A 56,648-nucleotide genomic window follows, 5' to 3' on the forward strand; every position below is an offset into this window, starting at 1 on the left:
CCGGTGATGCTCAAGGCGACCGGGGGCGGCGGCGGGATCGGGATGCGCGCGTGCGCATCGGCCGAGGAACTGTCCGCCGCGTGGGTCGGTGCGTTGAGCGCACCGAACGCCACATTGGGGTGTTCAGGGCCGGGTCAGTTGCGTGCGTCGAGGTACTGCGGGTCCGGCGGCGGGATCGGGGTGTCGGGGACGCCCGCCAGCAGCGTGCTCATCGCGTGGAAGTACGGCGGGGCCGCCACCGTGCCACCGAACGCGCCGTGGCCGCAGCGGCCGAGGTGCACGGGTGTGCCCGGGCAGATCTCCTCCGGGTGCGGTCCGTCGGCGAACACCATGGACGACACGGCGAAGTTGTCCACCCCGCCGACGAACGCGACGGACTCCGACAGCTGCGTGGTCCCCGTCTTGCCGATGTCCGGGCGCGTCCAGCCGGCCGAGTGCGCGGCGGCGGCCGAGGTGCCCACGGTGGTGTCCTGAGAGAGCCCGGCCTCCAGCGTGTTGGCGACGCCCGTCGGGATCACCTGCTCGCACCCCTGCTGCTTCACGGGCACCGCCTGGCCGTTGCGGTCGGTCACCGACAGGATCGGGTCGGGCGGGCACCACATGCCGCCGCTCATCAGCGTCGCCGAGACGTTCGCCATCTCCAGCGGGCTCACCGGGCTGTTGCCGAGGGTGAACGAGAGCAGGTTCTGGAAGTACTGCGACTGTGGCTCGTCGTACTGCGGATTCTTCGATCGAGAGTCCGACGGGTCGGTGATGGGCGGGTTGCCCGCGTCGTTGGTCGCCAGGGTGTTGCGCAGCCCCAGCTTGCGGGCCATGTCCAGCACGGCGGGCATGCCGACCTGCGACTCCAGCCCGACGAACGCGACGTTCGGCGACGTCGCCAGGCCGCTGGCGAGCGAGATCGGGTCGGGGTAGCTGGTGCCGTCGTTGCTCACCGAGTAGCACGGCGTGTACTTGTTCGCGTTCGGTGGCGTGAAGCAGTTGCTGAACGGGTTGGGCAGCGGCGTGTTCAGCCCCGCCTTGCCCGCCACCATCGCGGCGGCCGAGGTGAAGATCTTGAACGACGAACCGGCGCCGAACTTGTTGCTCGCGTCGGCCACGATGTTCGTGGACGTCTCACCCTGGGCGGGATCGGTGCCGTAGTTGCGGTTGGCGACCATCGCGAGCACCTGGTGCCCGCTCGCGCCCGGCTGCACCACGGCGAACGTGTTGGCCACGCCGTCCTGCGTCGTCGGCACGTTGGCGTCCACCGCGTCCTTCACGACCTGGCTCACGTGCGGGTCCATCGTGGTCTTCACGACGTAGCCGCCGGTGTCGAGCTGGTCGACCGTGAACCCGGCCTGCTTGAGGTAGTTCACCGCGTACGCGCAGAAGAACCCGGCGTCGGGCGCTGCGCCCAGGCACGTGCTCGACGGCGCGGCCGGGCGGGTGCCCACCACGCCGAGCGGCGTCGCTTTCGCGGTGGCGGCGAAGGAAGCGGGGATGGACTTGGCCGTGACCATGGAGTCGATGACGGTGTTGCGCCGCTTGAGCGCGTTGTCCGGATGTGTGTACGGGTTGTAGACGCTGGGGTTGTTCACCATGCCCGCCAGCAACGCCGCCTGCGGCACGGTCAGTTTGTCCGCTGTCGTCCCGAAATACGCTTCCGCCGCCGCGCCGATGCCGTAGACGGTGCCGGTGTACTCGACCACGTTCAGGTAGTCGGCCAGCACGTCGTCCTTCGGCACGGTCTGGCTGATCTGCACGGCCATCTTGGCCTCGCGCAGCTTGCGGGCCAGCGAGTCTTCGCGGTCCTTCTCCTGCGCCGTCTTGTCGTTGCGGTCGACGACGTTGATGAGGTAGTTCTTCACGTACTGCTGCGTGATCGTCGACGCGCCCTGCAGGTCTCCGCCCGAGCTGTCGTTCACGGCCGCGCGCAGCATGCCCTGCGGGTCCACGCCGCCTTCGGTGTAGAAGCGGCGGTCCTCGATGTCGACGATCGCGGCCTTCATCGCGGGCGAGATCTGCGCCGCGGTGACCGGAATGCGGTACTGCGCGTACAAAGTCGCGATCGTGCTGCCATTCCGGTCCGTCACTGTCGTCACCAGTGGCGGGTCCGCGTGCTCCAGGTCCGCGGAGATCGCGTCGACGGAATCACTGACCTGATTGGACAAAACGCCCGCGCCGATCGCGACCGGAGCCATCGTGCCGGCGACGAGAACGCCTGCCAGCACGCACAATCCGAGGAACGGGGCTACCCCCTTGCCTTTTCCCACGGTCCCCAACCTACGACCGGGCTCGTGTGAATACGGTGGGTAAAGCGGAACTTGTCATCGAGCCAACCTTCCGAGCAGAGCCGATGCGACGCCGATCGCCAGTGCGGTCGCACCCACTAGGACGCCGAAGTCCAGCCCGAGGTTGGCCGGAGTGCCGATGAGAAGTCCGCGAAGGGCGTCGACCTGGTAGCTCAACGGGTTGATGTGGCTGAGCACCTTCAGCCAGCCGGGCATGAGGTCCACCGGGTAGAGGGCGTTGGACCCGAAGAACAACGGCATGGTGATGGCCTGCCCGATCCCCATCAGCCGGTCGCGGGACAACACGATGCCGGCGATCACGATGGAGAAGCAGCAGAAGAACGCCGAACCGAGGATCACGATCACGACCATGCCCAGCAGCCGCAGCGGGTTCGCCGTGAGACCGACGCCGAGGATCGCCGAGAGCACCAGCACCATCAGCGCCTGCACCAGCGCGCGCAGCCCGGCCGCGAACGCCTTGCCCGCCACGAGCGCGGCCCGCGGCGTCGGCGTGACGAGCAGCTTCGCGAGCACGCCCGCGTCGCGTTCCCAGATGATCTGGATGCCGTAGAAGATGGAGATGAACAACGCCGACTGCGCGAGGATGCCGGGCGCGAGGTAGTCGAGGTAGGGGATCGAGCCGGTCGGGATCGCGTGGATCCGCGTGAACGTCTCGCCGAAGATCAGCAGCCACAGGGCGGGCTGGATCGCGCGGGTGATCAGCTCCGACTGGTCGCGGCGCAGTTTCTGCAGCTCCACCAGGCACATCGCGCCGATGCGCGAGAGCAGGATGCGGAGCTGTACGAGTGGTCCCGGGTCAGCCGAGACGGCGGGCGGTGCGGCGAGTGGCGCGGACATTGCGCATCCCTCCTGTTTCGCTCTGCAGCGCGTCGCCGGTCATCGACCGGAACACGTCGTCCAAAGTGGAATCGGGGCCGAGGTCGGCCTCCAGCTCGGCGGGTGTGCCGAGCGCGCGGATCCGGCCGCTGTGCATGAGGGCGACGCGGTCGCAGTATTGCTCTGCTTCATCCATGTAGTGCGTGGTGACGAGCACGGTCATGCCGGTGCGCTCGCGGATCTCGGTGATGCGGTCCCACACCGCCGAGCGCGCCACCGGGTCCAGGCCCACGGTCGGCTCGTCGAGCACCAGCAGCCGCGGGGAGCTCACCAGCGCCTGCGCGAGCTCGAGGCGCCGGATCATGCCGCCGGAGTAGCCGCCGACGGGCCGTTCGGCCTCGTTCAGCAGGCCCACCAGGTCGAGCGCGCGGTGGACCTCGTCGGCGCGGCGGGCGCGCGGGACGTCGAACAGCCGCGCGAACAGCGACACGTTCTCGCGCCCGGTGAGCGCGCCGTCGGCCGAGAGCTGCTGGGGCACGTAGCCGATCAGCCGGCGCACGGCCATGCGGCGGCGCGTGACGTCGACGCCGAACACGGAGATGGCGCCCGCTTCGAGGGGCAGCAGGGTGGTGATCATGCGGATGGTGGTGGTCTTGCCGGCGCCGTTCGGCCCGAGCAGGCCGAAGATCTCGCCCGGCACGATCTCCAGGTCGACGCCGTCCACGGCCTTCGTGGTGCCGAACGAGTGGTGCAGGTCCGTGCACCGGACGGCGGGCCCGGCCTCGCGGTCGGTTTCGGCGGCGGTCATGCCTCCTCCTTCAGGACGTCCATCAGCTTCTCCAGCGCGGGCAGGGCCGCGGTGATCGACGCGGTGTCCTCTTCGGACAGCTGCGTGAGCGCGGCCGAGACCAGCCCGGTGCGTGCCTTGCGCCAGATCGCCATGCGCTCGCGCGCGGCCTCGGTCACCTCCAACTGTGCGGCGCGCCGGTCGGCCGGGTCTACCTCACGGCGCAGCAACCCGGCTTCGACGAGGAGGTTCACGAGCGTGCTCACCGAGTTGCCGGCGAGGCTCAGCTCGCGCGCCGCCGCGGCGACACCGATACCGGGCAGGCGGTCGACCACCCGCAGCAGCTCGACCTGCGCGCCGGGCAGGGGAGGGCCGGGCACTTCCGCGCGCACCCGCCGCCGCACGACGCGCCGGATGCCCTGCACGGCGGACATCAGCCGCTCGGCGAGGTCGGGAGGTGGGATCATGCCTCCGAGATTAGCTCTGAGTCAGAGTTATTAGCAACGCTGATTGTCGGGTTGGTCGGCTTTGCGTTTCACGCCAGCTGCGCGACGACCATCGAAACGCCGAGCGCAGTCATCGTCACGGCGATCAGCCCGTCGAGCACTCGCCATGCCGCGGGCCGCGCGAACACCCCCGCGAGCCGGCGCGCGCCCAGGCCCAGCGCGCTGAACCAGACGGCGCTGGCCAGCGCGGCGCCGACGCCGAAGGCCCAGCGGCCGCCGCCCTGGCCCGCCGCGACCGAGCCGAGCAGAAGCACCGTGTCGAGGTAGACGTGGGGGTTGAGCCAGGTCAGCGCGAGCCCAGTGAGCACCGTGCGCCGCGGGGACACGGGCTCGAGCGCGCCGGTCGTCAGCGCGCCGGGCTTCAGGGCGCGCCTGGCCGCGAGGAACCCGTACGTCACCAGGAACGCCCCGCCGACGACCCCGATCGCCGTGATCGCCGCCGGCCAGCGCCGCAGCACCGCGCCGATCCCGCTCACGCCGGCGGCGATCAGCACGACGTCCGACAGCGCGCACACCACGATCAGCCGTTTGACCGCCCCACCGCGCAACCCTTGTTGCAGCACGAACGTGTTCTGCGCCCCGATGGCGACGATGAGCGAGAGGCCGGTGCCGAAGCCGGCGGCGAGTGCGGGAACCACGCCTTCGACCGTAAGGCGGGGTTTCGGCGTTAGGCCAGCTAAAGATTCTTACGTAACATTAGCTCTCGTGATGTCGGATCTCCCGCTCGACCAGGTCCGGACGCTCCTCGCCGTGGTCGACGAGCAGTCCTTCGACCGCGCGGCCGCCGTGCTGCACGTGACGCCGTCGGCGGTCAGCCAGCGCGTGAAGGCGCTCGAACAACGCCTGGGGCGCGTGCTGATCCTGCGGACGAAACCCGTGCGGCTCACCGGCTCGGGCCAGGTCGTCGTGCGCTTCGCCCGCCAGCTCACCCGCCTGGAGGAGGACACCCGCGCGGAGCTCGGCCTGGTCGGCGCGGCCGGGCCGGTGACCCTGCCCATCGCCGTGAACGCCGACTCGCTGGCCACCTGGTTCCTGCCCGCGCTGGCCGCCGTGCCTGGCGTCGGCTCCGCCCCGGCCGTGGCGTTCGACCTCCACAGCGAAGACCAGGACCACACCGCGACGCTGCTGCGCGAGGGCCTGGTGATGGCCGCCGTCACGTCGGCGCCGAACCCCGTGCAGGGCTGCACTTCGACGCGCCTGGGCCGGATGCGCTACCGCGCCGTCGCGTCCCCGGCGTTCGTCGCGCGGTGGCTCATGGACCGCCCGCTGCCCGAGGCCCTCCCGGCGGCGCCCGCCGTGCTGTTCGGCCGCAAGGACGAGCTGCAGGACCGCTTCCTGCGCGGCCTCACCCGCCGCGGCGCGACCGGGGTGCGCCACTTCGTGCCCTCCTCGGAGTCCTTCGTGGACGCCGTGGCCGCCGGACTGGGCTGGGGGATGGTCCCGGAGCTGCAGCACCGCGCCGACGAGCTGGTGGACCTCGCCCCGGACCACCCCGCCGACGTGCCGCTGTACTGGCAGCAGTGGAAACTCGATTCGCCCGCCCTGGCGACGGTGGCCGCCGCGGTCGTCGCGGCGGCGGCCACGGCGCTGCGGCAGTGAGCGTTCAGCGTGTGCTGAGTGTCCTGGGTGTCCCGTGTGGACCGTCGGACGTCAGTGCTCCTGGCTCGCGCTGAGTACCCCGAGCAACGCCAGCCGGTCCGCGGTGTCCGTGCCGGCCGCCGGCACGAACAGCGCCAGGATCTGGGACCGGTTCTCCTCCAGCAGCGCCTGGCAGTCGAGTTCTAGCAGCCCCATTTCCGCGTGCCGGAAGCGTTTGCGGCGGCCGCGCAGCACGGCGACGTCGTGGTCGGCCCACAGCTCGGCGAACTCCGGGCTCTCCGCGAGCAGCCGGTCGACCAGTGCGTGGGCCCGGGGGTCGTTGCGGCGGACCAGGGCCGCACGCAGGTCCGCAGCGATCATCCGGGATTCCTGGGCCTGGTCCTCGGGCGGGTAGGCCGCCCGGAGCTCCGGCGAGGTGAACCACCGGTAGATGACGCTGCGGTCGGGTCCGTCGAGCCGGGTGTGGTCGCCGAAGACGGCGGTGGCGAGGGTGTTTTGTGCGAGGACTTCGCCGAGGTCGGTCATGATTTGGGCGGGCATGTCGTGGAGGCGGTCGAGGAGGCTGAGGAGGACGGGGGAGACGTGGTCGTCGGCGAGGAGGCGGTCGGGTGGGGTGTGTCCGGCGAGGCGGAAGAGGTGGTCGCGTTCGTCGAGTGTCAGGCGTAGTGCGCGGGTCAGGCCGCGTAGGACGGAGGGGGTTGGTTGTGGGGCGCGGGCTTGTTCGAGGCGGGTGTAGTAGTCGGTGGAGATGCCGGCGCGGGTGGCGACCTCTTCGCGGCGCAGGCCGGGGGTGCGGCGCCGGGTGGTGGACTTGATCCCCAGCTCTTCGGGGGTGAGCGCTTCGCGGCGCACCCGCAGGAAGTGGGAGAGCTGTCCGAAGTCCATCGGTCCAGTGTCCTGCCGGTGGCCCGAGCCAGCCAGGGACCGGCAGTCCCAGGGTGAGGTTCGCTCTGCCTGCCCGGGTCCGTGCGTCGGAAAGTCGTGGGTGGGGCCGGAAGTGCCGGCCCCGGTGCCACGAAGGAGTACGTCATGACCGAACACAGCCCGAAGGCCTGGTTCCTGACCGGGGCGTCGCGCGGGCTGGGCGCTGCGTGGGCCCGGGCCGTTCTGGAGCGCGGCGACCGGCTCGCGGCGACGGCCCGGGACGCGGCGTCGTTGAAGCCGCTGGTTGACAAGTACGGCGACCAGGTTTTGCCGCTGGGCTTCGACGTGAAGGACGTGACAGCGGTGCGGGAAGCCGTGGCTGCGGCGGAGGCGCGGTTCGGTGGCATCGATGTGCTGGTGAACAACGCCGGCCACATGCTCATCGGCGCGGTGGAGGAAGCCACGGACGAGCAGGTCCGTGAGCAGATGGAGACGAACTATCTCGGGGCGATGTGGACCACCCGGGCCGTCCTGCCGGGGATGCGTGCCCGCGGCGGCGGCCGGATTTTCCAGGTTTCCTCGCTCGGCGGGGTTGTCGCGTACCCGGCGCTCGGGCTGTACCACGCGTCGAAGTGGGCGCTGGAGGGCGTGAGCCAATCGCTTGCGGCGGAGGTCGCGCCCTACAACATCAAGGTGACGCTCATCGAGCCGATCGTCTTCCAGACCGGCCTGGCCGCCAACTCCCCGCAGACCCGGCCCGACGCCGCGTACGCCCACATTCGCGAGGCGCACGACGACCGGGCCACGAACTTCGTCGCCGGCGACATCGAAGCCACCGGCCAGGCCGTCCTCGCACTCGCCGACGCCGAAGAACCGCCCCTGCGCGTGCTGTTCGGCGCCGGCGGCCTGGACCTGGTCCGCGCGGAGTACGCCCGCCGCCTCGACGGCTGGGAGAAGTGGGACCACCTCTCCCGCCTCGCCCACGGCTCCGCCCCGGACGCGTCGTGACCGGCGCGCAGGAAGCGATCGGCACCGTGGCCCCGGGGTTCTCCGTGGGATGAACGGCCCCGCTCGGCCGGATTTCCCGGCCGGGCGGGGCCGCGTCGGCGCAAGTGGCCACCCGGGACTTCCCGCTGTGGTTGGATCTCGGAGTGGATCAAAGTCCGGATCAGAGCGTGCCGCGGACGAAGTCGCCCGAGCGGCTCGTGTTCTTCAGCGACGCCGTGGTCGCCATCGCGTTGACGTTGCTGGTGCTGCCGCTCACCGATCTGGTGCCCGAGCTGGCGGCGGAGCACAAGGACGCCGTCGACGCCGTTCTGGAGCACTGGAACCAGCTCTTCAGCTTCGTGCTGAGTTTTGTGGTGATCGCGCGGATGTGGTGGGGCCACCACCGCATCTTCGAGGAGGTCCGCGCCTACAGCGGGGCGCTCGCGCTCACCAACTTCTGCTGGCTCTTCACCATCGCGGTGCTGCCGTTCCCGACGGAGCTCACCGGTGAGTACGGCACGGACCGCTTCACCACGCTCTTCTACATCGGCACGATCCTCGTCAGCAGTGCGTGCCAGACGGTGCTCGTGCTGATCGTCCGGCGGGACCCGGAGGTGGCCCTGCGCCAAGGGGGCGTGACGGATCGCTGGCTGGCCAACAACGTGCTGTCCGTCGTGGCGCTGGCGGTCGCGTTCGTCATCGGCGCGGTCCGCCCGGCCCTCGGTTACTACGCCTTGCTGCTGCTCGTCATCCCGCCGATCATCGCCCGCCGCCGGTTCAGCGGGCGCGACGACGACTGAGACTCAAGCCCACCGACGATTCACGCCTGCGGCAACGGCCACAGGTCGTCGTTGAGCATCCGCTTGAGGATCTTGCCCGTGGCGTTGCGCGGGAGCTCCGGCACGAAGTACACGTCACGCGGCACGGCGAAGCGCGCCAGCTTCTGGTGGATGTAGTGGCGCACGTCCTCGGCGTGCATGCGCGCGCCGCGGCGGAGCACGACGTAGGCGGCCAGGCGCTGGCCGAACTCCTCGTCCGGCACACCCACCACGGCCGCCTCGTAGACGCCCGGCAGTGCGACCAGCGCCTCTTCCACCGGGCGCGGGAACACGTTCTCGCCGCCGGACACGATCATCTCGTCGGCGCGGCCGGTCACGAAGAGCCGGCCCGCGGCGTCCTGGTAGCCGACGTCGCCGGTGGCCATCAGGTCCTTCGAGCGCGGCACGCTGGAGCCGTTGGTGTAGCCGTCGAAGAGCATGTCGTTGCCGACGAAGATCTGGCCCTCGTCGCCGGGCGGCACGGGGCGGCGCTCGTCGTCGAGGATGGCGATGCGGGTGCCCGGCGGGCAGCGGCCGGCGGTGGTCGGCGCGGCGCGCAGGTCGACCGGGTCGGCGATGCTGGCCCAGGAAACCTCGGTGGAGCCGTAGAAGTTGTAGAGGACGTCGCCGAAGGTGTCCATGAACGACGTCACGAACGAGCCCGACATCGCCGAACCGCTGCTGGCCACGATCCGCAGCGACGACAGGTCGTAGCGGCTGCGCACGCGCTCGGGCAGCTCGTGGATGCGCTGCAACATATCGGCACGGCGAACAGCGCGTCGCAGCGGTGCTCGGCGATCATCCGCAGCGTCTGCTCCGCGTCGAACCGGCGGATCAGCGACAGCTCCGCCCGCACCGACATCCCGACCTGCAACGCGGCCAGGCCCCAGCTGTGGAACAGCGGCGCCGCGACGGCGATCTTGTCCCGCGCCCGCAAGGGAATCCGCGCGAGGATGCTCGCCGCCGTACTCAGGCCCTTCGGCGTCGGCCGGCGCGCGCCCTTCGGCGTGCCGGTGGTGCCGGAGGTCAGCACCACGATCTGGCCCGGCCGTTTGACCGGCTTCGGCCGCGCGGCGGAGGCGTCGTGGATGAGCTCGTCGACGGTGCGGTAGCCCTGCTCGGCGTCGTCCCACGTGCTCACGCGGGGGAAGTCACCCTGCACGCCCGCGATGGTCTGCGCGAACTCGTCGTCGGCCAGCACCGCGGCCGGCTGGTGCTCGGTGAGCACGTCCTCGACCGCAGAGGGGGAGAGGCCGGTGTTGAGCAGCACCACGTCGACGCCGAGCTTGCTGCAGCCGACGAACGCCTCGACCATCGCCGCGTGGTTGCGGCACATCAGCGCCACGCGCTGGCCCGGCCGGACGTCGAGCTTCGCCAGGGAGTTGGCCAGCTGGTTGCTGCGCTCGTCGATGTCGCGGAACGAGCGGCTGTTGCGCTCGTCGTGCACCGCGATGTCGTCGGCGCCGCGCGCGGTCGCCGCGAGGTAGCCGCCGGCGATCGTGGCGCCCCACTGCGAAAGCGAGTTGAGCTGCTTCGCGACCTTGTCCGGCCGGCCCGCGACGAGCACGCCCGCGCGCACCAGCGTGTTGGCCGTGCGCAGGGCCGTGGCGCGGTCGTACTCGGGCGGCTCGGCGGCTTCGCCGGACAGCTGCAGCTCGATCCGCTGCGTCAGCTCCTTCAGCATGCCCTTGACGGCCGAGCGCGAGAGCAGGTCGTGGTGCTCGGGCGGCAGTGACGGGAGCATGAGGCGCAGCACGATCTCCGTCTGCACGCCAGTCCCGCCCGCGAGCGCGCGCAGCTCGAACGAGACCCAGTTGCGCTCGTCGGGCAGCCCGCACCACACCACGTGTTCGCCGGGCCGGTACACCACCGCGTGGATGGTGCCTTCGACCAACGTTTCCCGGTCGGGAGCCAGCCTGATCAGGCAGCGGGGGCCGCGGCCGCGCAACGGCGCCTCGGTCACCTCGCACCAGCTGATCGCCGGCAGGAATCTCGGGTAGAGCTCGGGGGAGCCGATGATCTGCCACACCGCGTCGGGCGGGTGCCCGACGGTCGAGGTCGCCTCGACCACATCGTCTCGCATTGCGATCCGCCTCACCGCCGCGCGCGTTGCGCTCCCCGGTACGTACCGGACGCGCGTTCAGGTGCCGGGCACGCTACCAGCAATCGGCTCGGCTCCGGTACTCCGAATCACCAGCAATTCGACGGGACGGGAATTTTCAGACGAGTGCGGCGGGAACGGCAGGAACCGACGAGAGCGCCGAGCCGAGTTCGTGGCCGACGGCGAGCCGGACCTCGTCGCGCAGGCTGGCCAGTTTCGCGACGTCGATGCCGGTGGCGATGCCTTCGCGGTGAAGCAGGTGCACGAGGTCGTCGGTGGCGATGTTGCCCGAGGCCCCGGGCGCGAACGGGCAGCCGCCGATCCCGCCGAGCGACGAGTCGAAGCGGCGGATGCCGAGCCGCAGGCCCTCCCACGCGTTGGCGGCGGCGAAGCCGTAGGTGTCGTGCAGGTGCAGGCCGAGCGGCAGGTCGGGCACCGCGTCGCGCACGGCTTCGATCCCGCGGCGCAGCAGGCTCGGGTTGGCCGCGCCGATGGTGTCGGCGAGGTGCAGCACGCCGGCACCGAGCTTGGCCAGGCGTTCCGCGGTGGCGGCGGTGCGTGCGGGGTCGGTGTCGCCGTCGAACGGGCAGACGAAGGCCGTCGCGATGGTCGCCTCGAGGGCGACGTCCGCGGCGGTGAGGATCTCGGCGCAGCTCTCGAGCCGGGCGAGCGCGCCTTCGGTCGGCACGCCGGCGTTGGCCGTGCTGTGCCCGTCGCTGGCGGAGACCACCAGCCGCACGGACCGGGCGCCGGCCTCCACGGCCTGCTGCGCGCCACGTTCGGTGAAGACGAGCGTGTGGAGGGTGGCGGGGCTGGTCGCCGGGTCGAGCGTGCGCAGGAGCTCGTCGGTGTCGGCCATCTGCGGCACGCGGCGCTTCGAGACGAAGGAGCCGACCTCGAGCGCGCGGAACCCGGCGGCGACGAGGCCGCGGGCGAGGCGGAGCTTGTCGGGGGTGGGCACGGTGCGGGCTTCGTCCTGCAGGCCGTCGCGCAGCACGACCTCGGTGATGAGGACCTCGTCCATGGTGGGTCTCCTTTGTTCTCTGTGCAGGGGTCAGATGACGCCGTCGGCGCGCAGGCGCGCGCGGGTCTCGTCGTCGAAGCCGAGTTCGGCCAGCACGTCTTCGGTGTGCTCGCCGAGCTCCGGCCCGAGCGTCCGCACGCTGCCCGGGTGCTCGCCGAGCGCGGGGACGACGCCGGGGAAGGTGACCTCGACGTCTTCGTCGTCGATGCGCACGGTCCGGCGCTGGTGCATGCCGCGGGCCTCGAAGTGCGGGTCCTTGGTGATGTCCTCGGCGGTGAGGATGGGGCCGCAGGGCACGTCGGCGGCGCGCAGCGTCGTCTCGGCGGCTTCCTGCGACCGGCCCTGCGCCCAGTCACCGATGACCTGGTCGAGGCGGGCGGCGTTGGCGACTCGGCCGGCGTTGTCGGCCAGCGCCGGGTCGTCGGCGAGGTCCGGGCGGCCGATGGCGTGGGCGAGGCGGCGGAAGATGGCGTCGCCGTTGCCACTCACGACGATGTACTTGCCGTCGCCGCAGCGGTAGGTGTTCGACGGCGCGATGCCGGGCAGCGCGGAGCCGGCGGGCTCGCGGACCACGCCGAACGCGTCGAAGTCCGGGACCAGCGATTCCATCAGCGAGTAGACGGCCTCGTACAGCGCGACGTCCACAGTCTCGCCCCCGCCGCCCTCGCGTTCCCGGCGCAGCAGGCCCATCAGCGCGCCGATCACGGCGTAGAGACCGGCGACGGAGTCGGCCAGGCTCACGCCGACGCGCGTCGGCGGGCGATCGGGGTACCCGGTGAGCGCACGCAAGCCGCCGACGGCCTCGGCGACGCCGCCGAAACCGGGCCGGTCGCGGTAGGGGCCGGTCTGGCCGTAGCCGGACACGCGCACGAGGACGAGGCCGGGGTTGAGCTGCTTGAGCTCTTCGGGGCCCAGGCCCCAGCGTTCGAGCGTGCCGGGGCGGAAGTTCTCGAGGACGACGTCGGCTTTGGCGATGAGCTTGCGCGCGACGTCCTGGCCCTCGGAGGAGCGCAGGTCGAGGGTGACGGACCGCTTGTTGCGGCCCAGCGCCCGGAAGAGCAGGGAGGTGTCGCCCGCGTGCAGGCGCCAGCGGCGCAGCTCGTCGCCGCTGCCCGGGCGCTCGACCTTCACGACGTCGGCGCCGAAGTCGGCCAGCAGGCGGCCGGCGGTGGGCGCCGCGATGAAGTTCCCCAGCTCGACCACCCGCACCCCGGTGAGGGGGCCTCGATCGCTCATGATCACGCTCCAACCACATAGTGAGTTGCAGACCCAGAATACGGGTGCGCGTGTCGCCGTCAAGACGATCGAGGCTGACTACACTCGGCGAAACAGTCGGGTGGGTCACAGAAGCGGGGCGGCGATGGTGGAAGAGCGGGGCGGCACCGCGCCGGTGCTGGTGCTGCGGAAGTTCAAGCAGATCCTCGAGTCGTTCACGATCGAGGAGCCCGAGCTGACCCTGCAGCAGATCACCCGCGCCACCGGCCTGCCGGCGAGCACGTGCCAGCGGCTGGTGCACAACCTGGTGCGCGAAGGCTTCCTCGACCGCTACGACGACACCTATCGCGTCGGGCTCGGCCTCGTGCGCTGGGCCGCGCCGGGCACCTTCGGACTGGACCTGGTGCGGCTCGTGCGTCCCGTGCTGCACAAACTGCGCGACGACTCGGGCGAGACGGCCTGCCTGTACGTGCGCGACGGCGCCTTCCGCACGGTGGTTTCGCTGGCCGAGTCGCGCCACCCCGTGATCCGGCTGTTCGTGGTCGGCATGGTCATGCCGCTGCACGCCGGCTCGGCCGGGAAGGTCTTCCTGGCCTGGGACCGCCTCGCGCTGCGCGACGCCGTCGGCCACGGCCTCGCGCGCTTCACCGAGCACACGATCGTCGACATCGACCAGCTCAACCAGCAGCTCGCCCAGGTCCGCGCCGACGGTTACGCCAGCAGCTTCGAGGAACGCGACCTCGGCGCGGCCTCGCTCAGCGCCCCCGTGTTCGGGCTGACGGGCGAGCTGAGCGCCGTGATCGGCATCGGCGCGCCGACCCAGCGCATGACGTCGGCGGACGTGCCGCGGTTGGCGCCGCTGGTGCTCGCGGCGGCGGCCGCGGCGTCGGAACGGCTGGGCTACCGCGCGGGCATGGCGCACGACGTCACCGGCTGACCCTTTCCGGCCGCGTCGCGTCCGTGCGGGGCACTGTCACGGACCTGGTTCCCTGATCCGTCCTTCAGTTCGCGCTGGCCGGTGCCTGGACGAGTGGTCCCGGCGTCCGCTGTGGCGGGTTCGCCGGGTTCGTCGCGCGGTGAAGATTTCTTGTCGACCGATCCGATCGCGCGACTGACCACCCTTCGTGCTGGTGAGCGGCTCGACGGGGGCGGATGCGTCCCGATCGGTGGACCCCTCAGGCTGATCCACGACGCTCCGCCACCCTTGACGCCCGCGCACATCCCGCCACATCATGGGGGCACGAATCACATAGTGGATCCTGCTTGGCGCTCGATCCGCGCGGCCATGACTGTCAAAGGAGACGACGGATGGCGAACCCCCTCGACACGGCGGAGCCGGGGACGGCCGCGGTCGCGGCGCGGCTCGACCGGCTGCCGGTCACCCGCACCCACCGGCGCGCGACCGTCGCCGTCGGGCTCGGTCTGTTCTTCGAGTTCTACGAGGTGTTCCTGACCGGGACGATCAGCGCGGTGCTGGTCAGCGAGTTCAAGCTCAGCAAGGCGGCGCTCCCGCCGCTGCTGGCCTCGACGTTCCTCGGCATGTTCTTCGGCGCGCTGCTGCTCGGCCGCCTGGCCGACCGCTTCGGCCGGCGCGGGGCGTTCCTGCTGAACCTGGCGCTGTACTCGTTCTTCTCGCTGCTCGGCGCGTTCAGCGGCAACGCGATCATGCTGCTGATCACCCGGTTCTTCGCCGGCGTGGGACTCGGCGCCGAACCGCCGCTGGCCGACACCTACCTCACCGACCTGCTGCCGGCCCGCAAGCGCGGCAAGCTGATCGCGTGGGCGTACACGCTCGCGTTCTGCGGGGTGCCGGTCGTCGGGTTCCTCGCGAAGGGGCTCACCGAGGGGTCGTTCCTGGGCGTCGCCGGCTGGCGCTGGCTGTTCGTGATCGGCGCGCTCGGCGCCGGCGTCGTGTTCCTGCTGCGCCGCGGGCTGCCGGAGTCGCCGCGCTGGCTGCACTCGGTGGGACGCACGCAGGAGGCGGAGACCGTGATCCGGGGCCTCGAGGCCGAGGCGGGCCAGCCGCCGTCCGACGAGCCCGTGCCCGCGCCGGTCGGGAAGCCCGTGCGCAAGGCCGCGCCGGTGCGGGACCTGTTCGGGCCGACGTACCGCCGCCGCACGATCATGATGACGCTCTTCCATGTGCTCCAGACCATCGGTTACTACGGCTTCGGCACGATGGTCCCGCTCGTGCTCGCCGCGAAGGGCTACCCGGTTTCGCAGTCGTTGCTGTTCACCGCGCTGACGTTCCTCGGCTACCCGGTGGGCTCGGCGTTGTCGCTGCCGCTCGTGGAACGCCTGGAGCGCAAGCACTTGGTCATCGGCTCGGTGCTCGCGATGGCGGTGTTCGGCCTCGCGTTCGGGCTCGCGAACTCCATCGCGCTCGCCATCGTCTTCGGGTTCATCTACACCGCGATCAGCAACGTGTTCTCCAACGCGTACCACATCTACCAGGCCGAGATCTTCCCGACGGGCCTGCGCTCCACGGCGTCGAGCGGCACGTACTCGATCTCGCGGCTGGCGAGTGGCGTGATGCCGTTCGTGCTGGTGCCGCTGCTCGACAGTTCGGGCGCGACCACGTTGTTCGTGGTGATCGGCGCGGCGCTCGTGCTGGTGGCGCTGGACATCGCGATCCTCGGCCCGCGCACCACGGGCCGCTCGGTGGAGAACGTGGCCGGGGAAGGCTGATCGCTCCGGACATAATGGGGCTCGTGGAAGATCTGGTCGAGGAGTACGGCCCGCGGTGGGAATCCGGGCCGTACGAACGGGGAACCGACGGACCGCGCGTGATCCTGGTCGGCACGGACACATCGCCGACGGGGTTGCGCGCGGCTTCGTACGCGGCGGGTCTGGCCCGGCGCCAGCGGGCGCGGCTGGTGGTCGTGTACGTCGCGGCGCCGTCGATGTGGGCCGGGCTGGCCGCGGCGGCCGTGGTGGACGTCGAGCAGCAGACGTTCACCGAGGAGATCGCGCAGCTGCGGTCCGAGCTGCACGGCCGCGCGGACGAGCTGGGCGTGCCGGTGACGTTCGTGGTGCGGCGCGGCGAGGCGTATCCGGAGCTGAAGGAGGCCGCGCTCGAGGTGAGTGCGGACATGGTGGTGGTCGGGGCGTCGGAGCAGGGCGGCCACCGGCTCGTCGGCTCGGTGGGCAACCGGCTGGTGCGCGCGGGGATCTGGCCCGTGGTCGTGGTGCCCTGAGTTGACAGGCGTGCGCGAGTCGGTAAAAATTCTGAACCGGTAAGTTTCCTGAACCGGTCGGAGGACGACAGTGGGCACTCGCGACGACCTGCTCGACAAGGCGCAACCGGTGGCCGCGGCGGCCGCGGAGCAAGCCGGCGAAACCGAACGGCGTCGCGCACTGGCGCCCGAGGTGGTCTCCGCGGCTCGCGCCTCGGGCCTGTTCCGCGCCGGGCTGCCGGCTTCTCTGGGCGGCGCGGAACCTTCGGCGGCGGCGATCCTGCGCGCTGCCGAGCGCGTGGCCGAGGCCGACGCGTCGGCGGGCTGGTGCGTGTCGATCGCGGCGACGAGCAGCCTGCTCGGCGCGTACCTGCCGGAGAAGGGTGGCCAGGAGGTCTTCGGTGACCCTGATGCCGTGGCTGCCGGCGTGTGGGCGCCGCGGGGCAAGGCCGTCGCCGTCGACGGCGGGGTCACGGTGTCGGGGCGCTGGTCGTTCTGCAGCGGCGTGACGCACGCCGACTGGATCTTCCTGGGCGTTGTGCTCGACGGGAAGCTCGTGGTCGCCGCGATCCCCACGGCCGAGCTGGAAATCCACGACACCTGGCACACGTCGGGCCTGCGCGGCACCGGCAGCCACGACACGAGCGCCGACGCGGTGTTCGTGCCGGACCACCGGCTGCTGTCCGTTGTGGACGGTCCGCCCGCCGGCGCCGGGCAGCTGCACCGGTTCCCGCTGTTCGGGTTCTTCGCCGCGTCCATCTCCGCCGCCGCCCTGGGCAACGCCCGGGGTGCGATCACGGAGTTCGTGGAGCTCGCCGGCGCCAAGCACCCCAGCGGTTCGCGCCGCTCGCTCGCCGAACGCACGGCGACGCAGAGCGCCGTCGCCGAGGCCGAGGCCTCGCTGCGCGCCGCCCGCGAGTTCTACTACCGCGCCATCGACGACGCCTGGCAGGCGGCTTCCGGGACTTCGGTTGTGCCGGAAGACCTTCGCCTCGCCTTGCGCCTCGCGTGCACCCACGCGGTCCGCACCTCGGCCGACGTCACCCGCTCCCTCTACGACCTCGGCGGCGGCTCGGCGATCTACGAAACGTCCCCGCTGCAACGCCGCTTCCGCGACGCCCACACCGCCACGGCGCACTTCCAGGTCAACCCCGCGACGTTCGAGCTGACCGGCCGCCTGCTACTGGGCCTGCCCACCGAAACGGCGCAGCTGTGACCGCGCTGGGGTTGTTCTCGCGGGGTTGCCCGGCGGTGGTGGCCCGGTATGGGGGTGGGTCGCGCGGTGCCCGGGTCGGTGTGGCTCGGTTCGGTGGAGGGGTGCGGCGATGGTCATGACCGTGACAGGCGTGGCGAAGCCGTTTTCGCCGGGTTGCCTGGCGGTGGTGGCCGGTATCGGGGTGGTTCGGACGGTGTCCGGGTCGGTGTGGCTCGGTTCGGTGGAGGGGGTGGTGCGGCGATGACCGTGACCGTGACAGGTATGGCGAAGCGGTTTTCGCCGGGTTGCCCGGCGACCGGGTCAGTGTTGCTCGGCTGGGCGAGTGAAGTGGTGCGACCGTGACCGCGCTGGGAGTGGTCACGCCGTTCTGGCTGGATCGGCCCGCGGGGGAGGCCGTGGAGATCGCGGTGGAGGCGGAGCGCAACGGGTTCGGGGAGTTGTGGGTCGGGGAGATGGCGACGTTCGACGCGTTCGCGCTCGCGACGGCCGTGAGTCTGCGGACGGAGCGGATCGGCGTGAAGGTGGGGCCGTTGCCGCTCGGGGTGCGGACGCCGGTGGCGCTGGGGTTGGGCGTGGGGTCGGTGGCGACGTTGGCGCGCCGGCCCGTGGGGCTGGCGCTGGGTGGGTCGAGCCCGGCGATCGTCGCCGGCTGGCACGATCGGCCGTGGGACCACGCGGCCCTGCGGATGCGGGAGACCGTGGCCGCGGTCCGGACCGTCCTCGACGGACAGCGGCTGTCCGTCCACGGGAAACACGTGCGCAGCAACGGGTTCCGCCTGCGGGAGCCGGCGCCGGTGCCGATCACGGTGGCCGCGTTCGGGCCGGCGATGACGCGGGTGGCCGCGGAGATCGCGGACGAGGTCGTGCTGAATCTCGTGCCGCCTTCGCATGTTTCGCGGGTGCGCAAGGAGATCGACGGCCAGGCGGACGCCGCGGGCCGGACGCCGCCGCGGCTGGCGGTGTGGGTGCCCGTTGCGCTGGAGCCGGGGGAGGCGACGCTGCGGCAGCTCGCGGCGCAGGCCAGCGTCTACCTGAGCCCGCCCGGGTACGGCGAGATGTTCGCCGAGCTGGGGTACGGCGAGCTCGTCGCCGCGGCGCGTGCCGGTGCGAAGCGTTCCGCGCTGGTTGTGCCGCCTTCGCTGGTCGCCGACGTCGGCGCGATCGGGTCCGCCGCCCAGGTGCGCGAACGCATCGCGGCCTACCACGCGGCGGGCGCGGACCACGTCGGCCTCGTCCCGGCCACCGCGGAAGACCCGGCCGGCCGCACGCTGCTGCGCGAGCTGGCCCCGTGACCGCCGGGTCGCACCGGTTCCCGGGCGAGTCCGTCGGCCGGGCCCTCGACGTCCTCGGCGAACGCTGGACGCTGCTCATCCTGCGCGAAGCGTTCTTCGGCGTCCGCCGCTACGCCCAGTTCGCCCGCAATCTCGGCATCCCCCGCCCGACGCTGTCGGCGCGGCTCAAGCAGCTCGTGGACCAGGGCGTGCTCGACCGCGTGGTCTACGCCACCGACCCGGACCGCCACGAATACCGCCTCACCCCGACCGGCAAGGAGATCTTCCCGGCGCTCGTCATCCTCATGCGCTGGGGCGACGAGAACCTCCCGCTCCCCGACGGCCCCCCGCTCGTGCTGCGCCACTCCTGCGGCCACCCCGTCGCCCCGCGCCTCTCGTGCACCCACTGTGGCGACGAGATCACCACGGCCAACGTGACGCCGGAACCGGGCCCGGGCCACCACGAAGGCTGACCCGGGCCCGGTTGCGGGCTAGCTACGCGTGTAGATCTTCGACCATTCCCAGCCGCAGCTCTGGCACGTTCCAGCCTGGACCTGGAAGCTGCCCGCGTCGGCGGGAACCCAGCCGTCGGCCTTCAGTTCGTACCGCCCCGCGGGCACCGACGTGAAGGTCACGTACCCGTCGGCGTCGGTGGTTCCCGTCGCGGTGGTGCTGCCGGAAATCACGTCCACCAGGCTCACGTCGGTGTCGGCGATGGCCTCGCCGGGATCTTGGGTGAAGTTCTTGTTGTCGTCGTGGTAGATCCAGCCACTCGACGTCGCCGTTGCCCCGGGCACTCGCGCCCACAGGTCGAACGACGGATAGCCGTCCGGGCCACCGGTCTCGGGCCCGAAGTCGCACGCCACGCCGAATCCGCCGTACTGGTTCGCGACGGCGGGAACCGTCCCGGTCTCGGTGAACGTCCGGGTCTCGCCGGGGGCGAACGTCAGCGAGGCCGGGTAGACGAGATCGGTCCAGGACTGCCAGCCCTGGAGCTCCTGCTGACTGCCGCCGAGGCGGTCGCACCAGCCGCTGATGCCGGAGAGCGCCTGGGATCCCGTGTTGGTCAGTGTGATCGTCACCTGTGCCTGGTCCCCGGGCGCGTAGGTGCCGCGGTCGAGGGTCGCTGTCGCGTGGAACTGGTCCGACAACGGCCGAACAGCCCGGACCTCGACGTTCTGGTCACCGCCGGTGACGCCGAAGCCGCCGTTGGCCTCCGCGAACAACCAGCCGTCGGGCAGCGTCGTCGAGAAGAGCTGGTAGTACCGCGCGGGCAGGTCGGCGAAGGTGAAGCTGCCGTCCGCGCCGGTCACGGTGTCGAGCGTCCGGTCGCCGTAGATCGTCACGGGGATCCCGGCGAGGCCTTCGCCCGGATCGAACGCGTTGTTGCCGTTGGCGTCGCCGTACACGACCCCGTGCAGCGTGCCCGTGGTCGTGGTCGGGTCCACGAACGGCACGCTCAGATGCGCCGGCTGCACGTCCCACGACGGGATGCTCGTGCTGGTGATGTCGAACTCGGGCGAGCCGCCTCCCCAGCTGTAGACGGTCGCGTTGAGCGCGAGGGTCCGGGTCTCGTCCGGGGCAAGTGTGGCGCCGGGGTAGCCGAAGTCGCCCCAGCCGTCGGTGGACACGTACGAGCCGGAGTTCTGGTCGGTGTACAGGCTGATGGCGGTCAGCGTCTCAGCCGAGGCGTTGTGCACCGTCACCGTGATCGGGAACGGCTTCCCGACCAGGTGCACGCCGCTGTCGACGGAAGCTGTGATCACCAGCTTCGCCGGGTCCGCGGACGCGGCGGGTGTCACGAGGGCACCGAGGGTCAGCGCGGCGGTCAGTCCGGCGAGCAGCCGGAAGACCCCGCGCGGGGATCTGCGGGACAAGTGTTTCCCCCTGGAAACAGGCCGTCCGTGGGCGTCCCCCGACGCACGCTTGCCGGGCCGGCGTGGTTGCGCAGTGGTGACTGCGATCAGGGAAGAAAGTAGCGCCGCCGGGCAGGGGCAGGCCAGGGGATTTGCCCGGACGGAGCAGCGGCGGGTCGAGCGCGATGTTCTACATAAGCTTGACGAACATAATGACTTGTGTAGAAACTATGTCCACCGAACCGGCTGAGGAGGCGTTCGCCATGACGGTTGTCGCGCAGGGTGCCGAGGTGGCGGCCCCCGTCGCAGAAGGCGGCGTGGGCTTCGACCGGAGGCCCGAGGAGTATCGGCATTGGCGGCTGCGCGTGGACGGGCCCGTGGCGTGGCTGGAGCTCGACGTGGCCGAGGACGGCGGGCTGGTGCCCGGCTACGAGCTCAAGCTCAACTCCTACGACCTCGGCGTGGACATCGAGCTTTACGACGCCACGCAACGGCTTCGCTTCGAGCACCCGGGCGTCCGGACGGTCGTGGTGACGAGCGGCAAGGACGGCGTCTTCTGCGCGGGCGCGAACATCCGGATGCTGGCGGCGTCGGAGCACGCGTGGAAGGTGAACTTCTGCAAGTTCACCAACGAGACGCGCAACGGCATGGAGGACGCGACCGAGAACTCCGGCCAGACGTACCTCGCGGCCGTCAACGGGGCGTGCGCCGGCGGGGGCTACGAACTCGCGCTCGCGTGTGACAAAATCATCCTCATCGACGACAATTCGTCGACTGTCGCGTTGCCCGAGGTCCCGCTCCTGGGTGTGCTGCCCGGGACGGGCGGGCTCACGCGGGTGGTCGACAAGCGCGGTGTGCGCAAGGACCGCGCCGACGTGTTCGCCACGCGAAGTGACGGGGTGAAGGGGAACACGGCCGTCGACTGGAAGCTCGTCGACGAGCTGGCGCCGCGCCGCGACTTCCGCCAGGCGGTCGAGAAGCGGGCGTTGGCGCTGGCCGAGAACAGCACACGGCCCGCCGACGCGCGGGGCATCGAGCTGACGCCGCTCGACCGCAGCGCGACGGAGTCGGGCCTGACCTACCCGCACGTCACCGCCGTGTTCGACCGCCCGGCCGGCACCGTCGAGATCACCGTGCACGGGCCGGAGGAAGCAGGGCCCCAGACCACCCAGGAGATCCACGAGCAGGGCGCCGCGAACTGGCTGCTGGCCGTCACGCGCGAGCTCGACGACCTCATCCTCCGCCTGCGCACCAACGAATCGAGCCTCGGCACCTGGCTCCTGCGCACCAGCGGTGACGCCGAAAAGGTGCTGGCCCACGAGCGCGCCGTCCTCGGCCGCGCCGGTGAAGACTGGCTGTGCAACGAGATCCGCCACTACACCAAGCGGGTCCTCAAACGGCTCGACGTGACCAGCCGCAGCCTCATCGCGCTCATCGAACCGGGCAGCTGCTTCGCCGGTGTCCTGCTGGAGCTCGCCCTCGCGGCCGACCGGCAGTACATTCTGGACGGTCCGCCGCTCGAGGACGAACAATCCGAAGAACGCGCCGCGATCACCCTGTCGGAAGCCAACTTCGGCACCTTCCCCATGGGCAACGGCCTGTCCCGCCTGGAATCCCGCTTCTACGGCGAACACGACCACCTCGCCTGGCTCCGCCGGGAGCAGGGCCGCCCGCTGACGCCCCAGGAGACCGTCGAGCTCGGCCTCGTCACCGACGCCCCCGACGAACTCGACTGGGAGGACGAGATCCGCATCGTCGTGGAGGGCCGCGCCGCGCTGAGCCCCGACTCCCTCACGGGCATGGAGGCGAACCACCGGTTCGTCGGCCCCGAAACGATCGAAACGAAGATCTTCGGCCGCCTCACCGCGTGGCAGAACTGGATCTTCACCCGACCGAACGCCTCGGGTCCCGAAGGCGCGCTGCGCCGCTACGGCACGGGCCAGAAGGCGACCTTCGACCGGAAGCGAGTCTGACCGTGCCCGAGAAGATCGACTACTCCGGCAAGATCCCCAACAACGTCGGCCTCGCCGACGACCGCCGGCTGCAGCGCGCGCTGGAGGGCTGGCAGCCGAAGTTCCTCAACTGGTGGGGCGAGATGGGCCCGACGCTGGAGACCCAGGGCGTGTACCTGCGCACGGCCGTGAGCGTGGGCCGGGAAGGCTGGGCCCACTTCGGACACGTCAACGTCCCCGACTACCGCTGGGGCATCTTCCTCGCCGAGCGCGACCCGGACCGGCGCATCGCGTTCGGCGAGCACGCGGGAAACGAGGTGTGGCAGCAGGTTCCGGGGGAGTATCGCGCGGATCTGCAACGCCTGATCGTGATCCAGGGCGACACGGAACCGGCGTCCGTGGAGCAGCAACGCCTGCTGGGCCTCACCGCACCCAGTCTCTACGACCTGCGCAACCTCTTCCAGGTCAACGTCGAAGAAGGCCGGCACCTCTGGGCCATGGTCTACCTGCTGCACGCCTACTTCGGCCGCGAAGGCCGCGAGGAGGCCGAAGGCCTGCTCTTCCGCAACTCCGGCAGCCCCGACACCCCGCGCATCCTCGGCGCGTTCAACGAGGAAACCGCCGACTGGCTGGCCTTCTTCATGTTCACCTACTTCACCGACCGCGACGGCAAGTACCAGCTCGGCACGCTCAAGGAATCCTCCTTCGACCCGCTCTCGCGCACCTGCGAGTTCATGCTGAAGGAGGAAGCGCACCACATGTTCGTCGGCACCACCGGCATCGACCGCGTGGTGACCCGCAGCGCGGAGCTGATCCGGGAGCACGACACGCTCGACATCGCCTCGCACGGCGGCATCCCGCTCGACATCATCCAGCGCTACCTGAACTTCCACTACACCGTCTCGCTCGACCTGTTCGGCAGCGAAACCTCCACCAACGCGGCGAACTACTACACCGCCGGGCTCAAGGGCCGCTGGCACGAGACCCGCCGCAAGGACGATCACCAGCTCACCACCGACAGCACCTTCCTCGACCGCCCGCGCGCCGACGGCACCTGGGACACCGAGGAAGTGCAGACCCTGCTCGCGCTCAACCTGGACCTGCGCGGCGAGTACATCGCCGACTGCCGCAACGGCCTCAACCGCTGGAACAAGATCCTCGCCGACGCGGGCATCGACTTCCGCTTCGCCCTGCCGCACCCCGGTTTCAACCGCCAGGTCGGCCTCAACGCCGGCCACCACATCACGCCCGACGGCACCATCGTCGACGAGGCCGCGTGGGAAGCCAACCGCCGCAACTGGCTGCCGACGGACGAGGACCTCGCGTTCGTCCGCTCGCTCATGCACCCGGTGTACGAGCGCGGCAAGATCGCGAGCTGGGTCGCGCCGCCGGGCAACGGGATCAACGGCCGGCCGTTCGAGTACGAGTACGTCCACCTTCCCTGAGGCACCCCCGAGGAGCGCAGAATGTCCACTCCGGACACTCCGCCGGTCGTCCGCGCCGACGTGCTCGTGGTCGGCGCCGGACCCACCGGCCTCTACGCCGCCTACTACGCCGGCTTCCGCGGCCTGTCGGTCGCGGTCGTCGACTCGCTGCCCGAGCCGGGCGGGCAGATCACCGCGATGTACCCGGAGAAGCAGATCTTCGACGTCGCCGGGTTCCCGTCCGTCCGCGGGCGCGACCTGGTCGAGCGGCTGCTGGCGCAGGCCGCGCCGTTCGGGCCGCGGTACCTTCTCGGCCATCGCGCCGACGTGCTGGAACGCGGCCCGGGCAGCTTCGCCGTGACCACGCACCTCGGCACGCGCGTCGAGGCGCGCGCGGTGATCGTGACCGGCGGCATCGGCACCTTCACCCCCCGCCCGCTCGTCCCGGCGGCCGAATTCGAGGGCATCGGCCTGGCCTACTTCGTGCGCCACCTCGACGACTACGCCGGCACCGACGTGGTGATCGTCGGCGGCGGCGACGCGGCGTTCGACTGGGCGCTGGCGCTGCACCCGGTCGCGAAGTCCGTGAAGCTCGTGCACCGGCGCGAAACCTTCCGCGCGCACCCGGCGACCGTCGCCGCCGTGCGCGAGCTCGGCGTGGAGCTGGTCGTCAACGCGGAAGTTTCGCGGGTCCTCGGCGGGCCGGAAGTCCTCGGCGTCGAACTCAAGGGCAAGGAAGGCGCGCGGACGCTGCCGTGCGGGCGGATCATCGCCGCGCTCGGGTTCACCGCCAACCTCGGGCCTCTGCTGAAGTGGGGCATCGACGTCGAGAACCGCCGGCACATCCCGGTCGACGCGGCCATGGCCACCTCGGTCCCCGGCATCTTCGCCGCCGGCGACATCAACGACTACCCCGGCAAGGTGCGGCTCATCGCCGTCGGCTTCGGCGAAGCGGCGACGGCCGTGAACAACGCCGCGCACCACCTCGACCCCGCCGCGCCGGTCTTCCCCGGCCACTCCACCGACGAGCCCGCCCCCGCTCGCGCCTGAAAACCGTTGGGAGAGAACAACATGCCGTACGTCATCGCCGAACCGTGCATCGACGTCACCGACCGCTCCTGCATGGAGGAGTGCCCGGTCGACTGCATCTACGAAGGCGAGCGCAAGCTCTACATCAACCCGTTCGAGTGCATCGACTGCGGCAACTGCGAACCCGCGTGCCCGGTCGAGGCGATCTCGCAGGACCGGCACGTGCCCGACGAGTACGCCGCCTTCGCCGAGGACAACCGCCGCTTCTTCACCGAAGCCCTGCCCGGCCGCGACGCGCCGATCGGCCAGCCCGGCGGCGCGATGTCGTTCGGCCCCGCCGGCGCGGACACGGCGCTGGTCGCCGAGTACGACCCGCGCTAGCCGCCGCTCTCGACGAAGGAGTCCCAGTGGTGCTGGGCCTCGTCGCGCCATTCGGTGTGGCGGGTGTGGAACAGCTCGGCCGCCTGCGTGCCGCTCCAGCGGTCGGGCAGGAGGGTGCGCGGCAGGTCCGGGTCGAGGAACGGGAAGCGGCGCCACTCGTGCACCAGGCGCGTCTGCGCGAGGAGCACGGCCTCGCCCGAGCGCGGCGCGAGGCCGGTGAACTCGTCGATGAAGCGCTCGTAGTGGTGTTCGAGCTCGCGCAGGTCCCAGGCGCGCGCGACCATCTGCTGCTCGTCGCCGATCTCGGCGTAGCTCGCGACGAACGACATGGCCTGGCCGCCGTCGGTCAGCTCCGCGACGAGGCGAGCGGCCTCGGGTTCCGCGCCGACGTTCGGGCTGATCCACACACCCGGCGCGGGCGAGCCGAAGCCCGCCCAGCTCAGCCGCGTGCGCATGCGGTGGCGCAGGTCGCGCTGGGATTCGGGCACCGACACGAGCAGCACCAGCCACGTGCGGTCCCACTCACCGGTCTGCCGGCCGAAGCCGTAGATGCGCTCGGCGCCTTCGCTCAGCAGACGGCGCCCCGGCGGCGTCAGCAGCCAGCGCACGCGCCGGCCCGCGCGTTCGGACTTCAGCCAGCCCTCGCCGGACGCGCGGGCGAGCGCCTGGCGGGCCGACTTCTCCTCGACCTTGAACAACGCGAGGGCGTCGACCAGCGACGACGTCCAGACCGGCTCCTGGCGAGGCAGCACGTACTCGCCGAGCACCGTCATGAGCAGCGACCGCGCACTCGTGTGCGCCAGTTCGCGCCGTCGCGAGACGGTGGGCCGGGTGGCCGCCACCTGCGGATCACCGCCTTCCGGGAGAAAAACTGGTACAAGCGTCTGGTCAGATTACCCGGTTGACGGTGCCTGAGCGTGCGACCCGGGGGAGAACGGTTGCTCTCCTGGCAAGGCCTCCTGGCTGAATTTCCCCGGACGTTTTCGTGCCGGCGGCTGAGCGTTTCAGAGCATCGAGATTTCCAGTTCCGCCGGGCGTTCGCGGGATCGGTGCCGATGTCGAGCCCGGTGATCGTGCTGCGCTCGATCCCGAAGGCCGCTGCGACCCGCCAGGGGACGGCATTGCCGAAGGCCGAGGGTCACTACAGTGGTCGATTGCCGAGGTTCGAGCAGTTTCTTCGTGTGGTGGAAAGGCTTCTGGTTGTTCGGGTCCGGGGATGTCGAGTCGGTGGTCGCGCGGTTGAGGGCGGCGGGCTGTGTGTTCGCCGAGGAGGAGGCGCGGGTGCTCGGCGAGGCGGCGGCGGGGGACGCGGCGGCGCTGGAGACGTTGGTGCGGCGGCGCGTCGAGGGCGAGCCGCTGGAGTACGTGGTCGGCTGGGCGGAGTTCGCGGGGCGGCGGTTCGTGGTGGCCGAGGGCGTGTTCGTGCCGCGGCACCGCACCGAGCTGCTCGTGCGGCTGGCGGCCGGGTTCGCGCGGCCGGGCGCGGTCGTGCTCGACCTGTGCTGCGGGTCCGGCGCGCTCGGGGCGACGGTGGCGGCCGAGGTGCCCGGCGTGGAACTCCACGCAGCGGATGTCGATCCGGTGGCGGTGCGGTGTGCGCGGTCGAACGTCGACGGTGCGGTTTACGAAGGTGACCTGTTCGAACCTTTGCCCGAGCGGTTGCGCGGCCGGGTCGAGGTGCTGATTTCGAACGTGCCGTACGTGCCCAGCGGCGAGGTCGCGCTGCTGCCGCCCGAGGCGCGTGAGCACGAGCCGCTCGTGGCGCTGGACGGGGGAGCCGACGGGCTCGACGTGCTGCGGCGCGTCGTCACGGAGGCGCCGCAGTGGCTGGCGCCCGGCGGCCGCGTGCTGTTCGAGACGAGCGAGCGGCAGGCGGAGCCGGCCGTCGCGGCATTGGCGCAGGTGGGGCTGCGCGCGTGGGTCGAAGAATCGGAAGATCTCGGGGCGACGGTGGTCGTCGGCGAGCGGAAGCCGTTGCTGCACAAGGAGTAATCGTGATTCGCCGGGTGGCGGCCCGGGTAGTTGGCCGGGGCCGCGAGAGTGAGGGGCCCCGATGAAGGTCTACGCCGACCGCCCGGTCCGCCGCACCGCGCAGGTGCTCAGCGACGTGTTCGCGTTCGGGCTGCTCGCGTTCGCCGTGTGGCTGGCCGCGCGCGCGTACGACGAGGTGATGCGCTTGCGCGCGCCGGGCGACGGGCTCGTCGACGCGGGTTCCGGGCTGCGCGCCACGTTCGACTCGGCCGCAGACAAGGCCGGCCAGGTGCCGTTGATCGGCCACCCGCTCGCCGACGCGCTGCACTCCGGCTCGGCCGCGGGCACCGAACTCGCCGACGCGGGCCATTGGCAGATCACCGCCGTCGAGGACCTCGCGTGGTGGCTCGCGGTGCTGGTGGTCTCCGTGCCGCTGGTGTTCCTGCTGGTCTCGTGGCTGCCGCTGCGGTGGCGCTTCACGCGCGGCGCCACGGCGGCGGCCCGGCTGCGTCGCCAGGGCGCCGAAGGACTCGACCTGCTCGCGTTGCGCGCGCTCGTCACGCGGCCCCTGCCGCGCAAGGTCCGCGCGGGCGATCTCACCACGGGCTGGCGCGAACGCGATCCCGACGTCGTCGCGGACCTGGCCGCGCGCGAGCTCGCGCACCACGGGCTGCGCCTGCCCGCCGCCGACCGGATCGGTCCGGTCATCGGGACGAACGCGAAGTGAGTCGATCACGACACGGATTGGTCGCTTCCCCGTACTGCACTTCCCGGGCCGCGCCGTTTAGGGTCGGGGCATGAAGGTCGGCCTGCTCACCCGGGAGTACCCGCCGGACGTCTACGGTGGAGCGGGGGTGCACGTCGAGTTCCTCGCCCGCGAACTTCGGTCGCTGGTCGACCTGGACGTGCACTGCTGGGGACCGGACCGCGACGACGGCGCCCACGGCCACCGCGACCTCCACGGCTACGCCCAGACCGCGTTCGCGACCATGGACATCGCCGTGTCGATGGCCGACGCGCTGGCCGGGCACGATCTCGCCCACAGCCACACCTGGTACGCGAACCTCGGCGGCCACCTCGCGAAGCTCGCCCACGGCATCCCGCACGTGATCACCGCGCATTCGCTCGAACCACTGCGTCCGTGGAAGGCCGAGCAGCTGGGCGGCGGCTACCGCGTGTCCTCGTGGATCGAGAAGGACGCGTACGAGGCGGCCGACGCGATCATCGCCGTGAGCGCGGGCATGCGCGAAGACGTGCTGACCGCGTACCCGGCCGTCGACCCCTCGCGGGTGCACGTGGTGCACAACGGGATCGACACCACGCTCTACCGTCCCGACCCCGGCCGTGACGTGCTGGCCAAGCACGGCATCGACCCGGACCGGCCGTATGCGCTGTTCGTCGGGCGCATCACGCGGCAGAAGGGCGTGCCGCACCTCGTGCGCGCCGGCTCGGAGCTCGCCGAGGACCTGCAGCTGGTGCTGTGCGCCGGCGGGGCCGACACACCGGAGCTCGACGCCGAGTTCCGCGGCCTCGTCGCCGAGCTGCAGGAGAAGCGCACCGGTGTGCACTGGATTCCCGAGATGCTGCCGCGCCCCGAGGTCGTGCAGCTGCTGACGCACGCGACGGTGTTCGTCTGCCCGTCGGTGTACGAGCCGCTGGGCATCGTGAACCTCGAGGCGATGGCGTGCGGCACGGCCGTGGTGGCCAGCGACGTCGGCGGGATCCCCGAGGTCGTCGACGACGGCGCGACGGGACTGCTCGTGCACTACGACGAGAACGACACCGCGGCGTTCGAGGCGGGGCTCGCGCGGCGGATCAACGAGCTGGTCGCGGATCCCGCCCGGGCCGCCGCGCTGGGCCTGGCCGGGCGCGACCGCGCCGTGGGAGAGTTCGGCTGGGCGGCGATCGCCGCGAGGACGGTCGCGATCTACGAGGCGTGCGGGAGGGTTTCGTGATCGACGGATCGGATGTCCTGGGGATCGTGCTGGCCGGTGGCGAGGGCAAGCGGCTGATGCCGCTCACGGCCGACCGGGCCAAACCCGCGGTGCCCTTCGGCGGGGTGCACCGCCTCATCGACTTCGTGCTCTCCAACCTCGTCCACGGCGGGATCCGGCGGATCTGCGTGCTCACGCAGTACAAGTCGCACTCGCTCGACCGCCACATCTCCACCACGTGGCGGCTCTCCTCGCTGACCGGCGAGTACGTGACGCCGGTGCCCGCGCAGCAGCGTCTGGGCCCGCGGTGGTTCCAGGGCAGCGCCGACGCGATCCACCAGAGCCTCAACCTGGTCTACGACGAGTCTCCCGCCTACATCGCGGTGTTCGGCGCCGACAACATCTACCGCATGGACCCGCGCCAGATGATCGACGAGCACATCGCGTCGGGCGCCGGGGTGACCGTGGCGGGCATCCGCGTGCCGCGCGCGGAGGCGAGCGCGTTCGGCGTGATCCAGACCGGCGACGGCACGAAGATCGACGCGTTCCTCGAAAAGCCCCAGGACCCGCCGGGCCTGCCGGACTCGCCCGACGAGGCGTACGTGTCGATGGGCAACTACGTATTCACCACTCAGGTGATGCTCGACGCGCTGCACGCGGACTCGAAGAACGTCGGGTCCAAACACGACATGGGCCGCGACATCATCCCCGCGCTCGTGGACAAGGGCCAGGCGGCCGTCTACAACTTCAGCGGCAACGTCGTCCCCGGTGAGAGCGAGCGCGACCACGGCTACTGGCGTGATGTCGGGACCATCGACAGCTACTACGACGCCCACACCGACCTGATCTCGACGTACCCGATCTTCAACCTCTACAACCGCAAGTGGCCGATCCTGTCCTACCCGGGACAGCGCGCCGCGGCGAAGTTCGTGGAGGGCGGCACCGCCGGGCAGTCGATCATCAGCAACGGCTGCATCATCTCCGGCGCGCAGGTCGTGGACTCCGTGCTCTCCCCGGACGTCGTCGTCGAAAACGGCGCGGTCGTCCAGGGCTCGGTGATCCTGGACGGCGCCCGCATCGGCCGCGGCGCCGTGGTGCGCCGGGCGATTCTCGACAAGAACGTCGTCGTCCCGCCGGGCGCCCACATCGGCGTCGACCTGGCCCGCGACCGCGAGCACTACCACGTGAGCCCGGGCGGGATCGTGGTGCTGGGCAAGGGAGAATCGGCGATCTAGGCCCGGTCGGCCGCCGCCACGAGGGAGGCGTGCGTCGGGGCGTCCGGGACGTTCGCCGGTCGATTCTTGGCGAACTCCGCGCGCAGCACGGGAACCACTTGCTCGCCGAGGATGTCGATCTGTTCCAGCACCGCCTTGTGCGGCAGCCCCATGCCGTCGACGGCGAAGAGCTGGCGCTGGTAGTCCCCGGCGTAGTCGCGGAACGCGAGAGTGCGTTCGATGACCTGCTGCGGGCTGCCGACCGAGAGCGGGGTCTGGTCCATCGTTTCCTCGAGCGACGGGCCACCGCCGTAGATGGGGGAGTGGTCGAAGTACGGCCGGAACTCACGGATCGCGTCCTGGGAGTTCGGGCGCAGGTACGTCTGACCGCCGAGCCCGACGATGGCTTCCTGGGCCGTGCCGTGGCCGTAGTGTTCGAAGCGGGTGCGGTAGAGCTCGATCATCCGCCGCGTGTGGTCCGCGGGCCAGAAGATGTTGTTGTGGAAGAAACCGTCACCGTAGTAGGCGGCCTGTTCGGCGATCTGCGGGCTGCGGATCGAGCCGTGCCAGACGAACGGGGGCACGCCGTCGAGCGGGCGCGGGGTGGCGGTGAAGCCCTGCAGCGGGGTGCGGAACTTGCCTTCCCAGTCCACGAGCTCCTCCCGCCAGAGCCGGCGCAGCAGGGCGTAATTCTCCACCGCGAGCGCGATCCCGTCGCGGATGTCCTTGCCGAACCACGGGTAGACGGGGCCGGTGTTGCCGCGGCCCATCATGAGGTCGACGCGGCCGTCGGCGAGGTGCTGGAGCATCGCGTAGTCCTCGGCGAGCTTCACCGGGTCGTTGGTGGTGATGAGCGTCGTGGAGGTCGAGAGCAGGATGCGGCTGGTCTGCGCGGCGATGAACCCGAGCACGGTCGTGGGCGAGGACGGCACGAACGGCGGGTTGTGGTGCTCACCCATCGCGAACACGTCGAGCCCGGCCTGCTCCGCGCGCACGGCGGTCTCGATCATGCGTTTGAGCCGCTCGTCCTCGCTCGGCGTCTGCCCCGACACGGGGTCGCGCGCCACATCGCCCACCGTGAAGATCCCGAACTGCATGACCGCCTCCCGCTCCCGAAGTTGATGCATCAACTGAACCGGGAGCGGGAGGCGGGTATTCCGGGCGTCAGTGCTTGCGCTTCCCGGCGTCGTCCTGCACGTCGAACTGCTCCTTGCGGACCTCGCCCGTCACGGTCTGCTCCTCGGTGACCGTCTCGGTGTTCAGCCGCGCGCGCTCGACGGGTACGGTTTCCTTGCTGATGACCGGTTTCTCGGCGTGCAGCACCACGTCCTGCTCCTGCTCGCCCAGCTCGGCGCGACCGGTTCCGCCGCGCGCTTCGGTGATGGGCTCGCGCTCCAGGCGGACCTCCTCGTGGCTCACCGGGACCGTGACCTGCTGCTCTTCGGTCACGACGTACTTGCGCAACCGCACGTGCCCGGTCTCCACCTGCTCGGTACCGACGTGCAGGCGCTCCTCGGACCGGATCATCTCCTCGCCGCGGGTGCCCGAGCCGGCGTCAGCCATCGAGCGCTCGCCACGACCGTGCGTGCCGCGGCCGGCGGCAGTGTCCATTTTGCCCCGGCCGGCCGCCGTGTCCTGCTTCCCGCGGCCCGCGGCCCTGTCCTGGTTGCTCCGGCCCGCATTCGCGTCGGGTGCCGTGCGCGGCATCGGCAGGCCGTAGTGGCGGTAAAGCTCGGCGCTCTCCGTGGACGACAGGTGCCCGTCGGCGTCGATCCGCGGCGCCTCCGAGACCTGGTCCTTCGCGACGTTCACGTGGATCCCGTCGTTGTCGACGTTCGCGCCCGAGAGCGGCACGAAGCTCTCCTTACTGCCGAACAACCCGGTTTTCACGGTGATCCACTCGGGTTCCCGGGTGGTGTCGGCGAGGTAGACGTTGCCGACCTTGCCGATCTTGTTGCCATCCGGGTCCACCACCGCGCTGTCCATCAGTTGCTGGGGCTGCAGGGTGCCGGCCATGACACTCACGTCCTCTCTCACTGGGATTTCCGCTGGTGATCTCCACCGTCGGACGTGTCGTCGATCACGGCAACTCTCCGTTGTGCCGGTGGGTGACCCCGGAAAGAAAACGTTTCGTGCACTTCGTTCGGGGTAACGCGCGGGCATACCGGCTGCCCGGACGATCGCGGTTCGCAGCCGAAGCTCACCTGATCGGGTAACAACTGTCCGGTGTGGAGCGATTCAGGCGCAGACGCTCCCGCATCCCCGAAAGGTCCCCCGACGATGCGCAAAACCACGATCGCCAGATTCACCGCGGTCCTGACCCTGATCGTTCTCGGCATCGGCATGTCCGCGGTCGTCCCCTCCGCCGACGCCGCCCAGGAAAGAAGCTGGTGCGCCCGTAAGGCCAACGTTGCCATCATCGGCACTTCGGCCGACACGGGTTACGGCTCGACCGGCTACCAGTCCACCACGGACACGTGGTCTTCCACCACTTACGGCTGGACCACGAAGTTCGCGGACAGCCTCCGCGCCCAGTGGCAGACCAACGTGCAGAACTACTCGCACAACGGCGCCCTCGCCGCCGACTACCTGCCCGGCGGCCGCTGGGCAGGCACGACCGGCGCGATGGCCGACATGGCCGCCAAGCAGCCCGACCTGGTCCTCGTCGACCTCGGCGGCAACGACCTGTGGGCGCAGGTCGACCCGGCGAAGTTCCAGACCGATCTGAACAACGTCATCGACGGCATCCGCGCCTCCCGTCCGGGGGGTGTCGACATCCTCATGTCGATCTACGCCCAGCTCAAGTGGACGCCGAACCCGTACGGCGGCAACACCCAGAAGTACACCTGGGACCAGTACGCGTCGGTGATCTACCAGACGGCGGTCGCGAAGGGCACGGCGCTCGTGGACATGCGCCAGTACATCCCGCCGGCCGGCTCGGCGAACCTGCCCAACCCCAGCCCGTGGACGTCGGACAACATCCACCTCAACGACGCGGGCAACCTCGCCGAGTACGGCATGTGGTGGGGCTGGACCTCGAGCCTGGGCAGCATGTGCGGTTGAGGTTCCGCCAGCTGTGGTGACCGTGGACGTTGTTGACGGTCGAGCGGCGCGTCGGGTCGATCACGACGAAGACCTCCGTGTGGGGTGCTGGTGTCTGACGCCATCAGCGATCACACCGGAGGTCTTCGTGGCCCACCGTCGCATCGAACGCCTCATGACCGGCAACGCGTTGACCTACCGCCGCTCCCGCGCCTGGCACGACGCCCTCACCGAAGAATGGGCCGACGCCCAACCCTTCACCAGCTCACACGAACGAGTCGAAGCAGTACCCGGCTTCCTCCACGCCTGCAACCACCACCGGGCACGCACCGCCCTCGACGGCCACCCACCCAGCGCCCGGCGGCACTACAGCTGGACCCTCGCGTGGGCGAGCACGAACAGCTCCGCGGGACGCAGGGCGTCGCGGCGCGGCCACACGTCGTGGTCGCGCTGGTGGACGTGCCGGACGGTGCCGAAGCCGTTGTCCCGCAGCAGGTCCGTGAGCTCGGCGGGGGAGAAGCAGCTGCGCCAGGGTTCGCCGGCTCGTTCGGCGACCTGGGAGACGGCGTCGGCGTAGTGCGCGCCGGCGTCGTTCCGCAGGGGCGCCGGGAGCACGTAGTCGGCGACGAGCTGCGTGCCCGGGGCGAGGCCGGCGACGGCGCGCAGCGTGCGGGTGATGGCGGCTTCGGTGAGGTACATCGTGACGCCGAGCCAGCTGACCAGCGCCGGGCGGGCGAGGTCGAAGCCGTGCTTGACGAGGGCTTCGAGGAGGTCGCCGGTCGTGAGGTCCAGCGGGACGAAGGTGCGGTTCGCGGGTTCGGGGAGGTCCGCGTTCGCCAGCTGTGCGCGTTTCCACTCCTGCGTGCGCGGGAGGTCCACTTCGAACACGTGGGTGTGCGGCGCGCGGTACGCGGAGGTGTCGAGGCCGGCGCCGAGGACCACGCTCTGGGGCGCTGACTGGGCCTCGGTGTAGCGGCCGCGGCAGAGCACCTGGGTGCGGCCGCCGGCGAGGATCGGGTCTTCGGGGTTGTCGCGGTGGTAGGCGAGGAGCTGGTCGCCGTAGTCGCCGAGCAGGGGTGCGGCGAACTCGTCGGTGAAGATCTTGGGCTCCGCGTCGACGATCAGGTGCGCGGCGCGAGCGGCGGCCGCGGTGAGGGCCGTGAAGCTGGGTTCGGTCACGGGCCGACCCTAGCTCAGGAATAGTGCAAGGATAGCACAGATAGATCTTTTTCGCAAGGTCTGCCGGGTTGCGATCCGGCGGCGGTGGCGGAACTCCTCAGGTTTCGGTCTTTGCCGCTGGTCACCGAGTTTACGCAGGTCAGGGTGGGTGGCGTAACTCTGGCGTAATGCGGATCCGGGTACGGTCGCGCAGGTGGAACCTACGTCTTCCCGGCCCCGCGCCGAGCGTGCCCGGCAGATCGCCGACGTCCTGCGCCAGCGCATCACCGCGGGCGCCTTCGACGACGGCCCGCTGCCCGACGAGCACACCCTCGGCACCCAGCTCGGCGCCACCCGCAACGCCGTGCGCGAGGCCCTCGGCCTGCTCCGCGCCGAAGGCCTCGTCGAGCGGCGCCAGGGCGTCGGAACGCTGGTGGTGCACCCGAAGTACGGCCACGGCCTCGACCGGCTCGCCGGCCTCGCCGAAGCCCTCGACGGCTACGGCGACGTCGTGAACGAGGTCCGCTCGGCCGCCATCGTCACGCCCCCGCCCGCCATCGCCGAGCGGCTGGCGCTGGTCCCCGGCGCGCCCGTCGTTCACCTGGAACGCCTGCGCCGCCTCGGCGGAGCGCCGCTGTCACTGGACACCACCTACCTGACCGCCGACATCGGCGTCCCCTTGCTCGACCACGACCTCGCGGGCCGCGACCTGTTCGCCCTCATCGAGGAAACCAGCGGCCGCCGCCTCGGCCGCGCCGACGTGGTGGTCCACGCCGTCACCGCCGGCCCGGACACCGCCGCGTTGCTGGACATCACCCCCGGCACGGCCGTCTTCGCCCTCGACCGCCTCACCCACCTCGACGACGGCCGCCCCGTCGACGCCGAAACCCTCCACATCCGCGCGGACCGACTCACCTTGCGCGCGACACTGCACCGGGGCCCGGCATGACGAGCACGACGATCGGCTGCCACGCCCGGCTTGGTTTCGCGGCTCGGCCTGGCTCGCCGCGACCGGTCGCGCGCCGCACGACGGCGAGCGGTGGAACGCGGTCGGTCCACCTGCCGGCGCGGTCGGGTGCGGTCCTGGTCGGGGGACCGACATGACGGGTATGGCGATTGGCTGCCGTGCATGGCTTCGATTCGCGGCTCGGTTCGGTCCGCTGCGGCCGGTTGCGCGCCGCAGGGCGGCCGGCGGCGCAGTGCCGCCGGCGTTCCGAGGTCTTGCCCCGGATGCTGGCATGGGGCGTTTGGCGATCGGCTGCCGTGCATGGTCTCGCTTTGCGGTTCGATCTGGCGCGCGGCGGCCGGCCGCCGCGCGCAAGGCGGTGGGCGGCGGGGTGTGGCTGCCGGCGCGGTCGGGTGCGGTCCTGGCCGGGGGACGGGCATGACGAGCGTGACCACCGACGTTCTGCTGGCGCTTTTCGGGCTGGCCGGCGGGATCGGGATCACGGCGATCGGGCCGGGTGGGGTTCTGCCGACGATCGCGTTGTTCTTGCTGACGCCGTTGGGGCCGGCGCAGGTGGCGGGGACGGCGATCGTGACGCATGTGGCGACGGGGCTGGCCGGGAGCGCGGCCTATGTGCGGTCCGGGCAGTTGCGGGAGCGGCACACGAGGCGGGTCGCGGTGCTGCTGGCGGGTGTCGCCGTTGTCGGGACGCCGGTGGGGGTGCTGCTGAATTCGCTGGTGTCCGCGCGGTGGTTCGGGGTGGTGCTCGGGGTGTTCGCCGTTGTGGTGGCGGCGTTGGTGGTGGTGCGGCGGCCGGCGGCGGAGCGGGAGCCGTCGGCGGGTTTGGTGCTGGGGATCGGCGCGGCGGTGGCGGTTGCGGCGGGGCTGGTGGGTGTGGGTGGGCCGATGCTGACCGTGCCGGTGCTGGTGGTGGTGGGGCTGCCGATGCTGGAGGCGCTGGCGGCGGCGCAGGTGCAGTCGGTGGTGATCGCGACGGCCGGGGCGGTCGGGTATCTCGCGAGCGGGGCCATCGACTGGCGGCTGGCGGCCGTCGTCGGGGTGCCGGAGCTGGCGGGGGTGGTCGTCGGCTGGAAGATCGCGCACGCGTTGCCGACGAAACGGCTGCGGATCGCGCTCGTGGTCGCGTTGGTCGCCGTGGCGCCCTATCTGGTGCTGAAGTAGTGAAGGGCGCCTTGAGGAAGGTCCCTCAAGGCGCCCTTCAAGAACAGAACCTCAGCGCACCCGGTCGAACGGCAGCTGCACCACCGGACCCGGGCGCACCGTCCGGCCGGCCGCGACAGCGTCCACTTCGGACTCTGACAGCGCCCGGCGGTAGAGCCGCGTGTCGTCGAGGGAGCCGGCGAAGTGGTAGGCGCCGTCGAGCCGTTCGCCGAGCTGGAGCTGGAACGAGACGGTCTCGCTGACCGAACCGGGCGAGTCCGGTCCGGCCGCGGCGAGCACGCCGTCGACCCAGATCTTCAGCCGGCCGCCGGTGCGTTCGAGCGCGAGGTGGTGCCACTGCTGGTCGTCGTAGGCCTGCGTGGTGGTCACCGACTTGCTGCCCGCCGCCGTGGTCATCATGGCGATGAGCCGGTGCGACGCGGGTTCACCACGCAGCCACAGCTGTGGCGCCGTGGTGCCCATGCCGCCGAGCCACAGCAACGCCTGCGGGTCCTTCGAAGCGCCGTAGTCGAACGACGTCGTGAAGGTGAAGTCACCCGAACCCGGCAGCTGCGACCAATCGAAAGGCACCCGCACGAAGTCGTCGACCCCGTCGAGCTGCAGCGCACCGTGGGACACCGACGCACCCCCGAGCACGTACGCGACGGCGCCCGGCCGGGCCACGTCCGGGGTCGTCGGGCCGGCGGAACGCTGCCACCCCAGGTAGTTCTCGTCGAAGCGCGCGAAGCGGATCTCGTCACGGGCGTCGACCGCGCCGCCCTCGTACATCAGGCCGATCTTCGCGTCACGCTCAAGCGGGCCGCTCAGCTGCACGAGGTCGGAGTAGCCGGACCAGTCGCTGGTCACCCGGGTGCCCTGCTCCGCGTCCTCCCACGTGCGGCCGTTGTCGTAGGACGAGCGGACCATCATCCAGCGCCGGCGGTCGGTGTCCGACGGCGAGGCGAACAGGATCCGCTCGCCGCCCGGCCGTTGCAGGCGCAGCAGGGACCCCTGCACCATCGGTGTCACCAGGTCGGGGATGGTGGTGAAGCGCTTGCTGAACGTCTGGCCACCGTCGCGGCTCAGCGCGTAGTCGCGGTTGCCGACGTCGGTGCCGCCCTGTTCTCGCCCGCCGGCGTAGATCGTGCCGTCCGGCAGCTCGACGACGCTGACCTCCGAAGGCTTCTGCGCATACGTGCCGCCCACCGGATGCGGGTAGCTGTCGACGGCGCCGACGTGCCAGCTGCGCCCGGAGTCGTCGCTGTAGATCAGCGCCGCGTAGTTCTCGATGGAATTGGTGCCGTCGCTGCGTTCCGCGTTCACGCCGAACACCAGCCGGCCCGCGTGGCGGCCCTTCGTGAGCTGGATGCCGTGCACCGGTCCCGAGGCGTACCACGAGTCCCACGCCGGCAGCTTCGCCTGCGCGCTGATGTCGACCGGCGCCGACCAGGTCAGGCCGTCGTCGTCGCTGTACTGCGAGTGCGGCGTCCGCGGACAGGGCACGTCGCAGGCTTTGTCGTCGTCGCGGCCCTTGTTGTACGTGGTGATCAGCACGATCCGGCCCGTGCGACTGTCCACGATGGGCACCGGGTTGCCGTGTGTGTCGCCGCCACCGGGGTTGACGACCTGCAGCGGCGACCACGTCTGCCCACCGTCGGTGGAGCGCTTGAGCACGAGGTCGATGTCGCCGGTGTCGCCGCAGTTGTCGCGCCGGCCCTCGGCGAACGCGAGCAGGGTGCCGTGCGTGCTGCGGACGATGGCCGGGATGCGGAAACAGGCGTAACCCGTCTCCTGGTGTGGGTTGAAGAGCACCTGCTGGTCGAACTGCGGAACCGGTGCCGGCGCGGCTTGCGCGGCCGCCGCCGCGTTCACGCCGGACACCAGCACCGCGAACGCGAGTGCCCAGCGGATGATCGGTCTCATGTCCCGTTCTTCCCTTCGGCTAAGTGAAACTCCCCAGTAGAACGGCCACCCCACGCGGCGCGAGGAGCACCGCTTCCGTCGAGCGGCCGGGATCGGTGAGCAGATCGGGCGCGGGCGAGGCCAACGTGACCGTCGTCGCCTCGGCGCCGTGGTTGAGCAGGAACAGGTACTGGCCCTCGGCGCCGTGCCGGACCACGGCCTGGACACCTTCGGGCAGGCCGGGCAGCACGGGTGAAACCCCGGCCTCGGCGGTGATCCGGTCGAACAACGCGCGCATCGCGGCCGCGTCGGGCCGGGTGGCGAGGTACCAGGCGACGCCGGCGCCGAAGGGGTTCCGCGTGACGGCCGGGCGGCCCGCGAGCTCACCTTCACCGAAGGTCGCGACCACGACCGCGCCCTCGGTCTCCACCCACTCCGACCAGATGGTGGCGGAAGACCCCTCGAGCGAGAGCCCGATCGAACCGCCCTCGGGCAGCGGCCGGAACTCGTCGACCTTCAAGCCCAGCACGTCCCGCAACGGCGCCGGGTACCCGCCGAGGTAGGCGCGGTCGTTCTCGTCGACGATGCCGGAGAAGAACGACACCACCAGGTGCCCGCCACCGGCCACATAGGACCGCAGGTTCTCCGCGACGCCCGCGTCCATCAGGTACAGGTTCGGCACCACCACGAGCTTGTACCCGGACAGTTCGCAGGTCGGGCGCACGACGTCACACGTCACGTTGGCGTCGAAGAGCGGCGCGTAGTGCGCGAGGTGCGCGTCGAGCTGGCGCAGGTCGTCCGACGGGTGCGAGTCGAGCTCCAGGGCCCACCAGCTGTTCCAGTCGTGCAGGATCGCGACGTCGGCCTTCACGCGGCTGCCGGCGAGCTGCGGCACCGACGCCAGCTCCCGGCCGAGGTCGGCCACCTCGCGGTACGTGCGGGTGTCGCGCCCGCCGTGCGGCACCATCGCGGAGTGGAATTTCTCGGCGCCGCCGGCGGTCTGGCGCCACTGGAAGAACAGCACGGCGTCGGCGCCGCGCGCCACGGCCTGCCAGCTGCCCAGCCGCATCGAGCCCGGTGGCTTGGGGCCGTTGCGTGTGCGCCAGTTCACCGCGCTCGGGGCCTGCTCCAGCAGCAGCCACGGCTGTCCGTCCTTCGTGGACCGGACGAGGTCGTAGGCGAACGCCGCTTCGACGTGCCCGCGCGGATCGTAGGGATCGGGGTAGGAGTCCAGGCTCACCACGTCCTCGTGCGGTGTCCAGGAATGCCAGTCGAGCGCTTTCTGCACCAGGCCGACGAAGTTGGTCGTCACCGGCACGTCCGGCGTCACCCGCGAAAGCACCTCGCGCTCGGTGAGGTAACAGCCGAGCGACGCGTCGGAGGAGAACCGGCGGTAGTCCAGCTGCTGCGCGGGGTTCGGGAACGTCGGGGCCACGCGCGGCGGCTCGATCTCGGCCCAGTCGTCGTAACGCTGCGACCAGAACGTGGTGCTCCAGGCCGCGTTCAGCGCCTCGACGCTCTGGTACCGCTCGCGCAGCCACTCGCGGAACGCGGCGGCCGAGACGTCGCAGTAGCACGCCCGGATGTGGCAGCCGAACTCGTTGCCGATGTGCCACATCTTCAGCGCCGGGTGCCCGGCGTACCGCGTGGCCACCTGCTCCACCAGCCGGGCCGCGTGCTCGCGGTACACGGGGCTCGACGGGCAGAACTGCTGCCGCGCTCCCGCCGAAAGCCGGGTCCCGTCCACGCGCACGGGCAGGATTTCGGGATGGCGGTGGGAAAGCCACGGCGGCGGCGACGCCGTCATGGTGGCCAGGCACGCGTCCACACTCCCGGCCGCGAGCTTGTCCAGCACCGTGTCGAACCAGCCGAAGTCGTACTCGCCGGGGCGCGGTTCCACCTGCGCCCACGAGAAGATCCCGACCGTGACCATCGAGACCGACGCCTCGGCCATGAGCTTCAGGTCCTCGTCCCACACCTCGGGGGACCAGTGCTCCGGGTTGTAGTCGCCGCCGTAGTAGACGCGGTCCATCTAGAGCAGCCCCGCTTCCGCCAGCTTCTCCTTGATGCGCAGCAGCTCGTCGCCGTTGAGCGGCAGCTGCGGCGGCGCCATCACGGCGTTGTCGATGAACCCGCGCATCTTCATCGACGCCTTGAACGCGCCGAGCGCCGCCGAGCCGCGTCCCATCCGGCTCGGCGGCGCGACGTCGGTGATGGTGAACAGCGTCAGCAACCGGTCCTGCTCGCGCCGCGCCGCGTGGGGGTTGCCGGAGCGGACGTGGTCGTGGATCAGCACGTAGCCGACCGGGTCGACGTTGCCGAGCCCGGGCACCGCGCCGTCCGCGCCCAGCGCGAGCGCGGAGTCCACGAGCAGCTCCGAGCCGGTGAAGACGGCGAAGGTGTCGAGACCGCGTTCGCGCCGTTCCTTGAGCACGTAGCGGAAGCCGGCCTCGTCGCCGCTGGAGTCCTTCAGGCCGGCGATCACGCCGTCGGCCGCGAGGCTCAGCACGAGCTCGCGGTCGAGCTTCGTGTGCACCGCCACGGGGATGTCGTAGGCGAAGATCGGCAGTGCCGTCTTCTCGTGCAGCAGCCGGAAGTGGCGGTCGATCTCGGCCACGTGCGTGCGCGTGTAGTACGGGGCGGTGACGACGATGGCGTCGGCGCCCGCCTCCTCGGCGGTCTTCACGTGCTCGGCCACGCGCAAGGTCGTCATGTCGATACAGCCGGCCAGCACCGGCACGCGGCCGGCGACCTGGTCCACGGCCGTCTCGATCGTCACGCGGCGCTGTGCGTCGGGCAGGAAGGCGACCTCGCTGGACGAGCCGAGCACGAAGACGCCGTGGACGCCGGCGTCGAGCTGGAACTCGATGTGGCGCCGCAGCGAGTCGGTGTCCACGGTGAAGTCGTCGTTGAACGGCGTGCACAGCGGGGGGATGATGCCGGCGAACTTCGTCGCGGTCATGAGGCGTTCACTCCGGTGGTGATCTCTGGGTGGATGCAGCGGTAGCTGTGCCCGGCGGCTTCGGTGAGCGGCGGCAGCGCCGACGCGCACTCGGCCGTGGCCTTCGGGCAGCGGGTGTGGAACGCGCAGCCGCTCGGCGGCGCGGTCGCCGAGGGCACGGGTCCACTGAGGACGATCGGCTCGACGGGGTGCAGCAGGCTCGGCGTGGCCGAGAACAGCGCCCGCGTGTACGGGTGCCGTGCGTCGCCCGGCAGGTCCTCGGCCGCGGCTTCTTCGACGATCCGGCCGAGGTACATCGTCACGATCCGGTCGCTCATGCGCCGCACGGTCTGGATGTCGTGCGACACGAACACCATGGCGAGACCGAGCTTCTCGCGCAGGTCGATGAGCAGGTTGAGGATCTGCGCGCGCACCGACACGTCGAGCGCCGACGTCGGCTCGTCGGCCACCAACAGCGTCGGCCGCAGCGCCAGCGCCCGCGCGATGGCCACGCGCTGGCGTTGCCCGCCGGAAAGCTGCGCGGGCAACGCGTCCGCGACGCTGCTCGGCAGGCCGACCAGGCCCATCAGCTCCTGCACGCGCTCGGCGCGTTCGGCGGGCGTGCCCACGTGGTGCACGTCGAGCGGGTCGCGCAGGATCTTCGCGACGGGCAGCCGCCGGTTGAGCGCCGTGGCGGGGTCCTGGAACACCATGCCGACCTGGCGGCCCAGCTCGCCCGGGCGCAGCCCCGACAGCGGCTTGCCGCCGTAGCGGACGGTGCCCCGGGTCGGTTTCTGCAACCCGACGAGCACTTTGGCGAGCGTGGACTTGCCGCAGCCGGACTCGCCGACCACGCCCACCGTCTCGCCCGCGGCGATCTCCAGGTCCGCGTCGGTGAGCGCGTAGACGTTGTCGCTCCCGAACAGGCTCGCCGCGCGGACGCGGTGGACCACGTGCACGCCGTCGACTTCGACCAGCGTCATACCTGGGCTCCTTCCACGACGGCCGGGGTCGTGCGTTCGGCGGGGTAGTGGCAAGCCACGAGGTGGCCGTTCCCTTCCGGTTCCGGCGCCACCTCGAAGCAGTGGCCGCGCGCGGCCGGGCAGCGGTCGGCGAACCGGCACCCGGGCGGGAAGTCCGCCGGGGCGGGCACGACGCCCTTGATCTGGGTGAGCGTGGCCTCGTTCTCCTCCAGCGACAGCACGGCGGACAGCAGCCCGCGCGTGTAGTGGTGCCGCGGCGAGCCCACGACCTCCGCCGTGGCACCCGTCTCGGCCACCTGCCCGCCGTACATCACGACCACGCGGTCGGCGACGTCGGAGACCAGCGCCAGGTCGTGCGACACCAGGATGAGCGCGAAGCCGAGCTCTTCCTGCAGGCGCAGCAGCAGCTTGATGATCTGCGCCTGCACAGTCACGTCGAGCGCCGTGGTCGGCTCGTCGGCCACGATCAGCTTCGGGCTGCGCGACAGGGCCATGGCGATCAGCACGCGCTGGCGCTGTCCGCCCGACAGCTCGTGCGGGTAGGACCGCAGCGTGCGGCCGGGATCCAGGTTCACCAGCTCCAGCAGCTCCTGCGGCGTGCGCGTGCCGCCGCGGCGGGTGAACTGCTTGAGCTGAGCGCGGATCGTCATCGCCGGGTTCAGGGAGCTCAGCGCGTCCTGGTAGATCATCGAGATGTCGTGGCCGAGGTGGCGCCGCCGCGTGCCCGCCTTCATGGTGAGCAGGTCGGCGCCCTCGAACAGGACCTCCCCGGACAGCCGCGCGGCCGCCGGCTGCAGGCCCATGATCGACAGCGCGGTGAGCGACTTGCCGCACCCCGACTCGCCGATCAGCCCCAGCACCTCGCCGGACCGCACGGTGAAGGACACGCCGTCGACCACGTTCACGCCGTTGTGGCGGTCGGGGAAGCTGATCGCGAGGTCCTTCACCTCCAGCACGGCCCGGCGGCCGGTGAGGTCCCGGGCCTTGGCCGCCAGCCGTTCGCCGGCCTCGAGCAGGCCCGCGAGCGGCAGCACCGGTGCGGTGTTCTCGGCCGCCTTCTCCGCCTCGATCTTCTTGGCGACCTCGCCGGCCTTCGCGTTGCGGGCCGAAGGCGCGGCCCACGCGTCGGAGATCCCCTCGGACAGGATGTTGAGCGCCAGCACCGTGATCAAGATCAGCAGGCCGGGGAACAACGTGGCCCACCAGCCGCCGGTCAGCACGAGGTCCTTGCCGTCGGCCAGCACCGAGCCCCACGACGGGTTGGGCGGCTGGATGCCGGCGCCGATGAACGACAGCGACGCCTCGAACACGATCGCGTCGGCCACCGTCACCGTGCAGTACACGAGGATCGGCGCCGCGCAGTTGACCGCGACGTGGCGGGCGAGGATGAACAGCCGTTTCGCGCCGAGCACGCGCTCGGCGGCCACGTAGTCCTCGCCGTACTGCGCGAGCACGTTGGCCCGCACCACCCGCGCGACCGGGGCCATGTTGAGGAACCCGATCGCGAGGATCAGCACGAGGATGCCGCGGCCGAACACGGCCACCAGCACCGCGGCGAGCGCGATGCCGGGGAACGCCATGATCACGTCCATCACGCGCATCACCACGGCGTCGGTCTTGCGCCCGGACGTCGCGGCGAACGAGCCGATCACCACACCCGCGATGAGCGCGAGCACGGTGGCGCCGAGGCCGATCGCGAGCGACCAGCGCGTACCGGCCACCAGGCGCGAGAAGATGTCGCGGCCCGACTGGTCGGTGCCGAACCAGTGCTCGGCGCTCGGGCCGCCGGTGTCGGTGCTGAGCGCGTCGGGGTTGTGCGTGGCCAGCAGCGTGCCGAGGATCGCGACGAGCGCGAGCACCACGAGCAGGCCGAGCGCGAGCCACGACGTGGGCGGGAGTTTCCGGAACCGCACCCCGGGCCGCGAGAGCCGGTCGGTGAGGTTCGCGTGCAGGACGGGGCGCATCAGGAGTGGCTCCGCAGTCTCGGGTTGGCGATGAGGTAGAGCACGTCGACGATGAGGTTCACGAGCACGAAGCCCACGGCGATGGTGATCACGAACCCTTGGACCTTCGCCGTGTCGCCGTCCTGCACGGCCTGGATCATGTTCTGGCCCATGCCGGGCAGCGCGAACATCGTCTCGATCACCACCGCGCCGCCGAGCAGGTAGCCCACGCGCAGGCCGAGCACGGTGAGCGGGTTGACCAGCGCGTTGCGCAGCACGTTGCGGCCCACCACGACCACGGGCGGCAGGCCGCCGCCGCGGGCCGTGCGCACGTAGTCCTTGTCCAGCTCCTCGACCATCGACGTGCGGATCACGCGCGTGAGCTGCGCGGCGACCGGCAGCGACAGCGAGATCGCCGGCAGCGTCAGCGAGTTGAGCCAGCCCGACACCGAGTCGGCCGGGCTCACGTAACCGCTGGTGGGGAACAGGCCCTTGCCCACGGCGAGCCACTGCACGAGCAGCAGCGCGATCCAGAACGCGGGCGCCGCGACGCCCGCCAGCGTGACCACCCGGATCAGGTGGTCGGGCCAGCGGCCGCGGAACAGCGCCGACGTCACACCGAGCACGACCGAGAGCACGAGCGCGATCACGAGCCCGAACAGCGTGAGCTGCACGGTGAGCGGGAGCGCGGTGGCGATGGTCTGGCCCACCGGCTCCTTGGTGATCACGCTGGTGCCGAAGTCGCCTTGCAGCAGGTGCCACACGAAGTGCACGTACTGCAGGGGCAGGGGATCGAGCAGCCCGTTGGCCTGGCGGAACTGCTCCAGCTGCGCCTCGGTCGCGTTCGCCCCGTTGAACGCGGCGAGCGCCGGGTCCACGGGGGAGAACTGCATCACGATGAACACGAACAGGATCACGCCGAGCAGCAGCGGGATCAGGGCGAGGATGCGAGAGGCCAGCATCCGCACGACGACGATCACGGTGGGTGGTCCTCCCGCGTCAGACCGGCTTGGCCTGGTTGAGGTAGATGCCGGGGTACCCCTGCGCGCGCACGCCGGTGATCGCCGTCGGGTCCCACGCCGTGCCGAGCTGGGTGAACACGATCGGGTAGATCACGGCCTGCTCGGAGATCAGGTCCAGCAGCTGCTTGTACAGCCCGTTGCGCTTGGTCTCGTCGGGCTCCGCGGCGGCCTGGTTCTGCAGCCCCAGCAGGGCCTGGGTGTCCGCGTTGTTCCAGCGCGCGTACTTCGTCATCATCAGCGACTGCGCGTCGTAGTAGTAGCGGATCAGCAGGTCGGGGTCGTTGCCGAACTGCATCGGGTTGTTCGTGGTGGACACGACCTGGAAGTCGTTGCCGTTGTCCAGCTTGGAGAACAGCGCCTTGGTGTCCTGGGAGTCCAGAGTGGTCTCCACGCCGATCGCGTCCCAGCCCTCCTTGATCACCTTCACGCAGTCGAGCACGAGCGAGGTGTTGGTGGTGGACAGGGAGATCTTCAGGTTGCTGACGCCGGCCTCGGCCAGCAGCTGCTTGGCCTTCGCCGGGTCGTAGGTGAAGCTCTGCGACGCCGGCTGCGACTGCGGCAGCTTCGGGTTGATGAACGACGTGCCCGCGGTGCCGGTGCCGCGCAGGCCGATGTCGATCATCTTCTTCTTGTCGATGGCGTAGTGCAGCGCCTGGCGCACGCGCTTGTCGCCGAAGGGCGCGTGGGCGGTGTTGAACATCAGGTACAGATTGTTGCCGCCGTCGGCGAACTCGACGGTGCGCCCGGCCTTGCGCAGCTGGTCGGCGTTGGCGGCCGGGATGTTCTCCACGATCTGCGCGTCGGGCTTGGCGCCCGAGATCGCGGCCACGCGCGGGGCGGAGTCTACAATGGACTTCCACAGCATCTTCTGGTACGCGGCGGGGCGGGGGCCGTTGTAGTCGGCGAACTTCTCGAACGAGGTGTGCGACAGCGGCGCCTGCTCGGTGACCTTGTACGGCCCGGAACCCACGACCTTGCCGCCCGCGGCGAGCGGCCAGTTGTTCTCGTACACGTGCTTCGGCAGGATCTTGCAGATCTGGATCCGCTGCAGCGCGTACGGGAAGGGGAACTTCAGCACGAACTCGACGGTGTGGTCGTCGACCTTCTTCACCTCTTGCAGCCACTGGGCGAAGAAGCTGTGGATGAGCACGTTCTCCTTCGCGTCCAGGGCGCGGGCGTAGGTGAACACCACGTCGTCGGCGGTCACGGGCTGCCCGTCGTGCCACTTGGCGCCGTCGCGCAGCTCGAACTTGATGCTGGTGCCGCTCACGTCGGCCGGCAGTGCCTTCGCGAGGCCGGGGAACGGGGCGCGCGTGACGGGGTCGCCTTCGACGAGCGATTCGTAGCTGTGCAGGATGGCGGCCATGGAGAATGCCGAGGCGGTCTGCAACGGGTCCCAGGACTGGTTGTTGCCGTAGCCGATCACTGCGGTGAGGGAGTCGGTGGAGCTGCCCGTCTTGTTCGTCGACGCGGGGCCGCCGCACGCGGCCAGCGTCGAGGAGAAGGCGGCGGTGGCGCCCACGAGGCCCGCGTAGCGCAGCAGCGTGCGCCGGTCGAACGAGGGGCCGGTCCCCATGGCGGTTCGGGACATCGGTGTCTCCTGACTGTGTGTTTCGCCCACCAGAGGTCATAGGACGTGGGACGTCCTATGACTGCGCCGAACCCTAGAACTCCTCCGGGTACCGGTCAAGGGGACCCGGCTTTTCGCCGCCGGGCCGAGATCGGCGAGGTATGACGTAGGATGTCCTCCGATGGCGACGTGCCAGCGAAGGAAAGAAACATCCGGGGAGACTGTTTTGGCGCGCCCGCAACGCAGTGAAGAGATCACCAAGCGGATCATCGACCTGATCATCGACCGCGACCTCCCGCCGGGCGCGCCGATGCCCACGGAACTCAGCCTGATGGAAGACATCGGCGTGAGCCGCAACTCGATCCGGGAGGCGATCAAGGCGCTGCAGGCGCTCGGCATCGTCGAGATCCGCCACGGCTACGGCACCTTCGTCGGCTCGGCCGGCTCCGAGGCGCTGCAGACGTGGCTGCTGTTCCGCACGCGCACTCGCGGCGCCAGCGACGCCGGGCGCCTGCGCGACCTGCTCGAGGTCCGCGAGATGATCGAGACGGAGCTGACCCGGCGGGTCGCCCTGGAGCACCGCCCCGAGCTGATCGCCGAGCTGGAGGCCTGCGTCGCGCGGATGCGCCGAAAAGGCCCTGACGCCGCGGTCGCCGACCGGGAGTTCCACGACCTCATCTGCGCCGAAGCGGGCTTCGACCTGGCGCGCGAGCTCACGGGGCTGTTCTGGGACGTCTACCGCGCGGCCGAGGGCGAGCTCGGCGGGCCGGTGTCGTCTGCGGCGAGCACGGCGAAGCGCCACCAGGTGATCGTCGACGCCCTGGTCTCCCGAGACGGCGACGCCGCGGCCGAAGCCGTGCACCGGCACTTCGACGAGGTGCGCAAGCGCGCGAAGGCCGGCCGGTACGGCGGGTTCGGCGAGGCGCGGCCGGTGGAGGCCGATTCCGCGGCGGTGAACTCGTAGCTCGTCGGCAGTGCGGCCGGGCGGTGATCGGTTCGTACACTGGGCGGCCGACGAGGAGGTGCGCCCTGGACGCAGTCGAGGTCGAGATGCTGCCGCAGTCCGCCGCGGCCGACGCGGTGCTCGCGGCCGAAGTCGCCGCCCTGGTGAACGCCGTGTACGCGACCGCCGAGGCCGGCCTGTGGGCGGGCGAGGCGGACCGGACGAGCGCGGCCGAGGTGGCGGGCCTCGTCGCGGCCGGCGAGATCGCCGTGGCGCGCCAGGCGGACTGCGTGGTCGGCTGCGTGCGCGTGCGGACGGTCGCCGACGGCGTCGGCGAGTTCGGCCTGCTGGCCGCCGCGCCGCAGCTGCAGGGCGCGGGCATCGGGCGTGAGCTGGTGCGCTTCGCCGAAAACCGCTGCCGGGCGCTGGGCCGGCGGCGGATGCAGCTCGAGCTGCTGGTGCCGCGGTCGTTCACGCACCCGTCGAAGGCGTTCCTCGCCGCCTGGTACTCGCGCCTGGGCTACCGCCTCGAGGAGAAGTCGACGATCGAGGAGGCCTACCCGCACCTGGCGCCCCTGCTGGCGACGGAGTGCGACTTCCTCGTGTACCGCAAGGACCTCTGACCAGCCGGCCTCGTGACACGCCGTGGGGCCCGGTGCTGCTGTGAAACCGGCGCGTTTCGGGTACTGAGGACCTGTGACGACACGACTGGACTGGGTGGGCCTGGTACGCCACGGCCAGAGCACCGGCAACGTCGCCCGCGAGGCCGCCGAGGCCGCGGGCCACGAGGTCATCGACATCGCCGAGCGCGACGCCGATGTGCCGCTGAGCGAGCTGGGCGTGCGGCAGGCCCACGCGGTGGGGGAGTGGCTCGCGACGGATCCGCCCGAGCTCGTGGTGGCGTCGCCGTACCTGCGGTCCCTGGACACGGCGCGGCTCGCGCTGGCCGTCGCGAAGGAACGCGGCGTGGAGGTCCCCGGCGGGCTGCGCGTCGACGAGCGTCTGCGCGACCGGGAGCTGGGCGTGCTCGACCTGCTCACCAGCCACGGCGTCGCCGAACGCCTGCCGGACGAACTGCGCCGCAAGGAGCGGCTCGGCAAGTTCTACTACCGGCCGCCCGGCGGCGAGTCCTGGGCCGACGTCGTGCTGCGGGTTCGGTCGCTGCTCGCGGAGCTGAGCGCCGAGACGCCGGGCCTGCGCGTGCTGTTCGTGGCGCACGAGATGACGGTGTTCGCGCTGCGGTACGTCCTGGAGTCCGTCCCGGAGCCGGAACTGCTGGTCACGGCCGCGCGCACCGACGTCCCCAACGGTTCCGTCACCGCCTGGGAACGCGACCTCGAAGGCGCCTTCCACGTCACTCTCGCGCAGGAGACCGGCCACCTGGCCGCCCTGCTGAGCTGAGCCGGCGCGGGCATGATGGGCTCCGAAGATCACCCGAGCGGAAGGAAACCCCATGAAGCTCGACCTCGACGGCAGGACGGCCCTCGTCACCGGTTCCACGCAGGGGATCGGCGCGGCGATCGCCGCGGGCCTCGCCAAGGCGGGCGCGCGCGTGGTGGTGAACGGGCGTGGCGACGCCGGAGTCGCGAAGGCGATCGAGGAACTCGGGACCCAGGTGCCCGACGGGGAGTTCGTGGCGGGCGCCGGCGACGTGACCACCGACGAAGGCGCGCACCAGGTCCTCGACCGCGCGGGGCGCGCCGACGTCCTCGTGAACAACCTCGGCATCTTCGGTGCGCAGGAGCCCCTGGAGATCACCGACGACGACTGGCGGCGCTACTTCGAGGTCAACGTGCTCGCGGCCGTGCGGCTCACGCGCCTGACGCTGCCCGCGATGACCGAGCAGGGCTGGGGCCGCGTGCTGAACATCGCGAGCGACTCGGCCGTGGTGATCCCCGCCGAGATGATCCACTACGGCATGTCGAAGACGGCCCTGCTGGGCGTCTCGCGCGGCTTCGCCAAAGCGGCGGCGGGGACCGGCGTCACGGTCAACTCCGTGATCGCCGGCCCCACGCACACCGGTGGCGTCGAGGACTTCGTCTACCAGCTCGTGGACAAGAACCTGCCGTGGGAGCAGGCGCAGCGGGAGTTCATGAAGACCCACCGCCCCCAGTCGTTGCTGCAGCGGCTGATCGAGCCCGAGGAGATCGCGAACCTCGTGGTGTACCTCAGCTCACCGCTCGCCTCCGCCACCACCGGCGGCGCCCTCCGCGTCGACGGCGGGTACGTCGACTCGATCCTCCCGTAGGTCAGCGCCCTTGGGGCTCACCGAGCCGGTCGCGCACCTGCCGCTCGACGAGGACGGGCAGGAAGCTGCGCACGCCGGCGTCGTCGAAGTGGCGGCGCTGCGCGGTGATCGTGCGGTTGATCTCGGGTTCGCGCGCGCTGCCGTACTCGTCGACGAGCCGTGACTTCAGCGCGGAGAAACTCTCCTCTTCACCCTTCACCATCAAGTCGTCCATGCCCTGGTGGGTCATCGCCGTCCCTTTCCGTGGTTTCGGCCCCTGGTGACTGCTGCCCGCCGCGGGCTCTCCTCAAACGGGCGGGCGAACGTGTGGACCTCTCGCAAACGCCTGGTGCCAATTTTGACCAGGTGGTAGAAATTCAGGCGACGCGGCGCTCCGGGCGCCGAACCGCGAAGCCAAGGAGCTGGAATGGGCAAGCCTTCCGTGCAGCTGTACTCGGTCCGCGACGCGTTCGCGGCCGACCCGGCGGACACCCTGCGGCGCCTCGCCGCGATCGGGTTCACACAGGTCGAGCCGTACGGCGTCGTAGAGAACGTGGCCGCGCTCGGCGCCGGTCTGCCGGCCAACGGGCTGACCGCGCCCACGGCCCACGCCAAGCTCATCGGCGAGGACCAGCACGCCGTGTTCGCCGCGGCGAAGCAGCTCGGCATCGCCGTGGTCATCGACCCGCTCGTGAAGCCCGAGCAGTGGCAGAACGCCGCGGACATCACGGCCACCGCGGAAGCGCTCAACGCCGCCGCGAAGATCGCCGAAGAGCACGGCGTGCGGGTCGGCTACCACAACCACTGGTGGGAGCTGGAGTCCCGGATCGACGGCCGCCACGCGTTCGAGGTGTTCGCCGACCAGCTCGACCCGGCCGTCGCGCTGGAGGTCGACGCCTACTGGGCCACGGCGGGCGGGGCGAACGCGCCGGAGCTGCTCGCCCGGCTCGGCTCGCGCGTGCACGCCATCCACGTGAAGGACGGCGCGCTCGCCACCGACGCGTCCGGTCAGGTTCCGGCCGGCCAGGGCAGCGTCCCGCTGCCGGAGGTCCTGGCCGCGGCGCCCGACGCGTTGCGCGTGGTGGAGTTCGACCGCTTCGACGGCGACATCTTCGACGGCATCGCCGCCAGCTTCGCCTACCTCACCGAGGGCGCGAAGTGACCACGGGCCCCGTCGGCGTCGGCGTGATCGGCGCGGGGGTCATCAGCGACACCTACCTCGAGAACCTCACGGGCTTCCCCGACGTGCGGGTGCTCTCCGTCGCGGACCTCGACGTGGCCCGCGCGCGGGCGCAGGCGGAGAAACACGGTGTGCCGAAGGGGGAAACCGTCGCCGATCTGCTGGCGAACCCGGAGATCGAGCTGGTCGTGAACCTCACGGTCCCGGCCGCGCACGTCGAGGTCGGCCTCGCGGCGCTGGACGCGGGCAAGAGCGTGTGGGCGGAAAAGCCGCTCGCGCTCGACCGGCAGACGGGCCGCAAACTGCTGGATCGCGCGCGGGAGAAGGGTTTGCGGGTGGCGAGCGCGCCCGACACCGTGCTCGGCGCCGGCCTGCAGACCGCGCGGCGCGCGATCGAGGCCGGTCGTATCGGCGAACCGCGCACGGCTCTCGCGCTGTTCCAGACACCGGGGCCGGAGAGCTGGCACCCGGCGCCGGAGTTCCTGTTCCAGCACGGCGGAGGCCCCCTGCTCGACATGGGGCCGTACTACCTCACGGAGCTCGTGCAGCTGTTCGGCCCGATCCGCAAGGTGACCGGCGCGGGCGGCCGCGCGCGGGACACGCGCGTGATCGGCTCGGGTCCGCGGGCCGGCACGGAGTTCGCGGTGACGGTGCCGACCACGGTGACCGCGCTCGTCGAGTTCACCCGCGGCGGCAGCGCGCAGATCGTGCTGAGCTTCGATTCCGCCTTGGCGCGCACGGGTTTCGTCGAGGTGTCGGGCGCGCTCGGCACCGCGGTGCTGCCGGACCCGAACCGCTTCGACGGCTCCACGAAGCTGCATCTGCTGGGTGCGGCGGAGCCGGAAGAGCTTGCGGCGCAAGGACACGCGGCCTCGCGCGGCACGGGCGCGCTGGAGCTGGCCCGCGCGATCCGGGCCGGGGTGCCCGAACGCGCGTCCGGGGAGCTGGCCTACCACGTGCTCGACGCGATGCTCGCCATCGACGAGTCGATCACGCGCGGCCAGTCCGTGGAGGTGGCCGGCACGGTCGACGTCCCGCCCGCCCTGCCGGACGGCTGGGACCCCTACGCGCGCACGCTCTAGCGGTCAGTCCTCGGGATCCAGGGGGACGGTCAGCAGGGTGCGCAGGTAGAACCGCAAGGAGCCGACGAGGTCGACGTCGCCGGGGGTGGTGAGCCACTGGACCTGCAACCCGTCCATGAGGGCGATGAACGTGAGCGCCGCGAAGTCCGGGTCGACGCCTTCGCGCAGTTCGCCCGTCGTGGCCAGCAGCCGGAAGGAGCCGATCACGCTTTCGCGCGCCTGCCGGTAGTGGAGTTCGAAGTACTCGTGCGCGGGGTGGTCGGGCGCCACGGCCTCGGCCGCCAGCCGCGAGTACAGGTCGACGATGCCCGGGTGGCGCACGTTGTGCTCGGCCAGCGCGACGAAGTGCCGCAGCACCTCCAGTCCGGGCGGCACGGTCAGCTGCTCGCGCTCCGAGTCCTCCGCGTCCCGCCGCTCGAGCACGGCGGCGAGCAGCGCCTCCTTGGTGGGGAAGTAGTACAGCAGCCCGGCGTGGCTGATCCCGACCCGCTTGGCGATCTCCCGCAACGACGAACCGTGGTACCCGGCCTCGCCATACACCACGGCGGCCGCGGAAATGATGTCCTCGCGGCGGATCCGGCCCTTCAGGTAACCCCCGGTCACGGGAGCGAGCTCGGTTCGGCGGCCATCTCGTCATTGTGCCGCAGGCGCGATGACGAGATGGGCCGTGCCCGCGTGTTGCGCCTGCCCGCTCACTCTCTGCCCCTTGGCCCACCCGCGAGATCGCCGGCTCAAAGGCGATCTCGCCCGCCTCGGCGGAGCCGGGGCAGAAAATACCGTGTTCGATCGTCTGACGTGATCGTTCGAACAAAATGATTGTGCGTTTCCTTGGCTGCTGTGCGACCATGCGAGGGCCGAGCCACAGGAGGACCCGTCTGATATGACCGAATCATCCGCGCGGGCGCTGCCGCGCGCCGCTCGTGTTGCGACGTGGAGCTTCTTCGCGCTCAACGGGTTCGCCGTGGGCATGTGGGTGGTGCACATCCCCGTCGTGGAGCGGGCCACGGGGATTTCGCACACCACGCTCGGCGCGTTGCTGCTGGTGCTCGGCGGGGCGGCCTTCGTCGGGATGCAGGTGTCCGGGCCGCTCGCCGATCGGTTCGGGCACCGCCGCGTGGTGCCGGCGGCCGGGGTGCTCCTGGGGCTCGCGCTGTTCCTGCCCGGGCTGGCCACCAGCTGGTGGGCGCTCGGGCTTTCGCTGCTCGTCTTCGGCTTCTTCAACGGTTCCCTCGACGTCGCCATGAACGCCCAGGCCGTGGTCGTCGAGCGGGCCTACCCGCGGCCGATCATGGCGGCGTTCCACGCGATGTGGTCGATCGGCGGCGCGCTCGCCGCGGTGGTCGGCGCGGCGGTGCTGGGCGCGGGCGTTCCCACGGCCGTCACGCTGAGTTCCACCGGCGCGTTGTGCGTCGTCGCTTCGCTGGCCGCCGGACGGCTCCTGCTCGACTCCGGACGTCCGGCGCCCGTCGAAACCACGCCGGTCGCACCGGTCCGCAGCCGCACGCCGGCGCGGGTGGTCTGGCTGCTCGGCGCGCTGGCGTTCGCGTTGATGCTCGCCGAGGGTGTCGCGAACGACTGGGCCGCGCTGCATCTGCAGGATGTGCTGGGTACGTCGGCGAGCACCGCCGCACTCGCGTACGGCTCCTTCGCCGTGGCCATGACCGTCGGCCGCTTCGCCACCGACCGCGTCGCGGCGCTGGCCGGCCCGGTCGCGGTGGTGCGCTACGGGTCGGCGCTCGCCGCCGTCGGGCTCGCCACCGCGTCGCTGTCGCCGTGGGTGCCGCTCGCACTGGCCGGCTGGGCGATCTTCGGCCTGGGTCTCGCGGGTGGCGTCCCGCAGCTGTTCACCGCGGCGGGCAACCTCGACACGCGGGCGTCGGGTGCGCTGATGGCCCGGGTCGTCGGCCTCGGCTACGTCGGGCTGCTCGCCGGTCCCGCCCTCATCGGCGGGCTCACGCGGTGGATGCCGCTCAACGTCGCCTTCGCCGTGCCGTTCGCGCTCTGCGTGGCCGCGGTGGTGGCGGCGCCGGTCATCGCCCCGCGACAGGCCCGCGAACCGGCAGAAGTGGGCTGAGGCGGTTCAGCCGCAGCGTTCGCCGCTGCGGACGTTGCCCCCGCCGACGAGCGTGAACACGCTGCCGTCCGGGGCGTCGCGCAGGTGCAGCGTGCACACGATCTGCGACACGGCCAAGGAAGACAGCGTCAGCACGTCCGTGGCCAGCTGCACGGTGACCTCCGACGCGGAGACCGACACGGCGGCCGGCAGGGCGGACTGCGGGACCTCGGTGGTGAAGCCGGACGCCTTCTCCGCGGACGTCGGCCCTTGCACCAGCGCGTCGATCAGCGCGTCGTCGGTCTGGTCCAGACCGGGGCGCTGGACCTGGACGACCACGCCGTTGGCCACCAGGTAGATCGAGCTGACGCCCGGCGCGCCGGGCACGGTGGACGCCGGGCCGCTCGGCGCGAGGTCGCCCGAGATCGCGCCGCTCGGCTGCACGCCGCACGCGGTGGCGGCCAGCGCGACCAGCACGAGCGCCGCCGCGACGCGCCGGATCACGCGTCACCGCCGGGGTCCAGCGGGAGCCGCAGCGTGAAGATCGCACCGCCCTGCGGACGGTTGGCCGCGGTGAGCTCGCCGCCGTGCAGCTTGGCGTTCTCCCACGCGATCGCGAGCCCGAGGCCGCTGCCCTCGGAGCGGCTGCGCGCGGTGTCGGCCTTGTAGAAGCGGTCGAACACGTGGGGGAGCACCTCTTCCTTCAGCCCCGGACCCTCGTCGGTGACCTCGATCATGAGCGATCCCTCCGCCGTGCTCAACCGCAGCCGCACGGGCGGCGCTCCGTGGCGCAGCGCGTTGCCGACGAGGTTCGCGACGACGACGTCGAGCCGGCGCGGGTCGAGCCGCGCGCGGACACCCGGCGGCAGCTGGGTGGCCACCTCGTCGACCCAGCCGCGGGCGCGCAGGGTGGCGCCGATCGCCTCGGCGACGTCCACCTCGTCGAGCGCGAGCGACGCGGACCCGGAGTCGAAGCGGGTGACCTCGATGAGGTCGTTGACCAGCCGCGTGAGGTTGTGGGTCTCCTGGCTCACCAGCCGCACCGCGCGCCCGGCGATCTCGGGCAGGCCGGCGACCTCCGCCTCCAGCACCTCCGTGACCGCGGTCATCGCGGCGAGCGGGGTGCGCAGCTCGTGGGACACGTCGGCCACGAACCGCCGCGCGTCGGACTCCATGCGTTCCAGCTCGCCGACGTGGTGCTGCAGCGACTCCGCCGTGGTGTTGAACGTCTTGCCGACCTCGGCCAGCTCGTCGGTGCCGTGGATGGTCAGGCGGGTGTTCAGGTCGCCCTCGCCGAGGCGGTGGGCCGCGCGACGCAGCTCGCGCACCGGCCCGAGCACACTGCGGGCAGCCGCGAACGCCAGCAGCAGCGCCAGGACCACCGCGCCGGTGCCGGTCAGCCACGCGCTGCGGGCCAGCGAGGCGATGTCCGCGCTCTCGGTTTGCAACGGCTCGAGCACGAAGATCTCGATCCCGGACGGTTCCGTCTCGTGCGACGTGCTGGTCGTGAGCCGCAGCTGGGTGCCGATCAGCAGCCGGGTCTCGCCGCCGACGTCCACCCGCTGCCAGGCGATTCTGCCCTGGGCCACGAGCTCCTTGAGCTCATCGGAGATCACCGCCCCGTCCAGGTCGCCGCCGGAGACCGTGCCCGCGGTCACGAATGCGGTGGAATCGCGGTCCGCGAGCTTGCCCGCGGCGTTCAGGAGCATGCCCTTCGACGGCTCGCGCGCGGGCAGCGGGTAGAGCAGCTGGATGCGGCTGGTCAGCTCCCGCACCGCGTTGTCCTGCGTGTTCTTCAGGATGGTGTTGCGCGCGGTCCGGTAGCCGACCCCGGCGACGGCGATGGTCGTGAGCACGCTCAGCAGCACGAACGCGAGCAGCAGCCGCGTGCGCAGGCCCCAGCCGGGCCAGAGCTTGCGGAGCCCGGTCACAGGGGCCCGAAGCGGTACCCGAACCCGCGCAGGGTCTGCACGTACACCGGGGCCGCGGCGTCGTCCTCGATCTTCGCGCGCAGCCGCTGCACGCACGCGTCGACGAGCCGTGAGTCGCCCAGGTAACCC

The 56,648-nt window shown here is 71.2% G+C and carries 52 protein-coding genes and 1 pseudogene (1 of these 53 running past the window's edge); 27 read left to right on the forward strand and 26 right to left on the reverse strand.

Annotated features, from left to right (window positions below; translation table 11 throughout):
• Positions 1-134: 134 nt before the first annotated feature.
• From AB0878_RS36905 to AB0878_RS36925, 5 genes are all read right to left on the reverse strand, one after another.
• Positions 135-2,183, reverse strand: a complete 2,049-nt coding sequence (locus AB0878_RS36905; RefSeq protein ID WP_366585517.1) for a transglycosylase domain-containing protein — start codon at positions 2,181-2,183, stop codon at positions 135-137.
• Positions 2,184-2,309: 126 nt separating this feature from the next.
• Positions 2,310-3,131 carry an ABC transporter permease gene (locus tag AB0878_RS36910; RefSeq protein WP_366585325.1) on the reverse strand — a complete coding sequence of 274 codons (822 nt, stop codon included), beginning with the start codon at positions 3,129-3,131 and terminating at the stop codon, positions 2,310-2,312.
• Positions 3,091-3,918: an ATP-binding cassette domain-containing protein gene (locus AB0878_RS36915; protein ID WP_366585327.1), complete on the reverse strand. Its 828-nt coding sequence runs from the start codon at positions 3,916-3,918 to the stop codon at positions 3,091-3,093. Before AB0878_RS36915 ends, AB0878_RS36910 begins: the two co-directional genes overlap by 41 nt.
• Positions 3,915-4,364: a MarR family winged helix-turn-helix transcriptional regulator gene (locus AB0878_RS36920; protein WP_366585329.1), complete on the reverse strand. Its 450-nt coding sequence runs from the start codon at positions 4,362-4,364 to the stop codon at positions 3,915-3,917. The genes AB0878_RS36915 and AB0878_RS36920 overlap by 4 nt, the downstream gene beginning before the upstream one ends.
• Positions 4,365-4,432: 68 nt before the next feature.
• A complete protein-coding gene (locus AB0878_RS36925; RefSeq protein ID WP_366585331.1) occupies positions 4,433-5,041 on the reverse strand; it encodes a LysE family transporter in 609 nt (202 codons plus the stop codon).
• Positions 5,042-5,108: 67 nt separating this feature from the next.
• Here AB0878_RS36925 and AB0878_RS36930 point away from each other — a divergent pair, with 67 nt between their 5' ends.
• On the forward strand, positions 5,109-6,002 hold the full coding sequence (locus tag AB0878_RS36930; RefSeq protein ID WP_366585333.1) for a LysR family transcriptional regulator ArgP: 894 nt from the start codon (positions 5,109-5,111) through the stop codon (positions 6,000-6,002).
• A gap of 51 nt (positions 6,003-6,053) precedes the next feature.
• On the opposite strand, the gene AB0878_RS36935 is transcribed toward AB0878_RS36930, so the two are convergent.
• Complete coding sequence (locus AB0878_RS36935) at positions 6,054-6,887, reverse strand: helix-turn-helix transcriptional regulator (protein WP_366585335.1); 834 nt, start codon at positions 6,885-6,887, stop codon at positions 6,054-6,056.
• Between the two features lie 144 nt (positions 6,888-7,031).
• Between AB0878_RS36935 and AB0878_RS36940 the strand changes: the two genes are divergently transcribed.
• Together AB0878_RS36940 and AB0878_RS36945 are read left to right on the forward strand one after the other, a co-directional pair.
• Positions 7,032-7,874, forward strand: coding sequence for an SDR family NAD(P)-dependent oxidoreductase (locus AB0878_RS36940; RefSeq protein WP_366585337.1), 843 nt, complete (start codon positions 7,032-7,034; stop codon positions 7,872-7,874).
• A 167-nt stretch (positions 7,875-8,041) separates the two neighbouring features.
• A complete protein-coding gene (locus AB0878_RS36945) occupies positions 8,042-8,653 on the forward strand; it encodes a TMEM175 family protein (protein WP_366585339.1) in 612 nt (203 codons plus the stop codon).
• Between the two features lie 20 nt (positions 8,654-8,673).
• Here the strand turns inward: AB0878_RS36945 and AB0878_RS36950 are convergent.
• From AB0878_RS36950 to AB0878_RS36960, 3 genes and pseudogenes are all read right to left on the reverse strand, one after another.
• Positions 8,674-10,754 (reverse strand): annotated as a pseudogene (locus tag AB0878_RS36950) (AMP-binding protein).
• Positions 10,755-10,890: 136 nt separating this feature from the next.
• Positions 10,891-11,796 carry a hydroxymethylglutaryl-CoA lyase gene (locus tag AB0878_RS36955; RefSeq protein WP_366585341.1) on the reverse strand — a complete coding sequence of 302 codons (906 nt, stop codon included), beginning with the start codon at positions 11,794-11,796 and terminating at the stop codon, positions 10,891-10,893.
• Between the two features lie 30 nt (positions 11,797-11,826).
• Entirely contained in the window at positions 11,827-13,032 is a 1,206-nt protein-coding gene (locus tag AB0878_RS36960; protein ID WP_366585343.1) for a CaiB/BaiF CoA-transferase family protein, read from the reverse strand.
• A gap of 124 nt (positions 13,033-13,156) precedes the next feature.
• Here AB0878_RS36960 and AB0878_RS36965 point away from each other — a divergent pair, with 124 nt between their 5' ends.
• The 6 genes from AB0878_RS36965 (at position 13,157) to AB0878_RS36990 (ending at position 19,147) form a co-directional block, all read left to right on the forward strand.
• On the forward strand, positions 13,157-13,948 hold the full coding sequence (locus AB0878_RS36965; RefSeq protein ID WP_366585345.1) for an IclR family transcriptional regulator: 792 nt from the start codon (positions 13,157-13,159) through the stop codon (positions 13,946-13,948).
• Between the two features lie 371 nt (positions 13,949-14,319).
• Complete coding sequence (locus AB0878_RS36970) at positions 14,320-15,699, forward strand: MFS transporter (protein ID WP_366585347.1); 1,380 nt, start codon at positions 14,320-14,322, stop codon at positions 15,697-15,699.
• A 14-nt stretch (positions 15,700-15,713) separates the two neighbouring features.
• Complete coding sequence (locus AB0878_RS36975) at positions 15,714-16,208, forward strand: universal stress protein (protein WP_366585349.1); 495 nt, start codon at positions 15,714-15,716, stop codon at positions 16,206-16,208.
• A gap of 70 nt (positions 16,209-16,278) precedes the next feature.
• Complete coding sequence (locus tag AB0878_RS36980; RefSeq protein ID WP_366585351.1) at positions 16,279-17,403, forward strand: acyl-CoA dehydrogenase family protein; 1,125 nt, start codon at positions 16,279-16,281, stop codon at positions 17,401-17,403.
• Positions 17,404-17,741: 338 nt separating this feature from the next.
• Entirely contained in the window at positions 17,742-18,695 is a 954-nt protein-coding gene (locus tag AB0878_RS36985) for an LLM class F420-dependent oxidoreductase (RefSeq protein ID WP_366585353.1), read from the forward strand.
• Positions 18,692-19,147, forward strand: a complete 456-nt coding sequence (locus tag AB0878_RS36990) for a helix-turn-helix domain-containing protein (protein ID WP_366585355.1) — start codon at positions 18,692-18,694, stop codon at positions 19,145-19,147. The genes AB0878_RS36985 and AB0878_RS36990 overlap by 4 nt, the downstream gene beginning before the upstream one ends.
• Before the next feature lie 18 nt (positions 19,148-19,165).
• Here AB0878_RS36990 and AB0878_RS36995 read toward each other — a convergent pair whose 3' ends face one another.
• Positions 19,166-20,551 (reverse strand): SdrD B-like domain-containing protein, encoded by a 1,386-nt coding sequence (locus tag AB0878_RS36995; protein ID WP_366585357.1) that lies wholly within the window; start codon positions 20,549-20,551, stop codon positions 19,166-19,168.
• A gap of 242 nt (positions 20,552-20,793) precedes the next feature.
• Between AB0878_RS36995 and boxC the strand changes: the two genes are divergently transcribed.
• From boxC to fdxA, 4 genes are read left to right on the forward strand one after another with little or no spacing between them, the layout of a single operon-like run.
• Positions 20,794-22,503, forward strand: coding sequence for a 2,3-epoxybenzoyl-CoA dihydrolase (gene boxC, locus AB0878_RS37000; RefSeq protein WP_366585519.1), 1,710 nt, complete (start codon positions 20,794-20,796; stop codon positions 22,501-22,503).
• 2 nt (positions 22,504-22,505) lie between these two features.
• On the forward strand, positions 22,506-23,927 hold the full coding sequence (gene boxB / locus AB0878_RS37005) for a benzoyl-CoA 2,3-epoxidase subunit BoxB (protein WP_366585359.1): 1,422 nt from the start codon (positions 22,506-22,508) through the stop codon (positions 23,925-23,927).
• 21 nt (positions 23,928-23,948) lie between these two features.
• Positions 23,949-24,956: an NAD(P)/FAD-dependent oxidoreductase gene (locus AB0878_RS37010; RefSeq protein ID WP_366585361.1), complete on the forward strand. Its 1,008-nt coding sequence runs from the start codon at positions 23,949-23,951 to the stop codon at positions 24,954-24,956.
• A 21-nt stretch (positions 24,957-24,977) separates the two neighbouring features.
• Positions 24,978-25,316, forward strand: a complete 339-nt coding sequence (gene fdxA, locus AB0878_RS37015; RefSeq protein WP_366585363.1) for a ferredoxin — start codon at positions 24,978-24,980, stop codon at positions 25,314-25,316.
• Here the strand turns inward: fdxA and AB0878_RS37020 are convergent.
• Positions 25,313-26,119 carry a PaaX family transcriptional regulator C-terminal domain-containing protein gene (locus tag AB0878_RS37020; RefSeq protein WP_366585521.1) on the reverse strand — a complete coding sequence of 269 codons (807 nt, stop codon included), beginning with the start codon at positions 26,117-26,119 and terminating at the stop codon, positions 25,313-25,315. The two genes, fdxA and AB0878_RS37020, sit on opposite strands and share 4 nt — an antisense overlap.
• Positions 26,120-26,495: 376 nt before the next feature.
• On the opposite strand from AB0878_RS37020, the gene AB0878_RS37025 reads away from it, so the two are divergent.
• From AB0878_RS37025 to glgC, 4 genes are all read left to right on the forward strand, one after another.
• Positions 26,496-27,308, forward strand: a complete 813-nt coding sequence (locus AB0878_RS37025) for a putative protein N(5)-glutamine methyltransferase (RefSeq protein WP_366585365.1) — start codon at positions 26,496-26,498, stop codon at positions 27,306-27,308.
• Positions 27,309-27,369: 61 nt separating this feature from the next.
• Positions 27,370-28,014 carry a hypothetical protein gene (locus AB0878_RS37030; RefSeq protein WP_366585367.1) on the forward strand — a complete coding sequence of 215 codons (645 nt, stop codon included), beginning with the start codon at positions 27,370-27,372 and terminating at the stop codon, positions 28,012-28,014.
• A gap of 70 nt (positions 28,015-28,084) precedes the next feature.
• Positions 28,085-29,242 (forward strand): glycogen synthase, encoded by a 1,158-nt coding sequence (glgA, locus tag AB0878_RS37035; protein ID WP_366585369.1) that lies wholly within the window; start codon positions 28,085-28,087, stop codon positions 29,240-29,242.
• Positions 29,239-30,456: a glucose-1-phosphate adenylyltransferase gene (glgC, locus tag AB0878_RS37040; protein ID WP_366585371.1), complete on the forward strand. Its 1,218-nt coding sequence runs from the start codon at positions 29,239-29,241 to the stop codon at positions 30,454-30,456. The genes glgA and glgC overlap by 4 nt, the downstream gene beginning before the upstream one ends.
• Here the strand turns inward: glgC and AB0878_RS37045 are convergent.
• The gene (locus AB0878_RS37045; protein WP_366585373.1) at positions 30,453-31,532 is read right to left on the reverse strand and encodes an LLM class flavin-dependent oxidoreductase; all 1,080 of its coding nucleotides are present in this window, start codon (positions 31,530-31,532) and stop codon (positions 30,453-30,455) included. The genes glgC and AB0878_RS37045 overlap by 4 nt on opposite strands.
• 67 nt (positions 31,533-31,599) lie before the next feature.
• On the reverse strand, positions 31,600-32,451 hold the full coding sequence (locus AB0878_RS37050) for a PRC and DUF2382 domain-containing protein (RefSeq protein ID WP_366585375.1): 852 nt from the start codon (positions 32,449-32,451) through the stop codon (positions 31,600-31,602).
• 264 nt (positions 32,452-32,715) lie between these two features.
• Between AB0878_RS37050 and AB0878_RS37055 the strand changes: the two genes are divergently transcribed.
• The gene (locus AB0878_RS37055) at positions 32,716-33,498 is read left to right on the forward strand and encodes an SGNH/GDSL hydrolase family protein (RefSeq protein ID WP_366585377.1); all 783 of its coding nucleotides are present in this window, start codon (positions 32,716-32,718) and stop codon (positions 33,496-33,498) included.
• Between the two features lie 345 nt (positions 33,499-33,843).
• Here the strand turns inward: AB0878_RS37055 and AB0878_RS37060 are convergent, their stop codons facing one another.
• A complete protein-coding gene (locus AB0878_RS37060; RefSeq protein WP_366585379.1) occupies positions 33,844-34,656 on the reverse strand; it encodes an SAM-dependent methyltransferase in 813 nt (270 codons plus the stop codon).
• 193 nt (positions 34,657-34,849) lie between these two features.
• Here AB0878_RS37060 and AB0878_RS37065 point away from each other — a divergent pair, with 193 nt between their 5' ends.
• Complete coding sequence (locus AB0878_RS37065) at positions 34,850-35,584, forward strand: GntR family transcriptional regulator (RefSeq protein ID WP_366585381.1); 735 nt, start codon at positions 34,850-34,852, stop codon at positions 35,582-35,584.
• Positions 35,585-36,019: 435 nt separating this feature from the next.
• The gene (locus AB0878_RS37070) at positions 36,020-36,763 is read left to right on the forward strand and encodes a sulfite exporter TauE/SafE family protein (RefSeq protein ID WP_366585383.1); all 744 of its coding nucleotides are present in this window, start codon (positions 36,020-36,022) and stop codon (positions 36,761-36,763) included.
• Between the two features lie 51 nt (positions 36,764-36,814).
• Here AB0878_RS37070 and AB0878_RS37075 read toward each other — a convergent pair whose 3' ends face one another.
• From AB0878_RS37075 to AB0878_RS37105, 7 genes are read right to left on the reverse strand one after another with little or no spacing between them, the layout of a single operon-like run.
• Complete coding sequence (locus AB0878_RS37075) at positions 36,815-38,665, reverse strand: sialidase family protein (protein WP_366585386.1); 1,851 nt, start codon at positions 38,663-38,665, stop codon at positions 36,815-36,817.
• Positions 38,666-38,684: 19 nt separating this feature from the next.
• On the reverse strand, positions 38,685-40,676 hold the full coding sequence (locus AB0878_RS37080) for a beta-galactosidase (protein WP_366585388.1): 1,992 nt from the start codon (positions 40,674-40,676) through the stop codon (positions 38,685-38,687).
• Positions 40,677-41,606, reverse strand: a complete 930-nt coding sequence (locus AB0878_RS37085; RefSeq protein WP_366585390.1) for a dihydrodipicolinate synthase family protein — start codon at positions 41,604-41,606, stop codon at positions 40,677-40,679.
• Positions 41,603-42,568 carry an ABC transporter ATP-binding protein gene (locus AB0878_RS37090; protein ID WP_366585392.1) on the reverse strand — a complete coding sequence of 322 codons (966 nt, stop codon included), beginning with the start codon at positions 42,566-42,568 and terminating at the stop codon, positions 41,603-41,605. The genes AB0878_RS37085 and AB0878_RS37090 overlap by 4 nt, the downstream gene beginning before the upstream one ends.
• Complete coding sequence (locus tag AB0878_RS37095) at positions 42,565-44,532, reverse strand: dipeptide/oligopeptide/nickel ABC transporter permease/ATP-binding protein (RefSeq protein WP_366585394.1); 1,968 nt, start codon at positions 44,530-44,532, stop codon at positions 42,565-42,567. Before AB0878_RS37095 ends, AB0878_RS37090 begins: the two co-directional genes overlap by 4 nt.
• A complete protein-coding gene (locus AB0878_RS37100) occupies positions 44,532-45,491 on the reverse strand; it encodes an ABC transporter permease (protein ID WP_366585396.1) in 960 nt (319 codons plus the stop codon). Before AB0878_RS37100 ends, AB0878_RS37095 begins: the two co-directional genes overlap by 1 nt.
• Positions 45,492-45,510: 19 nt before the next feature.
• Positions 45,511-47,124 (reverse strand): ABC transporter substrate-binding protein, encoded by a 1,614-nt coding sequence (locus AB0878_RS37105; RefSeq protein ID WP_366585398.1) that lies wholly within the window; start codon positions 47,122-47,124, stop codon positions 45,511-45,513.
• A 205-nt stretch (positions 47,125-47,329) separates the two neighbouring features.
• Here AB0878_RS37105 and AB0878_RS37110 point away from each other — a divergent pair, with 205 nt between their 5' ends.
• The 4 genes from AB0878_RS37110 (at position 47,330) to AB0878_RS37125 (ending at position 50,294) form a co-directional block, all read left to right on the forward strand.
• Positions 47,330-48,067 (forward strand): FadR/GntR family transcriptional regulator, encoded by a 738-nt coding sequence (locus tag AB0878_RS37110; RefSeq protein ID WP_366585400.1) that lies wholly within the window; start codon positions 47,330-47,332, stop codon positions 48,065-48,067.
• Positions 48,068-48,153: 86 nt separating this feature from the next.
• Positions 48,154-48,669, forward strand: a complete 516-nt coding sequence (locus AB0878_RS37115) for a GNAT family N-acetyltransferase (protein WP_366585402.1) — start codon at positions 48,154-48,156, stop codon at positions 48,667-48,669.
• A 73-nt stretch (positions 48,670-48,742) separates the two neighbouring features.
• Positions 48,743-49,447, forward strand: a complete 705-nt coding sequence (locus tag AB0878_RS37120; protein ID WP_366585404.1) for a histidine phosphatase family protein — start codon at positions 48,743-48,745, stop codon at positions 49,445-49,447.
• Between the two features lie 52 nt (positions 49,448-49,499).
• A complete protein-coding gene (locus tag AB0878_RS37125; protein ID WP_366585406.1) occupies positions 49,500-50,294 on the forward strand; it encodes an SDR family oxidoreductase in 795 nt (264 codons plus the stop codon).
• Position 50,295: 1 nt separating this feature from the next.
• On the opposite strand, the gene AB0878_RS37130 is transcribed toward AB0878_RS37125, so the two are convergent.
• Positions 50,296-50,523, reverse strand: a complete 228-nt coding sequence (locus tag AB0878_RS37130) for a three-helix bundle dimerization domain-containing protein (RefSeq protein WP_366585408.1) — start codon at positions 50,521-50,523, stop codon at positions 50,296-50,298.
• Positions 50,524-50,700: 177 nt separating this feature from the next.
• On the opposite strand from AB0878_RS37130, the gene AB0878_RS37135 reads away from it, so the two are divergent.
• Positions 50,701-51,435 carry a TIM barrel protein gene (locus AB0878_RS37135; protein ID WP_366585410.1) on the forward strand — a complete coding sequence of 245 codons (735 nt, stop codon included), beginning with the start codon at positions 50,701-50,703 and terminating at the stop codon, positions 51,433-51,435.
• Positions 51,432-52,535 carry a Gfo/Idh/MocA family oxidoreductase gene (locus tag AB0878_RS37140; RefSeq protein ID WP_366585412.1) on the forward strand — a complete coding sequence of 368 codons (1,104 nt, stop codon included), beginning with the start codon at positions 51,432-51,434 and terminating at the stop codon, positions 52,533-52,535. The genes AB0878_RS37135 and AB0878_RS37140 overlap by 4 nt, the downstream gene beginning before the upstream one ends.
• Positions 52,536-52,538: 3 nt before the next feature.
• Here the strand turns inward: AB0878_RS37140 and AB0878_RS37145 are convergent, their stop codons facing one another.
• The gene (locus AB0878_RS37145) at positions 52,539-53,138 is read right to left on the reverse strand and encodes a TetR/AcrR family transcriptional regulator (RefSeq protein WP_366585414.1); all 600 of its coding nucleotides are present in this window, start codon (positions 53,136-53,138) and stop codon (positions 52,539-52,541) included.
• 277 nt (positions 53,139-53,415) lie between these two features.
• Here AB0878_RS37145 and AB0878_RS37150 point away from each other — a divergent pair, with 277 nt between their 5' ends.
• Positions 53,416-54,609 (forward strand): MFS transporter, encoded by a 1,194-nt coding sequence (locus tag AB0878_RS37150; RefSeq protein WP_366585416.1) that lies wholly within the window; start codon positions 53,416-53,418, stop codon positions 54,607-54,609.
• A 6-nt stretch (positions 54,610-54,615) separates the two neighbouring features.
• On the opposite strand, the gene AB0878_RS37155 is transcribed toward AB0878_RS37150, so the two are convergent.
• The 3 genes in view from AB0878_RS37155 to AB0878_RS37165 are tightly spaced (each overlapping or abutting the next) and all read right to left on the reverse strand, a layout consistent with a single transcriptional unit that may run on beyond the window.
• Positions 54,616-55,092, reverse strand: a complete 477-nt coding sequence (locus tag AB0878_RS37155) for a hypothetical protein (RefSeq protein WP_366585418.1) — start codon at positions 55,090-55,092, stop codon at positions 54,616-54,618.
• Positions 55,089-56,519: a HAMP domain-containing sensor histidine kinase gene (locus tag AB0878_RS37160; protein ID WP_366585420.1), complete on the reverse strand. Its 1,431-nt coding sequence runs from the start codon at positions 56,517-56,519 to the stop codon at positions 55,089-55,091. Before AB0878_RS37160 ends, AB0878_RS37155 begins: the two co-directional genes overlap by 4 nt.
• A protein-coding gene (locus AB0878_RS37165) for a response regulator transcription factor (RefSeq protein WP_366585422.1) crosses the window boundary here: on the reverse strand, positions 56,516-56,648 show its 3' end. It continues 563 nt past the right edge of the window; only the last 133 of its 696 coding nucleotides appear in the window; the start codon falls outside the window, past its right edge; its stop codon occupies positions 56,516-56,518. The genes AB0878_RS37160 and AB0878_RS37165 overlap by 4 nt, the downstream gene beginning before the upstream one ends.

Origin of the sequence: Amycolatopsis sp. NPDC047767 (assembly GCF_040704195.1) — a bacterium.
Classification (GTDB): Bacteria; Actinomycetota; Actinomycetes; order Mycobacteriales; family Pseudonocardiaceae; genus Amycolatopsis.

Excerpts from the sequence above, each read along its gene's own strand:
- AB0878_RS36905 (WP_366585517.1), bottom strand. The coding sequence starts at position 2,183 with ATGGCTCCGGTCGCGATCGGCGCGGGCGTTTTGTCCAATCAGGTCAGT.
- AB0878_RS36910 (WP_366585325.1), bottom strand. The coding sequence starts at position 3,131 with ATGTCCGCGCCACTCGCCGCACCGCCCGCCGTCTCGGCTGACCCGGGA.
- AB0878_RS36915 (WP_366585327.1), bottom strand. The coding sequence starts at position 3,918 with ATGACCGCCGCCGAAACCGACCGCGAGGCCGGGCCCGCCGTCCGGTGC.
- AB0878_RS36920 (WP_366585329.1), bottom strand. The coding sequence starts at position 4,364 with ATGATCCCACCTCCCGACCTCGCCGAGCGGCTGATGTCCGCCGTGCAG.
- AB0878_RS36935 (WP_366585335.1), bottom strand. The coding sequence starts at position 6,887 with ATGGACTTCGGACAGCTCTCCCACTTCCTGCGGGTGCGCCGCGAAGCG.
- AB0878_RS36940 (WP_366585337.1), top strand. The coding sequence starts at position 7,032 with ATGACCGAACACAGCCCGAAGGCCTGGTTCCTGACCGGGGCGTCGCGC.
- AB0878_RS36955 (WP_366585341.1), bottom strand. The coding sequence starts at position 11,796 with ATGGACGAGGTCCTCATCACCGAGGTCGTGCTGCGCGACGGCCTGCAG.
- AB0878_RS36960 (WP_366585343.1), bottom strand. The coding sequence starts at position 13,032 with ATGAGCGATCGAGGCCCCCTCACCGGGGTGCGGGTGGTCGAGCTGGGG.
- AB0878_RS36965 (WP_366585345.1), top strand. The coding sequence starts at position 13,157 with ATGGTGGAAGAGCGGGGCGGCACCGCGCCGGTGCTGGTGCTGCGGAAG.
- AB0878_RS36970 (WP_366585347.1), top strand. The coding sequence starts at position 14,320 with ATGGCGAACCCCCTCGACACGGCGGAGCCGGGGACGGCCGCGGTCGCG.
- AB0878_RS36975 (WP_366585349.1), top strand. The coding sequence starts at position 15,714 with ATGGGGCTCGTGGAAGATCTGGTCGAGGAGTACGGCCCGCGGTGGGAA.
- boxC (WP_366585519.1), top strand. The coding sequence starts at position 20,794 with ATGACGGTTGTCGCGCAGGGTGCCGAGGTGGCGGCCCCCGTCGCAGAA.
- AB0878_RS37010 (WP_366585361.1), top strand. The coding sequence starts at position 23,949 with ATGTCCACTCCGGACACTCCGCCGGTCGTCCGCGCCGACGTGCTCGTG.
- fdxA (WP_366585363.1), top strand. The coding sequence starts at position 24,978 with ATGCCGTACGTCATCGCCGAACCGTGCATCGACGTCACCGACCGCTCC.
- AB0878_RS37030 (WP_366585367.1), top strand. The coding sequence starts at position 27,370 with ATGAAGGTCTACGCCGACCGCCCGGTCCGCCGCACCGCGCAGGTGCTC.
- glgA (WP_366585369.1), top strand. The coding sequence starts at position 28,085 with ATGAAGGTCGGCCTGCTCACCCGGGAGTACCCGCCGGACGTCTACGGT.
- AB0878_RS37045 (WP_366585373.1), bottom strand. The coding sequence starts at position 31,532 with ATGCAGTTCGGGATCTTCACGGTGGGCGATGTGGCGCGCGACCCCGTG.
- AB0878_RS37050 (WP_366585375.1), bottom strand. The coding sequence starts at position 32,451 with ATGGCCGGCACCCTGCAGCCCCAGCAACTGATGGACAGCGCGGTGGTG.
- AB0878_RS37055 (WP_366585377.1), top strand. The coding sequence starts at position 32,716 with ATGCGCAAAACCACGATCGCCAGATTCACCGCGGTCCTGACCCTGATC.
- AB0878_RS37070 (WP_366585383.1), top strand. The coding sequence starts at position 36,020 with ATGACGAGCGTGACCACCGACGTTCTGCTGGCGCTTTTCGGGCTGGCC.
- AB0878_RS37075 (WP_366585386.1), bottom strand. The coding sequence starts at position 38,665 with ATGAGACCGATCATCCGCTGGGCACTCGCGTTCGCGGTGCTGGTGTCC.
- AB0878_RS37080 (WP_366585388.1), bottom strand. The coding sequence starts at position 40,676 with ATGGACCGCGTCTACTACGGCGGCGACTACAACCCGGAGCACTGGTCC.
- AB0878_RS37085 (WP_366585390.1), bottom strand. The coding sequence starts at position 41,606 with ATGACCGCGACGAAGTTCGCCGGCATCATCCCCCCGCTGTGCACGCCG.
- AB0878_RS37090 (WP_366585392.1), bottom strand. The coding sequence starts at position 42,568 with ATGACGCTGGTCGAAGTCGACGGCGTGCACGTGGTCCACCGCGTCCGC.
- AB0878_RS37095 (WP_366585394.1), bottom strand. The coding sequence starts at position 44,532 with ATGCGCCCCGTCCTGCACGCGAACCTCACCGACCGGCTCTCGCGGCCC.
- AB0878_RS37105 (WP_366585398.1), bottom strand. The coding sequence starts at position 47,124 with ATGTCCCGAACCGCCATGGGGACCGGCCCCTCGTTCGACCGGCGCACG.
- AB0878_RS37115 (WP_366585402.1), top strand. The coding sequence starts at position 48,154 with ATGCTGCCGCAGTCCGCCGCGGCCGACGCGGTGCTCGCGGCCGAAGTC.
- AB0878_RS37125 (WP_366585406.1), top strand. The coding sequence starts at position 49,500 with ATGAAGCTCGACCTCGACGGCAGGACGGCCCTCGTCACCGGTTCCACG.
- AB0878_RS37130 (WP_366585408.1), bottom strand. The coding sequence starts at position 50,523 with ATGACCCACCAGGGCATGGACGACTTGATGGTGAAGGGTGAAGAGGAG.
- AB0878_RS37135 (WP_366585410.1), top strand. The coding sequence starts at position 50,701 with ATGGGCAAGCCTTCCGTGCAGCTGTACTCGGTCCGCGACGCGTTCGCG.
- AB0878_RS37150 (WP_366585416.1), top strand. The coding sequence starts at position 53,416 with ATGACCGAATCATCCGCGCGGGCGCTGCCGCGCGCCGCTCGTGTTGCG.